The following is a 57,671-nucleotide window of genomic DNA, read 5'->3' as shown; positions in this document are numbered from 1 at the left end:
TTCTAAAAAGAATTAACAATAAAGAATTAAAACTCTATACCTCTGGAATTGAATACTTTAATTTAATCTTTTTATTTGTTATTTTTATCAGTGGATTATTGATGATTTATAGAGAAAATTCTACATTGGAGGCTTTATTGTATGTAGAAAGTGTATTAAGTTTTAATCTTTCCATATCAGAATTCCATCCTTTTACATTAATTCATTTTTTGCTCTTTGAAATTTTTCTTATTTATATACCCTTTTCAAAATTTTTCCACGGTCCTGTAAAATTTTTTACATTCCATAAGATTTTATGGGATGATTATTATCAAAAGAAAGATTCTCCTGAAGAAAAGAAAATATTGCAACAGCTAAATTATAAGGTTAACTGGGCTGGTCCTCATATTCTGCCAGAACAAACATGGCTTGAAAATGCCAGAAATACAAATCTTCATGAAAAATAGGAGGATTAAGATGGAATCATTAAGAGAGTTTGCAAAGGAAACAAAAGAGTCTTTAGTAAAAATAGAAAAAGAGAACTTAATTTCTTTAGCTCCATATATAGATGAAGAGAATGATTTTAATAATCCACCAGATGAATGGAGAGAAAAATATAATCTTTCCTTAGATGGATTTTCTGGATTTCCTTTTCCCGAGCCTTCTGAGGAAGAAAAAACAAAGATAATAGAAAAATTTCTCAATGGTATAGAAAAACTTCTAAATCCTGAATCAAACTGGACATTTCTTAAACCTTTTTCCCTATCTTTAAAATATTGTGTTAAATGCAATACTTGTGCTGAGGCTTGCCATGTTTATATAGGAAGCGGGAAGAAAGAAATATATAGACCAAATTTTCGTTCTGAAATTCTAAGAAGAATTTATAAGAGATATTTCACTCCCAGCGGAAAACTATTAAAATCTTTTGTAGGAGCTGATATTGAAGCTACTTACACAGCAATAAGAAGACTTTTAGAGCTTGCTTATCGTTGCACACTGTGCAGAAGATGCGTTCTTTACTGCCCTGTTGGAATAGACAATGGATTGATTGCAAGAGAACTGAGGAAGTTGTTCAGTCAAGAACTTGGAATGGCACCTGTAGAAGTTTATAAAAAGGGGACAAGATTGCATCTTAAGACAGGCTCATCAACAGGGATGGGACCAACGGCATTTAGGGATATAATTAAATTTATTGAAGAGGAGATACATGAGAAAATAGGCAAAAAGATTACTATTCCTGTTGATAAAAAAGGAGCTGATATTCTTTTGCTTCACAATGGAGGTGAATATCTTGCCTGGCCAGACCATATTGCAGCATTTTCTATATTATTTGATTTAGCTGGGATAAACTATACTTTAAGTAGCGAAACTCTTGGTTACGATGGCGTAAACTATGGAGCATGGTATGATGATGTGGAACTTGCGAGAGTTGGATTAAGACATCTCCAGATTGCTTATGACCTTGGGGTAAAAAAACTTGTAATAGGAGAATGCGGACATTCTCATAAGGTTTACACTATCATTTTTGATAGAATTTTGCCTGCGAGTTCTCCTTTATGGAATATTCAGAGAGAATCCTGTTTACCACTCATGTGGGAAATCGTAAAAAGTGGAAGAATAAAGTTTGATCCTATGAGAAATAATTTTCCAGTTACAATGCACGATTCTTGTAATATTGTGAGACTTATGGGAATTATGAATCCGCAGAGGCAGATTATTAAGGCTCTTACACCCGGGACATTCAGAGAGATGAATCCTAACTGTTCATATAACTACTGCTGTGGTGGCGGAAGTGGATTTGCAATAATAAGATCATTGAATTTCCCTGTGTGGAAAAATAAGGTTTCAATAAGATTAAAGACAAAACAGATTTTAGACACATTTGATGATGTTTTAGATAAGAATGTTCCTAAGCTTGTAGTTGCTACTTGCTCAAATTGTAAAGGCGCTATAAGAGACATGATACACACTTACAGATTATTTGATAGATTTAAAATAAACTACTCGGGACTTGCAGAGTTGATTGTTAATGCTATTGCCACAATACCACCATTTTTGAATTTGGAGGAACTACCAGAATAATTACAAAGTATTATCCTGTTTTATGAAAAAACTATGAACAAGTTTTGAAAGAAGTAAAAATTAAATAAACAGGAGATTTCCTGAAATAAAAGAGAAAGCCCAAAGCATTATTTTGCTTCGGGCTTTCTCTTTTTTATTTGATATAAAGTCCCCAGTATGCTCTTATTTTGTCTTTTACATTTTGAGGCAGTGGGACATAATCAAGTTTTTTTGCAGTGTTATCACCATTTTTAAATGCCCAGTCAAAGAATTTTATGACGGATTTATTAACATCATTTTTTTCTCTTGCAAGCAGAATATAAGTTGCACCTGTGATAGGCCAAGCTTTTTTGCCTGGTGCATTTGTCATCCATGCATAGAAATGATTTTTTGCATCAAGATGAGCAGAAGCTGCTGCATTGGCAAAACTTTCAAAATTGGCTTCAACAATCTGTCCAGCAGAATTTTTCATTTTTGCAGTGTCTAATCTGTTCTGGACAGCATAAGCAAATTCTACATATCCAATTGAGTAAGGAGTTCTTTTAACATAGTTTGCAACACCTTCATTTCCTTTTCCTCCTAAACCAGTTTTCCAGTTTACAGAAGTTCCATAACCAATTTGGTCAGCCCATTTTTTGGATACGCTACTTAAATAATGAGTAAATATGGAAGTGGTTCCTGAGCCGTCTGACCTATGAACCACAGTAATAGGTTGATCGGGTAAATTAATTTTTGGATTTAATGCTTTAATTTTAGGGTCATTCCATTTTGTAATTTCTCCGAGAAATATCTCTGCGAGTGTAATTCCATCTAAGGTAATTTTTTTGCCTTTAATCTCAGGGACATTGATTATAGGAACAACTCCACCTATTGCAGCAGGGAACTGAATAAGTCCTGCTTTTTCAAGCTCTTCAGGTTTAAGAGGTAAGTCTGAAGCACCAAAATGAACAGTTCTTTCAGTAATCTGTCTTATTCCACCACCTGAACCAATTGATTGATAATTAATTTGGATACCTGTTTCCTTATGATAAGCGGCAGCCCAACTTGAATAAAGAGGATAGGGAAAAGATGCACCTGCGCCATTGAGCATTTGAGCAAAAGAAGATATAGAGAAGCTTAACAGAATAAACATTACTGCAATTACAATAAAAAACTTACTTAAAGTTAGACTTTTTAAACATTTCATGAAGCCCTCCTTATTAAATTTTTTTTATTTTTTATAGTATAGAATTCTAATGTTACAGGGAATTTACAATGATGTTAAATTTTTGTTACAAAACAATTGATTAAAAAATAAACTTCTATTTCTCTTCCGATGATTTCATATTTTTATGACTAAATATAGAAATATTTATAGATTCAATGCTATCCAATAAAAAGGCTAAATTGGTATAATAGCAAAAGATGATAAGGAGGTAGAGATGGGAATTTTAGACAATGAATTAAGAAAATTAAAGGAAAAAATCCTTATTCTTGGATGTCTTGTTGAAGAGGGAATCAGAAAATCTGTTAAGGCATTAATTGATAGAGATATAGACCTTGCTAAGCAGGTTATATCAAGAGACAATCTAATTAATGGACTTGAGGTTGAAATAAATGAAGAATGTATCAGACTTATTGCACTAAGACAACCAATGGCTAAGGATTTAAGATTTATAACTACTGCAATGAAAATATGCACAGACCTTGAGCGTATGGGAGATTTTGCAGTAAACATAGCAGAAAGAGCAATTGAACTTGCACAGGAGCCTTTTTTAAAACCCTTTGTGAATATTCCAAAAATGGCAGAGATAACGGAAAGCATGGTAGAGGATGCCATTAATGCCTTTGTAAAGGAAGATGTGGATTTATGTTATGAAGTCATTAAAAGAGATGACCAGGTTGATGAATTATTAGAGAATAATCATAATGAATTATTCGGACTTATGATAAAAAATCCAGATATTATTCCTCTTGCCCTTAAAAGAATGTTTATCGCAAAATATCTTGAAAGAATATCAGACCACGCAACAAATATTGCAGAAATGGTAATTTATATGGTAGAAGGGAAAATGATTAGACATACATTTGTTACAGAAGAAATTCATAAACTTTGTCTTGAAGATTTTATGTCAAGGCAGAAATAGAAAATCAATCTAACCAACATCTACTCCAATGTCCAGATGCTACTTCATGAAGGTATGGAGGTTCAGTTATACATTTATTTCTTTTATAACTGCAGCGTGGGTAAAATACGCATCCTTCTGGTAAATTTTTAAGGTCTGGGATATTTCCAGGAATGCCTTCTATCTTTTTACCTTCTCTTGGTAAACAATTCAAAAGAGCTTTAGTATAAGGATGTAGAGGATTTTTAAAAATTTCTTCAGTTGAACCCATTTCCATAATTCTACCTGCATATAGAACCATAACTTTGTCTGCATATTCACCAAGTATGTTAATGTCATGAGTTATCAAAAGCAATGCTCTGTGTTCTTGTTTAACGAGTAAATAAAGAAGATCAAGGATTTCTTCTTGGACAGTTACATCCAATGCAGTTGTAGGTTCATCAGCTATAATAAGCTCTGGCTCACAGGCAACGGCCATTGCTATCATTACTCTCTGTCTCATTCCACCTGATAGCTGATGAGGATAACTATTAATTGTATGCAATATTTTAAGTTTATGAAATAACTCTTTTGTTTTTTCCAGAGCTTTTTTTTTGGATAATTGGTAGTGATAAATAAGCATTTCTGCAACTTGAGAGCCAACTTTAAGAACAGGGTTTAAAGAAGTCATTGTGTCCTGGAATATACAGGAAATATGTCTCCCTCGCAGATTTCTAATTTCAGATGTATTCATATTAAGAATATCTTTTCCTTTAAAGATTAATTTGCCATTAATTCTGAAATGTTCAGGTAAAAGATTTATTATTGATAGGCCAGTGAGAGTTTTTCCACTACCACTTTCCCCAACAATAGAAAATATCTCGCCTTTTTCAATGCAAAAATTGATATTGTCTATAATAGTTGAATTTTTATAAAAAATCTTAAGATTTTGAACCTGCAGGAGCACTTCACTTATTTAAAGCTTCTTTAAGAGCTTTGCTCATTTTAAAATTTATTGCTCTCTGTGTAGGGACCTTAATCTGTTCACCTGTTTTAGGATTCCTTGCAATTCTTTCGGGCCTTTGTTTCACTTTAAAATTAGCAAATCCTCTTATTTCAATCTTTTCCCCTCTTGACAGAGTTTCTATCATGCAATCAAAAATCATATCTATTATTGTCTCAATTTGTTTTTTTGTTAAAATATCCACTTTTTTAGAAACCCTTTCAATTAATTCTGATTTTTTCATACATATCCTCCTTATCAGTTTTGTGATGTTGGTGAATATAGATAATATACCTGCATATAAGGTAAAATCTTTTTTACCAATGACTCAGTATTCCCTTTTAAAAAGTCAATTAATAGTGTTGATTTCTTTGTTACTATCTCTGGCTCACCTTTTATTTTAGCAAGTTGAGCAGCTATCTTTATAGCATAATCAAGATCACCTATCTCATCCACAAGTCCGAGTTCTTTTGCTTTTAATCCTGTGAATACTCTTCCATCTGCTATTTTTTTAATATCTTCAACAGGAACTTTTCTCCCTTCTGCAACAGCTTTAATGAATTGTTCATGCACATCATTTGTTAATTTTTGTAAAATTTCTTTTTCTTCATTCTGTAAAGGTTTGAAAGGTGATGTAATATCTTTGTATTTACCACTTTTTATTACCTCTGCCTTAACTCCTATTTTATCAAGTAATCCTTTAATATTGGGTATTTCTATTAATACGCCTATTGAGCCTGTAAGTGTCCCCGGATTAGCAATAATTTTTGTGGCTGGACAAGAAATATAATAGCCTCCTGATGCTGCAATAGAACCCATAGATACAACAACTGGTTTGGATTTAATTGTTCTTTTTATTTCTTCGTATATTTCCTGTGATGGAACAACAGCGCCTCCTGGGCTATCCACTCTTAAGACAATAGCTTTTATTGAAGGGTCTTTTCTATACTGTTTAATCTCATCTATTGATGGTTTAGAATCAACAATAATACCCTTAATGTTAACAATAGCTACCTTACCTGCAGTAAGGCTGCTTTCCATGATTGTTATTAAAAAGCTTATTAAAATAAGCGTTCCTATAATAATAAAGAAAAATTTAAGTTTTTTATTCCTCATTTTCGTCTATCTTTTTCATACTGAGTCCGATTTTTCTTTTTTCCTTGTCCACTTTTACAACAATTACCTTTATTTCATCTCCTTCTTTTACAGTTCGATTTTTGTCAATTTCCGAATTATAAACCAGCCCTTCTACGATGCCTTCAATATCAACAAATAATCCATGTTCTGTCTTTTTAATAACTTTGGCATTATAAATTTCACCGATTTTGAATTTTTCTGGAATTTCTTTAATCCATGGATCTTCGGAAAGTTGTTTTATTCCTAAGGAAAGTTTCTCTTTTTCAGGTTCAAGACTTAAAATAACAGCATCAACCTTTTGTCCCTTTTTAAAAATTTGAGAAGGATGGTCAATATGTTTTGTCCATGATATATCAGAAATATGAATAAGTCCGTCAACTCCTTCTGGAAGTCTAACAAATATGCCAAAATCTGTTATTGTTTTGACTTTTCCAGAAATTCTATCACCCACTTTGTATTTTTTAGCAACAACTTCCCATGGTTTTGGTTTCAGTTGCTTAAAACTTAAAGAAATTTTTCTGTTTTCCCTATCAATATCAAGAACTTTTACATTTATCCATTCATCTACTTCTGCATAGTATGTAGGATGCTTTGGAGCTATCCAGTCAAGTTCGCTTACGTGAACAAGTCCTTCAACTCCTTCTTCAAGTTCAACAAAAAGACCAAAGTCTTCAACTCTTGTTACCTTACCTCTTACTTTCATGCCTGGATGATATTTTTTGTCAATATTTTCCCACGGATCAGCCTTCTTTTGCTTGTATCCAAGTGTTATTCTTTCATTTTCAGTATCAGCCTTTAAAACTATAAATTCATATTCAGAGCCTATTTCAAAAAACTGAGAAGGATGTCTAACTTTACCCCAGGATATATCTGAAATATGGAGAAAACCATCTAATCCACCCAAATCAACGAAAACTCCATAGTTGGTTATATTTTTTACAGTACCTTTTATTTTTAGCCCTTCTTTAATTTTTTCAGATATTTCTTTTTTCATTTTTTCTTTTTCTTCCTGTAGATATGCTTTTCTTGACAAAATTAAGGAAGTTTTAAGATTTCTCCACTGTCCATAAAGATTCTTGGGGGGTTCAATTTTTTCTATTTTTACTTTAAAGGTTTTTCCTACATATTCATCAAGATTTTTAGGTTTTCTAATCTCAAGTAATGATGCAGGTATAAAACCGTTTATACCATAAAAGGATGTTAGAACACCTCCTTTTGTTTTCCCTGTAATCTTTACTTCAACCGGTAATGCTTTTTCATAAGCATCCATAAGAATTTCCCAGCCTTTTATTTTTAATGCTCTATCTCTTGATAAAGATATTATTCCCTGTGCATCGTCTATTTTTTCAATAAAAACTTCTATTTCATCTGCTTCCTTTATATTTTTCAGTTCTTCTTCTGAAAACTCATTAAGTGGAATAATTCCTTCAAATTTATATCCTACATCTACTATTACTCCATCATTTCTTACTCCCATTATTTTTCCTTTTATAATTTCTCCCCTTTCTATGTGAGAAAGTGATCCCTCATAGAGACTTTCCAATTCTTGCTTTTCGCTAAGCTGATTCTGCATGGTCCTGTTCCTCCTTAATTTGTAAACTTTTTAATTTTATCAATAACTTCATCAATTATCCACTGAGGGGTTGATGCTCCTGCTGTGACTCCAATTTTTTTAGCAGAGTTAACCCACTTTTTGTCAATTTCCTGAGCATCTTCTATATGATATGTTTTTACCCCTATTTTTCTGCAAAGATTAGCAAGCTGAGTCGTGTTTGCACTGTTTTTACCTCCTACAACAATCATGACATCAACTTCTTTTGCAACTTTTTCTGTTGCTTCCAGCCTTCTTGATGTGAAATTACATAGAGTGTTAAAAATTCTTATCTCTTCAAATTCATTAAGAGAATTTATTATTTTATTCATTATTTCTTTAACTTTTGACATTGGTTGGGTTGTTTGTTGAATTATACCAATTTTTTTATTAAGAATCGGAATTTTTTTAGATTCTTTGAGTTCATTGTCTGCATGATTAATTACAATCGCTTTTTCTCCTGCATAACTAAAAATGCCTTTAACTTCTGGATGTTCTCTATCTCCAATAATTAAAACCTGATAGCCTTCAGAAGCTAATTTTTCAGCAAGATTTTGAGCTTTTTTAACAAATGGGCAGGTAGCATCTATGATTTCACAATCAAGCTGTTTTAATTCATTAAATTTTTCTTTAGGAATTCCGTGAGCTCTTATTATTAATGTTTTTATAGTTTTTTGAGAAATTTCATCTACAGGATATACGCCTAAATCTTTTAGCCTTTCTACAACTTGAGGATTGTGAATTATAGGACCTAAGGTAAAAACACCATCTTTATGTTTCTGAGCAACATCAAAGGCTATGTCAATTGCTCTTTTTACCCCAAAACAAAATCCTGCGCCTTCTGCCAGAACAATATTTTTTTGCATACTGTTTTTGATAATACATGATATCAAGCATCCTCTGCAACTTTTTTTAACACTATTGAGATAACTTCTTGAAGTGTAAGCTCTGATGTATCAATATAAAAAGCATCTTTACTGAGCCTTAACGGAGCATTCTCCCGTGAACAATCTCTTTTATCTCTTTCTATTACATCCCTTAGTGCTTCTTCAAAACTTATTTTTTTACCAGATTGTATCAATTGTTCAAATCTTCTTTTAGCCCTTACTTGAGGAGATGCATCAAGATAAAACTTTTTCCATGCATCAGGGAAAACAACTGTTGTCATGTCTCTGCCTTCAGCCACAATATCTACTTTTTCTGCAAAACTTCTCTGTAATGGCATCAGAAAATCTCTCACAACTTTTTGAGTAGAAAGCTGAGAAGTAATCTCTCCAATTTTAGGATCTCTGATAAAATCTGAGACATCTTCTCCTGATAAAAAAACTCTCCCATTTTTATAGTGAATTTTTATATTTTTAAGCTCTTCTTCTATTTCTTGCTCAGTTAGCAATGAAAAATCATCAATGTAATTGAATTTTATAGAAAAATAGTATGCCACTGCCCTATATAAAGCACCTGTATCAAGATATTGAAAACCCAAAGCTTTTGCTATTTCCTTTGAAACAGTGCTTTTGCCAGCACCTGAAGGTCCATCAATTGCAACTACTTTTTTCATTTCTGAAGCATCTCCAGTAAGCTATAAAACTCAGGGAATGATATATCAACGCAGTTTGCGTCTTTTATTGTAGTTTCACCTTCTGCAATAACTCCCGCTATGCTTAATGCCATTGCTATTCTGTGGTCTTTATAAGAGTAAACCTCTGTGCCAATAAGTTTGCAAGGACCTTCTATTTCTACTCCATCTTCAAATTCTTTTATCTTAACTCCCATTTTTTTTAGCTCTGATGTCATTGCTTTAATTCTATCTGATTCTTTTGCCCTCAGGTCTTTGGCATCTTTTATAACGGTTTTACCCTCTGCCTGCGTTGCTACAACACATAGAATTGGAAATTCATCTATCAGTTTAGGGATAATATCTCCCTGAACATTAATACCTTTAAGCTCAGATGAGCTTTTTGCAAAAATGTCTCCAACAGGCTCGCCTCCTTGCTCAGTTATATTAAAAATTTCTATAGTTGCTCCCATGTTTTTTAAAACCTCAATAAAACCTGTTCTTGTTTCATTGAGGTTAACCTGTTTAATTAATATTTCTGAGTCTGGCACTAAGCAAGCTCCTGCTATAAAAAAAGCAGCTGAAGAAAAATCATTTGGGATAGTGATATCAAAACAATTAAGTTCATGGTCTACAGGAGAGAGTTTTACAGTATTATCATTTATGATAATATTCACGCCCATGTTTTTTAGCATTTTTTCTGTGTGATCCCTGCTTTTATGAGGTTCTGTTAAAGTCGTTTCTCCTTTAGCATAGAGTCCTGCAAGTAAGATAGCACTTTTTACCTGAGCACTTGCTATTGGCATTTCATAGCTTATTCCTTTCAAAAAACCGCCCTTTATAACAATAGGGGGGAATTTATTTTCTGCCCTTCCCATAATATTTGCGCCCATAAGTGATAGAGGATTAATTATGCGTTTCATAGGTCTATATCTTAAAGAGTCATCTCCTGTAAGAACAGTAAGAAATCGTTGCCCTGCGACTATTCCGCTTAATAGTCTTATTGTTGTCCCAGAATTTCCGCAATCAATAACATTGTCAGACTCTTTTAAAGAATGCAAGCCCTTTCCATTAACTATAATTTCTTTTGAGTCAGTTATCGTGATTTCTACACCAAGTGATTTCATTGCGTTGAGACTGCTTAATGGGTCCTTTGCCCAGAGAAAGTTTTTTATTCTTGACTGTCCCTTTGCTAAAGAAGCAAACATAACTGCTCTGTGAGATATGGATTTATCAGGTGGAGGTGTTATCTCACCTTTGAGGGTTTTAGCTTTTTTAATTATTCTATTCATGAATCAATTTCTTTTCTTAAATTTTTTGCTTTTTCTATAAATGTTTTGACTCCTTCTGAGTCTTTTTTAGAGAGCATTTTTTTTATTTCTTTAAGATTTTTGGCGAAAATTTCAAGGCATTGTAAGATATTTTTATCATTCATTATAAAAATATCTCTCCAGACCTCTGGAGAACTTTTAGCAATTCTTGTTGTATCCTTAAATCCTGAACCAGCATATTTTATAAAATTTTTGTCCATTTCTGCTACTGTATTTACCATACAAAAAGAAATTAAATGAGGTAAATGACTTACAAGAGCATAAATTTTATCATGTTTATCCGCGCTCATAAACTCAACTACTGCACCTATTTTTTGCCATAGATTAGAAACTTTTTCAAGAGCTGATTTATCCGTATTTTCAGTAGGAGTTATAATAACTTTTGCTTTTTTAAAAAGATCTCCCTTTGCATGTTCAAATCCTGTTTTATCTGAACCAGCAATAGGATGAGTTCCAACAAAGAAGACTCCAGCGGGTAAAATTTTTTCAAAACTATTTACAACGCTTTCTTTCACACTGCCAACATCAATAATGATTGTTCCTTTTTTAAGATAATTAAGCATTTCAATGATAATTTTTTCAAATATACCAGCAGGAGTTGCCAAAACAATAAGCTCTGCCTGAGAGGCTTTTTTTAATGATGTGGTATAGCTATCTATAATTCCAAGTTTTAAGGCTTCTTTAAGCCTTTGTTCATTTCTTCCATAGCCAATAATTTTATTGACTAACTTTTTTTCTTTTAATGCTAAAGCTAATGAACCTCCAATTAAGCCAACTCCAAGAATTGATACAGTGTTAAATCCATCCTCCATTCTTAAACTTCCCTGCCAACAGCTTTTGCAACAGCTGCAACTTTTTTCATCATTTCTTTAAACTGTTCCGGAGTTAAGGATTGTTCGCCATCAGAGAGAGCTTCTTCAGGATTTGTATGAACCTCAATTAAAAGCATGTCTGCACCTGCTGCAACCGCAGCAACTGCCATCGGGCTGACAAGTTCACGCTTTCCTACACCATGACTTGGGTCAACTGCAACAGGAAGATGACTTAAGGACTTTAAGAGAGGAACAGCACTGAGGTCAAGTGTATTTCTTGTTGCGGTTTCAAATGTTCTAATACCTCTTTCACAAAGTATAACTTTTTCGTTTCCTCTTGAAAGAATATATTCTGCTGCCATAAGAAGTTCTTTTATTGTGGCAGACATTCCTCTTTTAAGCAAAACTGGCTTGTCCACTGAGCCTACTTCCATAAGAAGTTTGAAATTCTGCATATTTCTTGTGCCGATTTGAAGAATATCAACATAATCAATCATTATGTCTATATCTCTTGGGTCCATTATTTCACTTATTACAGGGAGTCCTGTTTTTTCCTTTGCTTCTGCAAGATATTTCAATCCTTCAACTCCGAGTCCTTGGAAAGAATATGGTGATGTACGAGGCTTAAATGCACCGCCTCTTAAAAAAGTTGCTCCTGCAGATTTTATTTTTTCAGCAATATTAATAAGGGTAACTCTATTTTCTACTGCACATGGACCTGCTGCAACATGAACTTTTTTGCCACCAATTTCAAGATCATCAACTTTAATGACAGTATCTGTTTTTTTAAAGTCTCTGCTTGCAAGCTTATATGGTTTAAGAATTCTTACTACTTCTTCAACACCAGGGATTGCTCTTATTGCATTTTCTTCATCTTCTGTTATTTTTGAGGTATCTCCAATTACACCGATGATTGTTCTTTCAGTTCCTTTTGAAATATGTGGTTTTAATCCTTTTAATTCAAGTTTTTTAACAATTTTTTCAATCTGCTCATCACTTACATCTGGTTTTAATACAATAATGTCCATATTTTAACCTCCTAAAAATTTTTTAAATGCTTCAATAAAGGATTTATTTTCTTCAGGTAATCCTATAGTTACTCTTATTTGTTTTGGTCCAACAGGTCTTACAATGACTCCTTGTTTTAGAAGAAAATCAAAGACTTCCTTTGATGTTGTATTTTCAGGTAAAACTATATAGATGAAATTTGTTTGAGTAGGTAAATACTTAATAGATGAGATTTTATCAAGCTCTTTATAGAGATAGTCTTTACCTTTTTCATTTATTTCAAGCACTTTTTTTAAATGTTCTTCGTCTTTTAATGCAGCTTCTGCAGCAATTTGGGCTATGGTATTTGTGTTAAAAGGTTCTCTGATTCTGTTCATTTCTGTGATGATTTCTTTTTTTGCAATTCCGTAACCTATTCTTAAACTTGCAAGCCCATAAGCTTTTGAAAAAGTCCTTAAAATTAATATATCTTTATCTTCTTTAAAATATTTCAAGGTATCGGGATATTCGGAATCTGTAACATATTCATAATAAGCCTCATCCATGATAATCAATATATTTTCTGGAAGAGCCTTAATAAATTTATCAAACTCTTCTTTGTAGTTTATAGTGCCTGTTGGATTATTTGGATTGGCTATGAATATAATTTTTGTTTTATCTGTTACTTCATTAAGCATTCCTTCAAGGTTATGTCTCCAGTTTTTCAATGGTACTTCTTTTGCAACTCCTCCCTGTGATATTACACTCATGGCATAAACAACAAAAGAGGGATTAGCCATAACTGCTTCATCTCCCGGTCCTATGTATGTCCTTACCGCGATATCTATAAGCTCATTTGAGCCATTACCAAGAATTATCTCATCATGCGTTAGAGTTATTCCTTTTTTTGCGAATAAATCACATAAAGCATTTTTCAGATAGTATCCGCTTCCTTCTGGATATCTTGCAAGCTCAACTGGTTTAGATATTAAATCTTTAATTGCTTCAATAACTTTTGGCGAAGGACCAACAGGATTTTCATTAGAAGCAAGTTTTATGCATTCTTTTATACCAAGTTCTCTTTCTACTTCTTTAACTGGCTTGCCTGGAATATATGGTTGAATCTTTTTCACGTAAGATAGCGGTTTAATCATAATCGCTCCTCCATTTATTTAAACATTGGATATGAACCAAGATGTACAAGCTCTATGCAGTAATTTTTTACTTCTTCAAGGGTTTTACGAACCTTTTCATCTTCAATATGTCCCATAAAATCAACAAAGAATATGTATTCCCATTTTCTCATTTTTGCTGGACGAGATTCTATTTTTGTAAGATTTAACCCTGAATCCTTGAAAGGTTTTAAGGCATTGTAAAGTGTTCCTGGTTTATCTTGAAGTGAGAACATTATAGAGGTTTTATCAGAACCAGTTTTATTCGGAAATGTTTTTCCGAGAATGAAAAATCTTGTATAATTGTTTTTGTAATCTTCTATATGTTTTGCAACAAATTTAAGTCCATAAATATTTGCTGCAAACTCACTTGCTATTGCTGCGACATCTTCATCTAAAGAAGCCTGTCTTGCTGCTTCAGCAGTGGATGCCACATCATAAACTGGAATATCAGGCATATTTTTTCGTAGCCATTCTCTACATTGTGCTCTTGCATGAGGGTGTGAATATATTTTTTTTATTTTTTCTTTTTCTCCTGTAAGGGAGAGTAAGTTATGCGTTATTGGGATTATTATTTCTCCAGCAATTTTTACTTCATACTGCATAAACATATCAAGAGTATAGGTAACAGTGCCTTCATTTGAGTTTTCTATTGGCACAACCCCGAATTTTGTTATGCCTTTTTCTACTGATTCAAAAATATTCTTAATATTATCCTCTGGTTCAAACTGTGCAAAGCTTCCAAAATACTTTATTGCTGCAAGATGAGTGAATGTTCCTTCAGGACCAAGATAAGAAATTTTTTGTGATTCCTGAAGAGCAAGAGTTGCTGAGAGAATTTCTCTAAATAGAGTTTTAATTACCTCATCAGAGAAAGGTCCCTTATTTAATTTTAGAATTTTATTTATGATATTTTTTTCTCTTACGGGGTCATAAAAAGAAAGTCCCTGAGTTTTTTTTATTTCGGCTATTTTTATAGCGAGTTTCGCTCTGTCGTTTAAAAGTTTAAGAATTTCTTTATCAATTTTGTCAATTTTATCCCTTAAATTCTGTAGTTTTTCATTTTCCATTTTTTATTCTATCATAGAATATGATAAAATTTTAAAATTATGACAAATCACAAAAATACTCTTATGGATAGAATACTGAATTGGATAGCTTCTCACGATGATGAACCTCCTTATCTTCTTCTTGATAGAGAAATATTAAAAGAAAAGATTTCACTGATTGGAAGAGGAATTAAAAACTCAAAAGTTTTTTATGCTGTTAAGGCTAACCCAGATATAGATGTTATTAGGTATCTAAACAGTTTTAATGTAGGTTTTGAAATAGCCTCAGAGGGTGAACTGGCAATCTTAAAGCAGTTGAATGTTGAGCCTGAAAGGATTATAACAAGTAATCCTGTAAAAACCTTTAAATTTCTTAAAGAAGCGGTTGAATATGGTATTGAGTATTATGCTTTTGATTCTATAGCAGAAGTTGAAAAACTTGCGAAGTATACACCACGTAAAAAAGTTTATGTGAGACTGACTGTTCCTAATGAAGGAAGTGAATGGCCATTGAGTAAAAAATTTGGTGTTGAGATGGAAGAAGCTGCCCAGTTGCTTATTTACGCTAAACAAAGAGGACTTGACCCTATAGGAATAACATTCCATGTAGGTTCTCAATGTAGTAATGTTTATAACTGGCATACAGCGATACACAAAGCAGGACAATTAAAAGAACTTGTGAGAAAAAATGGAATTGAAATAAAAATGTTGAATATTGGCGGTGGCTATCCTATAGAGTACACAAAAAAAGTTCCTTCTATAGAGACAATAGAGACAAAAATTAACTCTATTCTTGAAGAATATTTTCCTGATACAGAAATTTTTATAGAGCCTGGAAGAGCTGTTGTAGGAGATGCTGGAGTTTTTGTATCAAGAATTATTGGTAAGGCTCAGAGAGGAGATGAAAATTGGCTTTATATAGATGTGGGTGTCTTTAACGGATTAATGGAAAGCATAGGAGGTATTAAGTATCAGTATATCGTAGGAAGCAGAGGAGAAGAAAAAGAATGGACAATTGCAGGACCAAGCTGTGATAGTTTTGATGTAATAGACAGAGAGGTTGTGCTTCCTGAGCCAGATGTTGGAAGCCTTATTCTTATTCTATCCGCAGGTGCATATACGATATCTTATGCATCAGAGTTTAATGGATTTTCCACGCCAAAAACATTTTTAATTTAGGAGGTTTGCCATGATTAAATTTTTTGAGAAGGACCCTTATGCTCCGATACAGTATGTATATGAAGTGGAAAAAGTTCTTTATAAGGGTAAAAGTAAATTTCAGGAGATAATGGTTTTTGAAAATCCTTATTTTGGAAAAATTCTTGTCCTTGATGGTGTTGTCCAACTTACTGAAAGAGATGAGTTTATTTATCATGAAATGCTAACCCATGTTCTTATGCACGCTCACCCTGAAGCTAAAAATGTTGCTGTTATAGGAGGCGGAGATGGTGGTGCAGTAAGGGAAGTTCTTAAACATGACTCTGTAAAAAAACTTTACTTTATTGAGATTGATGAAGAGGTTATAAAGGTCTCAAAAGAATTTTTTCCATCTGTTTCTTCAGCCATAGATGACTCAAGGGTTGAGATTAGATGTATGGATGGAGCAGAGTTTATAAAAGAGATGAAAAACTCTCTTGATGTAATAATTGTTGATTCAACAGATATAATAGGTTTTGCAAAGAGCCTTTTTACAGTTGAGTTTTTTAAATTTGTAAGAGACGCACTCACTGAAAATGGAATGTTCGTAACACTTTCAGAGTCTCTTATATTTCATAGAGAGCTTGTATATGAAGTGCAAAATTCTATGAAGCTAATATTCCCGATTGTTGAACTCTACACTGCAAGCATAGCAACTTATGCTGGAAACTGGTGGAGCTTTTCTGTTGGCTCAAAATCTTTAGACCCTCGCGAAATACGAAAACCTGTAAAAATAGAGACAAAACTTTATACAGCAGATTTGCATAAATCCTGCTTTTTGCCCCGAGATATTTATAAAAAACTTTTAAATAAAGAGCTTATCTGGTAGAATATTTGACTTTTTTAAGGTTATCGTGATAATTTTAAACATTAGCACTTAAATATGAGGAGTGCTAAAATGAGAGATACAATGCTTGATGAAAGAACTAAAAAGGTGCTTTACGCGGTTGTGGAAAGTTACATTGAAAAACCTGAACCTGTAGGTTCGCGTTATATTATGAAAAAATATGGATTTGATGTCTGTTCTGCTACAATAAGGAACATAATGTCAGATTTAGAAGATGCAGGATTTCTTTCCCAACCTCACACTTCAGCTGGAAGAGTGCCAACAGATAAGGCATATAGATTTTATGTTGACTATATATTTCAGAGTGAATTGTTTTCTCAATCATTGGAAATTAAAAGAGTTATAGAAAATTTAACAAAAAAGTTAAGAAAACTCAGAAACAACATGAACTCTCTCTTTTTAGAAACAACTCAGAGTTTATCTCAGGCTACCAGATATCTTGGTTTGGCGCTTTTGCCAGCAACAGAAAAAACCGCTCTTCATCGGGTAGATTTTATAAAATTTAAAGATGACCTTGTAATAGCTGTTGTTGTGAATGATAAAGGTATTGTTAAAAATAAGATTATAAAAGTTTATCCTGAAATAACCCAGAAGGAACTTAACAGTCTTGCAGATTTTGTTAATAGAAATTATCACGGAAAAACCATTGACGAAATACGAGATGACCTGATTGTGAGGATAAAAAAGGAAAAAATTTTCTGGGATAGATTAATTTCCAAGATTTTAAAAATGTGTCAGGAAGCATTATATTTCTCCAGAGAAGATGTTTATGTATCAGGATTTTATCATATAATGCACTTGCCAGATTTTTCTGATATAGAAAAACTTAGAGAGGTTGCAAAAACAATACAAGACAGGCATCTTTTGCTTAAACTTTTTGAAAATATTTCTGAAGACGATGAGGTAAAAGTAATTATAGGGCAGGAAAATCCTGTAGAAGAATTTAGAAGTTTTAGTATAATTGCTTCACCATATAAAGAAAAAGACAAATCACTTGGTGTTATTGCTCTTGTTGGTCCAAAGCGAATGAACTATCAAAGGGCAATTATGTTAGTTAATGCCTTTGCAAGGTCATTAACAAGAACACTTTCAGATTAGGAGGTTTATTTAAATGGATGAAATAAAAAAAGATACATCTACTGAAAACAAAGAAACTGAAGAAATTTCTTATGAAGGTTCAGCAATTGAAGATAAACCAAGAGATGTTGTTGAGAATCTTCAAAATGAACTATCTCAACAGAAAGAGAAATATCTTAGACTTTATGCTGAATTTGAAAACTACAAAAGAATGATTCAAAAAGAAAGAGAAGAGTTAGTAAATTATGCCAATGAAAAATTAATCAAAGATTTATTGCCAATTATAGATAATTTTGAATTAGCTATCAAACATGCAGGTAGTGACCTAAATTCTGATTGGCTTGAAAGTATGAAAAAAGGGGTTGAGAATACATTAAAGGAATTTTTGCGAATATTAGAAAAATACGGAGTAAAACAAATTGAAACAGTTGGCCAGGTTTTCAATCCGGAGGTGCATCATGCTGTATCTACAGTTGAAACAGAAGATATAGAAGATAACATCATTGTAGAAGAATTGCGTAAAGGATATTTGTATAAAAATAAGCTGCTAAGAGAACCTCTGGTAGCTGTTTCTAAGAAAGCTAAGCCCTCTGAAGAGGGAAGTTCTTCTTCACACCCATCGGGTGTTCAGAATGACAGAATTGAAAAGGAGGATTAATTATGGGAAAAGCAATAGGAATAGACCTTGGCACAACAAACTCTGTTGTTGCAGTAGTTGTAGGTGGTGAGCCTGTAGTAATACCGAATCAGGAAGGACAAAGAACAACACCTTCTGTAGTTGCTTTTACTGATAAAGGTGAAAGATTGGTTGGACAGGTTGCAAAAAGGCAAGCAATAACTAATCCTGAAAATACTATCTTTTCTATAAAAAGATTGATGGGACGAAAATACAACTCTCAGGAGGTTCAGGAGGCAAAGAAGAGACTTCCCTATAAAATTGTTGAAGCTCCAAATGGTGATGCACACGTTGAAATAATGGGAAAGAGATACTCTCCACCTGAAATCTCTGCGATGATACTTCAAAAGCTTAAACAGGCTGCTGAGGACTATCTTGGCGAGCCTGTAACAGAAGCTGTTATTACAGTGCCTGCTTATTTTGATGATAGTCAGCGTCAGGCAACAAAGGATGCAGGAAGAATTGCAGGACTTAATGTTCTGAGAATAATAAATGAGCCAACCGCTGCAGCACTTGCCTATGGGCTTGACAAGAAAAAAGAAGAAAAAATAGCTGTTTATGACCTTGGTGGTGGAACATTTGATATCTCAATTCTTGAGATAGGAGAAGGAGTTATTGAAGTAAAGGCAACCAATGGAGATACCTATCTTGGTGGAGATGATTTTGACATAAGAGTTATGGACTGGCTTATAGAGGAGTTCAAAAAACAGGAAGGTATTGACTTAAGAAAAGATAGAATGGCACTTCAGAGACTGAAAGAAGCAGCAGAAAGGGCAAAAATTGAATTAAGTTCAGCAATGGAAACAGAGATAAATCTTCCCTTTATAACAGCTGATGCTTCAGGTCCAAAGCACTTACTCATGAAATTAACTCGTGCCAAGCTTGAACAGCTTGTTGATGATTTAATCCAGAAAAGCCTTGAGCCTTGCAAAAAAGCTCTTTCTGATGCAGGACTTTCTCAAAGTCAGATAGATGAGGTAATTTTGGTTGGTGGACAGACAAGAACTCCGAAAGTGCAGAAAGTTGTTCAAGATTTCTTCGGAAAAGAACCTCATAAAGGTGTTAATCCTGATGAAGTTGTTGCTGTTGGAGCAGCGATTCAGGCAGCAATTTTAAAGGGAGAGGTAAAAGAAGTTTTACTTCTTGATGTAACTCCTCTTTCACTTGGAATTGAAACACTTGGTGGTGTATTTACAAAGATTATTGAGCGTAATACAACTATACCCACTAAGAAGTCTCAAATATTTACAACTGCTGCTGATAATCAGACAGCTGTTACAATTAAAGTATATCAGGGTGAAAGAGAGATGGCGGCAGACAATAAGCTTCTTGGGGTATTTGAACTTGTTGGAATACCTCCTGCCCCAAGAGGAATTCCTCAGATAGAGGTTACCTTTGATATAGATGCCAATGGAATTTTGCATGTTTCTGCAAAGGACCTTGCTACTGGTAAGGAACAGTCAATAAGAATTACTGCTTCAAGTGGTCTCAGTGAGGAAGAGATTAAGAAAATGATTAGAGAAGCTGAGGCACATGCAGAGGAAGACAGGCGCAAAAAGCAGATTGCTGAGGCAAGAAATGAAGCGGACAACATGATATATACTGTTGAAAAAACATTAAGAGATATGGGTGATAGGGTTTCAGAAGATGAAAGGAAAAGAATAGAAGAAGCAATTGAAAAGTGTCGTAGGATAAAGGATACAAGCAATGATGTAAATGAGATAAAAGCAGCTGTAGAAGAGTTAGCTAAAGCTTCTCATAGAGTGGCTGAGGAACTTTATAAAAAAGCAGGAGCATCCCAGCAAGGAGCAGGTAGTACAACACAGTCAAAAAAAGAGGAAGATGTAATAGAAGCTGAGGTAGAGGATAAAGATAATAAATGAAAGATTACTATAGCATTCTTGGTGTAAGCCGGGACGCCTCTCAGGAAGAGATAAAAAAGGCGTTCCGGCGCCTTGCAAGAAAATATCATCCTGATTTAAATCAAGGAGATAAATCCGCAGAAGAAAAATTCAAAGAAATAAACGAAGCATATGCTTGTCTTGGTGACCCTGTAAGGAGAGCTAACTATGATAGATATGGAACAGCAGAAGGACCTACAGGGAATGGATTTGGATTTGAAACTTATACAACGTTTACAGATATATTTGAAGACATATTTGAAGGATTTTTTGGAAGTTTTGGGTTCAGAAAAAATAAACCTACAAAAGGTGCTGATTTAAGATATGACATTACAATCACTCTTGAAGAAGCAGCCAGAGGAGTTGAAAAAACAATTAAATTTCCCCGTTGGGAAATATGTGGAACATGCAATGGTTCTGGAATAAAACCTGGTAGTGAGCCAACTATATGTTCATCTTGCGGTGGCAGCGGATATATCAGATATAATCAAGGATTTTTTTCAGTGTCAAAGACATGTTCAAAATGTGGTGGAACAGGAAGAATTATCAGAGATCCTTGTTTTGATTGTGCAGGAAATGGAAAGATAAAAGTAGAACATGAATTAACAATAAAAATTCCTCCAGGTGTTGATTCCGGAAGTAAATTAAAGGTCAGTGGTGAAGGAGAAATAGGTGAATTTGGTGGACCAAGAGGCGATCTTTATATTTTTGTCAATGTTAAAGAACACGAATTTTTCAAGAGAGAAGGTATAAATCTTTATTGTTCCATTCCTATTTCATTTGTTAGAGCAGTTTTTGGCGGAGAAGTGGAAGTTCCTACACTTGATGGAAAAGAAAAAATAGAAATACCAGCAGGAACTCCATCAGGTAGAGTTTTTAAGCTCAGGGGTAAAGGGCTTCCAAGAGTAGGAGGTACTCACAGAGGAGACCAGATTGTAACTGTTTACATTGATGTTCCCAAAAAACTAAATGAACGTCAGAGAGAACTTCTTGAAGAGTTTGCCAGGATATCTGGAGAAGAAATAAAAAAAGGTTCAAAAGGCTTGAAAGATAAATTAAAAGATATTTTTTCAATGTAGAATTGAGGTGTGTTAGGAGATATATGAAGAGGAATAATTTTATCTTTCTTGTTTTTGTATGCATTATGTTAGTTTTCATATCTTGTTCACAAAAGAGTGAGATAGTTTCAAAATCTGCAATCTCAGTTTATACAAGCCTTTATCCTCTTCAGCATTTTACAAAATGGATAATGCCCGAAGCTCAGATTCAGGTATTAATTCCTTCTCAGATTGATCCACATAATTTTGAGCCTTCTTTAAAGGATATTCAAAAACTTTTTAATGCAAACATGGTAGTCTATCTTGGAAATACAGATATTGACCGATGGATAGACAAAATAAAAGACGAGCTTACTCTAAAAGGCATAAAGGTAGTGAGACTTCAAGATTATATTGCATTTAAAAAATATGCATTAGGTAGTGAAATAGACCCGCATATATGGTTAGACCCTATTTTAGTTTTGGAAATTATTAAAGTAATCAAAGATAAAGCTCAGGAACTTTATCCTGATAAAAAAGATATGTATGAGAAGAATTTTTCTCTGTACAGTGAAAAGCTTAAAGAACTTGATAGGGACTATAAAAAAGCTTTGTCAAACTGTTCATTGAAAGAAGTTATCGGAAGTCATGAATTTTTAAATTATCTTAGTGCCAGGTATGGATTTAATTTTCACTTTATTGTTCATGAACCTGAAGAAGAGCCGCCATTAAAGAAAATTCAAAAACTGAAAAATTTAATAAAGCAAAGCTCTATTGGATACATTATCTGTGAGCCAGAGGGAGAAAAAATTGCGAAAACTTTATCAGAGGAAACTGGTGTAAAGATATTAAAATTCAATACATTTCATCAAATATCTACAATAGATTACTTTCAAGCAATGAGAGATAATCTTGAAGTTTTAAAAACTGCTTTAAATTGTAAATGAAAGCGATAAGTTTAACAAATGTTTATTATTCTTTTGATAGCATTTTTGTGCTTGAAAATATTAATCTTGAAATAGAAGAGGGATGCTATCTTGGAATTATAGGACCAAACGGAGCAGGGAAAACAACTTTACTAAGGTTAATCTTAGGTATAATAAAGCCTCACAGAGGTCAGGTATTGATTTATGGGCAGAATCCAGAAGATTACATAAAATCAGAACCTATTGGATATCTACCTCAGAGAATATCTCAGACAATCTATGAATTTCCAGTTACAGTAGAAGAACTTGTTAAAAGTGGATATGAAAAGATTAAAAAAGAAAATCTTGATTGGGCATTGGATGTTTTTAAAATTTCTCATTTAAGAAAAAAAATCCTCAGGGAACTTTCTGGAGGAGAGCGTCAGAAAGCGTTTCTTGCCAGAGCTATTGCTTCGCAGCCGAGAATTTTACTTCTTGATGAACCAACTACAGGCATAGACCCTTATTCAATGGAGGAATTACTTAAAATGCTTGAGATTCTCAACAGAGATTTTGGAATTACAATCCTTGTAGTTACTCATGATATAGGGACTTTTGCTCATGAAGCGAGATGTATTCTGTGTCTGAATAGAAGAGTTGTATGTCTTGGAGAACCCCAGAAAATTCTTAAAGATGAGTATATGGCTATGTTATATCCTGAATCTACTGTTTTCCCGCACAAAAATGCTTGAAATTTTTGAATTCAACATAATAAAAAGAGCTTTTTTAGTTGTTAGTTTTATAGCACCTTTATCTCCGATTTTTGGAATTTTTCTGCTTTTTCGTAAATATGCTTTTTTTGCAGATACTCTTGCTCATGTAGGTTTTTTAGCACTTGCATTAAGCCTTTTCTTCAAAATAAACTCTCTTGTTTTACTTATTTTATTGAGCATAGGGGTGTCTATTTCTGTTGAACAACTCAGGACTAAAGACAGACTTCCAGCAGAAGGTTCTCTCTCTTTTTTTCTGTATTCAGGAGTTGCTCTTTCAGTGGTCTTTATAACTTTTTCTGGCAGCACGGGTTCCATAATAAATATACTTTTTGGAAGTCTTTCTACTGTGACAAAGGAAGATGTTTATCTTATTTTATCTGGAGCTTTTGTATGTGGAGTTTTTATCTTAAAATACTATAAAAAACTGATTAGTTTCTGCATTGATGAAGAGCTTGCTCATGCCTCTGGAATTAATGTAGCAGTCATTAAAATGCTCTTTGCAACAACTGTTGCATTATCAATTTCTATATCAATAAAAACAATGGGAGCTCTTTTAATTGGCTCTCTGATGATAATTCCACCTTTGATTGCTATGCATATATGTAGAAGCCTTAAAAATACGGTTATTGTATCAATTATTATTTCTCTTTTATCGTCCTATTCAGGAATTTTCCTTTCTTTTTACTCAGGAATTCCTCTTGGTGCATCAATTTCAACTATTTTAGTTGTTTTTTTTGTGATTTCTTTTATTATTAAAGCATTTAAGTTTAAATGATAATAGTTTATTTTTCGTTCTTTTTTTCTTCTTCTTTTTCTTTTTTCTTCAGGAGTTCTGACATCTCTTCAAGCTTTTTCATAACAAGATAGTTTATAGTTCCTTCTGGATATGTCCCATCTGGCATTAGTTCACCTGCTTTCATATCTGTCAGTATCTCAAGTCCTTCTTCTGCGTATTCAATGGCATAAATATGGAACTTGCCTTCATCAATCGCCTTTTGTATCTCCTCTTTGAGCATCAGATGTTTAATGTTTCTTCTTGGGATTATTACTCCATGACTTCCATCAAGTCCTCTAATTTTGCAAAGCTCAAAAAAACCCTCAATTTTCTCATTTATTCCGCCAACTGGCTGAACTTCTCCTTTTTGATCCATTGAACCTGTAACAGCAATATTCTGTTTAAGAGGAATATCTGCAATACTACTTAAAAGTGCGTAAAGTTCAGCGCATGTAGCACTATCACCTTCTATCATTTCATAAAGTTGTTCAAATGTAAGGGAGGCGCTGAGGCTTATTGGTTTTTTTATTGCGTATTTGCTCCAAAGATAGCTTGAAAGAATCATAACTGCTTTTTCATGTATTTTCCCTGACATTTTTGTTTCTCTTTCAATATTTACTATTCCAGCCTTACCAAGATATGTTCTTGCGGTGATACGAGAAGGTTTCCCAAAGCTGTAGTCTCCAAGGTCAATGACAGCAAGTCCATTTATCTGTCCAACTTTTTTGCCATATGTCTCTACAATTAAAACATCTTCAAGAATTAGTTCTCTTAATTTTTCTTCTATACTTGCTGATCTATAAACTCTTTGTTCAAGGGCTTTATTAACATGCACAGCATAAACAATGTCCTTTCCGTCTTTTTTTGCCCAAAAATGAGACTCTCTTATCAGGTCTGCTATGCTACTGAATTGAGTTGAAAGCTTCTCTTGATGTTCTGCAAGTCTTGAACCATACTCAACAATCTTTGCAATAGCAGAGCGATGAAATGGTAAAAGTTCTTCTTCTTTTTGACAGAGAGCAACAAACTGAGCATATTTTATTATGTTTTCTTCATTCCTTGGCATTCTTATATCAAAATCTGCCTTAACTTTAAATAATTCTCTATATTCATCATCATAGTTGTAAAGTATGTAATAAAGAAACGGTGTTCCTGTGAGAATTACTTTAACATTCAAAGGAATTGGTTCAGGTCTTAAAGTAGTTGTTGTAATAAGCCTGTATTGTTCCCACACATCTTCTATCCGAATTTCCTTGCTTCGCAGAGCTCTTTTCAAAGAATCATAGGAAAAAAGATTTTTTATCAAAGCCATAGCATCTATTACAAGATATCCTCCATTGGCTTTGTGTAGTGAACCTGGTTTGATCATTGTAAAATCAGTAATTGCCATACCATACTGAATCTTATATTCAATTCTTCCAAAAAGATTAAGATATGTTGGATTGGGTTCATAAACAACAGGAGCACCCTCTGTTGCAGAGTTGTTAACAAGAACATTTACGCTGTATTTGGCAAAAGAAACCTCTCTCTGAATTTTCATAAAAGGAGGCATTGGAGGAACTGTCTCTTCTTGTATTTTGAAGTCCTGAACATTATTAAGTATATCCTCTTTTACAGCATCCAGATAATTCACAATTCTTTCATTGAAAGAATATTTCTTTTTAAGTTCTTCGATTGGTTGTTCTATTACATCAAGAGCAATCTGGCGTTCAAGTCTAAGAAGCATGTCTTTAACGATTTTTTCTGCTTCTTTAACAGCTCTTACCACATCATCAAGTTTGTCCTGAAGCATTTTGCCAAGTTCGTCAATTCGTTTTCTTGTTTCAATGTCAAGTGCCTGAAACTCTTCTTCTGTAAGCGGTTCTCCGTCTCTTTTAACCGGAACGATTATAAGTCCTGCAAGAGCTTTACGAATTGCAAAACCTTTTGTTCTTGCATCTTCTTCTACTGTAGAAAACCATTCTTTTTGTTTTTGTTGAAAATCTTCAAGAATTTTATTTCTCTGTTTGTCATACTCTTTTGACTCAAAAGCTTTTGGAATTTCTACTTTCAATGTATTAACAAGATTTTCCATATCTTTTTGAAATTCCGTAGCTTTACCTGCGGGTAAACTAACAGCAATTGGAGCGTCAGGATTTTTAAAATTATAAAGATAGCACCAATCAGGTGGAACAGATTCTTGTTTTACTTTTTCAGAAAGAAGTGTTCTTATTGCACGCATTTTACCTGTTCCAGGTGCACCAAGAGCATATATATTAAATCCTTTTGCAGGCAAATTTAAACCGAATTCTAAAGAAGCTATTGCTCTGTCTTGTCCGATTGTTCCTGTAAGAGGTGAAAGTTCTTGAGTTGTCTCAAAATCAAATATATTATCATCACATTTTTTGTAAACGTCCTCTGCCCGAAGTTTTATTGCCATTTTTGCCTCCTTGTTATATTTTTGAGTCTATCCAAAAACTTGCAAGTTATTGAAAATCAATAAACTACAAGTCCTATTATTTCCCAATTACCTCCATCTGTCATTCCGAGAAGCGTGAGCGACGAGGAATCTCCTCATTTCCACTGTCACCCTTTCAGGTCAGAGATTCCTTGCACCCATTGAGGGTGCTCGGAATGGCAAAAGAAAAAGATGACCCTTACGGATCAGATTCCTCAGGGTCATTAAGTCCCCCTCGGAATAACAGTTAGTAATTGAACAGCTTCATATTTTTTCATATTATACCATTAATTTTTTAAATTGCTAATACTTTTCCAAATGTCTGAAAAAGTCATAGATGAGATGTTTTTTTAATTTGAATTGTTTAATATTTTATAATTAAAATAAAACATTGGAGAAGCATATGAAAGCATCCAATCTCTGGCAAGAAGTACTTAAAGCTCCAAATAAAAATCAGCATCTGTTAAAAGATATTGAAAAGTTTGCAAAAGAAAACACTGAACCTGCTCTGATTCACTTTGGCACATCAGGCTGGCGGGGTGAAATTGGCTCAGATTTTACTATGCAGAATGTTAGAGTAATAACTAAAGCAATAATTGAAGCAGTTAAGGGAGAAGACAGGCAGATTCTCAATTCCTTTGGTATAAAATCTTTTAATGAATTTAAAGAAAGAGGAGTTATTGTAGGACATGACAATCGTTTGCTTGGAAAGGAATTTGCGTATGAAGTGATTGGAATTCTCCAATCTGAAGGAATAAATTGTTATTATGCTGGTGAAGCTTCAACACCAGAATTTTCAGCTGCTGTGGTAGAGCTATCTGCCTCTGCATCAATAAATTTAACTCCAAGCCATAATCCTCCAAATTACGGTGGACTAAAACTTAATCCCTCTGATGGAGGTCCTGCTTCTGAGGAACTAACAAAACCTATTGAAAGAATTGCGAACGAACTAATGAAAAATGCAAATTCTATTAAATCTTGTCCACCAGTTGCAATCAATAAAATAGATGCTACGGAACTATATATTAATTTTATAAAGAAAAGAAACATGATAGACATTGATAAGATAAAAAATTTCTTGTCCAATAACCCCCACACTATTGCTGTTGATCACATGCATGGTGCTACGAGGGGTAAATTAGCGAAAATACTTTCTGTTAGTCCAGGTACTTTTATATGTCTTAGAAGAGAAGATGATCCTCTCTTTGAAGGACTATCACCTGAACCAAGTGAAGAAAATCTGAAGCTTGCTCTTTCTCATCTAAGGGAAAATACTCTTGGATTTTCGGCAATCATAGACCCTGATGGAGACAGGGTTAGGTTTGCCGATTTAAAGAGACAGATACCTATGAATTACTTCGGTGCAATGGCGTTTCATTATCTTTATAATTACAAAGGACTAAGAGGAGTTGTGGTAAAAAGTGTAGGCACGAGCAATTTTGTTAACAGCATTGCAGAAGCTTTTAGAGTTGAAGTTATTGAAACAAAAGTTGGATTTAAAAATTTTAGACCCTATCTTTTACCTAATGCTACAAAAAAAGCTATAGTTGCTTTTGAAGAATCAGATGGTATATCCATTCAAAATCATACTCTTGAAAAGGATGCTATTTTAGGAGTTTTGCTCGCTCTTGAAATGATTGCAACATTCAATAAAAATCTTAGCGATTATCTTGAAGAAATAGAAAAATCCTATGGAAAATATTATTCTGACAGAACAGGAATAGAAATTCCACGTGAAAGCTTTGGTCCGCATGTAAAAGAAAATATAATGGCACTATCAAAACATTTTAAGATAGGGGATTCTTTTAAAATCGGTGATTTAGAGAAAAAAATAGCCTCAATAGTAGATTTGGACGGAGTAAAAATTATTTTTAATGATGGTTCTTGGATTATGATAAGACCATCGGGAACAGAACCTAAAGTTCGGATATACATAGAGACTAAAAATAAAGAAGAAAAAGAAGTATTCATTGAAGAAGCAAGAATTTTAACAAAGAAAATATGCCTTGAAGGTATAGGCAGTTTAACTTAATTCCCTCAAGTATTTATCAAATAAATTAAGGCTTTCTTTGTGTTTTTCTGTTAGCTCATAATCCATGTTTTCCTGCCAGTAGTAAAGAATCTCCTCCTCTGTCATGAAATCTCTTAAATAATAATTCTTCAACATTTCTGAGAAATATTCTCTACACTTTTTACGAGCATAAAGAAGCCTATCTTTTAGTTGAATATATTTGGGATAAAGTTCATTTTCAGAGTTTGTGATTTCCCTTCTTACAATCCAAAGAGCAAATACAAAAGGAAGTCCTGTATTCTGATACCACAGATTGGCAAGATCATATACTTTTTTGCCATTATTCAACTTTCTATATCTCAATGCTTCATCACCAATTAGCAGGAAACTTTCTCCTGTATGAGGTGCGGAAGAGATATCATAAACAGGATTTAAACCCATAAATTTTTCAAGAATTACTCTTAGAAGAAGGTGAGAAGTTGCTGACTGATCAGTAAGTAAAATTTTACCTCCATCAATCCTTTCTAAATCATGGTCACTGAAAAAAAGAACACTTCCCACATATTCTTTTGAACTTATACAGATTCCATCAACATAATCATAAAGTTCCTTATTTAGCAGATACTCTACAGAGGATGAAGGACTCACATCAATTAAATCATTTCTCAAAGCCCAATTTAGTTGAGAAGGCACTCCTTTTACAAGATGAATTTCTTCTGTAAGCAAACCTTCTTTTTCAAGCACGTAAAATATGGGATAAACATTAGCATACTGAATCCATCCAACTTTAAGCTTCATCCTTTTATTACTCCTATTGGTTTTAGTTTTACAATTTTTCTGGCTATACCAGCATTGTGAACTACATCAACAACATTTGATACATCTTTATAAGCATCAGGCATTTCCTCTGCAAGAGTTTCTTTGCCAGCAGACCTAACTATTATACCTCTTTCAGCCAACTCTTGTTTTATTGAACGTCCCCTTGCTTGCTTAATTGCCTGATTTCTACTTAGAAGCCTACCTGCTCCATGACAAGTTGAACCAAAGGTTTCTTCCATTGCCTTTGGAAGTCCTACCAGAACAAAAGAAACTCTTCCCATATCTCCTGGAATTAGCACTGGCTGTCCAATGTCTTTATAGCAATCAGGCAACTCAGGATGTCCCTTAGGAAAAGCCCTTGTAGCACCTTTTCTATGAACAATAAGCCTTTTTCGTTCACCATTTATAAAATGGAATTCTTCTTTTGCAATATTGTGTGCTACATCAAAAACAACTTTCATGCCTAAGTCTTTTGGTGAAAGGTTAAAAAGCCTGAGAAATACTTCCCTTGTCCAGTGCATAAGACACTGTCTGTTTGCCCAAGCATAGTTAGCTGCACCTTTCATTGCGGAAAAATACTGCTGTCCCTCTCTGCTACGGAAAGGAACACAGGCAAGTTCTTTATCAGGAAGTTCTATTCCGTATTTTTTTGCTGCCTGAAGCATCACCCTTACATAATCATCACAAATCTGATGTCCAAATCCTCTTGAACCTGTATGAATCATGACTGTAACCTGTCCCTTTGAAAGCCCCATAACTGTGGCTATCTCAGGTTCATACACCTCTGCCACATACTGAACCTCAAGAAAGTGGTTTCCTGAACCAAGTGTGCCCTGCTGAGCTCTTCCTCTCTCATAGGCTTTCTGGCTTATGGCATCAGGGTCTGCTCCTTCAAGACATCCATGAGATTCAATCCTTTGAAGGTCTTCTGCATCACCAAACCCTTGCTCAACTGCCCAGATAGCACCTTTCTTTATTACTTCTCGTTCATCCTTTGGCGAAAGCTTTATTTTTCCTGTTGAGCCAACTCCTGAGGGAATGTGAGTATAGAGAAGATCAATAAGTTCACGGATTTTTGGCTCCACTTCTTCCTTAGTAAGATTGCTTTTTAATAACCGCACCCCACAGTTAATGTCGTATCCGACTCCTCCCGGTGATATCACTCCCTCTTCTACATCAAAGGCGGCAACACCTCCTATGGGAAATCCGTAGCCTGTATGAATATCTGGCATTGCAAGGGATTTCCCAACTATTCCCGGTAATGTGGCAACATTTGCCACCTGACGTACTGATTCAAGCTCAAGCTCTTGCTCAAGGGTTTCATCAACAAAGATAATTCCCTCAGTTTTCATCCCAGGCACAAATCCTTTGGGAACTCTTATTCTATAAAGGTCTATTCTTTCTGTTCCTTCAATTTTTGGCATAGAGCACCTCCTCTTAATAATTGAGTCTGTTCAAAAACTTGTAATTTATTGATTTTCAACAAATTACAATTACTGCTATTTTTCGATTACCTCCATCCGTTATTCCAAACCTTCTTCCTGTCATTCCGAGGAGTGTAAACGACGAGGAATCTTCTCATTTCTACGGTCACCCTTTAAGGTCAGAGATTCCTCGCACCCATTGAGGATGCTCGGAATGACAAAGGAAATGACCCTTCCAGGTCAGATTCCTTGGGTTTTTAAATCTCCTTGGAATAAGACATAGAAATTGAACAACCTCTCACAAGCCTATAAATTTATTATATCCTCAGATATCAAAAATAATCTCTGCTATCCAGAAAGAGTCTTCCTGTTTTAAAACAAGATTATGATAAGTCGCTGCTTTAACAAGAAGTTTTCTTTCATGTTTTTCAGGATTGAATTTTTCACCTTTAATTCTTGCTGTTAGATAATTATCTTTGATCTCTATGGATATGGCTTTACCAAGAAATCCATAAGTATCAAACTGAAAAATGAGCTCGTTAAGAAAACTTACAAGCATATTTTCAAGATTATCTTCATTTATGATAATTTCTATCTCCTCTGCAGGTTCTATTTGAGCTAAATCGGTTATGAGACTATAAAGCCCAAATGCGGAATTAATAAAACATTCTTCAAGACTTGCGCCTTCTGCCCTTATCCCTACGTCTCCAGCTACATCAATTACTTTATATTTCATTGAAGTTTTTTTATTGCATCTTCAATAAACTCTTTTACTTGAGGGTCTTGCTCTTTCTTTAAGGCTTTAATCAAAGCGGGTTTTGCATCTACGTCTGCAATTATCTCAAGTGCGTAAGCAGCATCACCACGAATATTTTTTTCTGGAGAATTAAGAAGTTCAATCAAAGATGGAACAATAGATTTTAAAGCTTCAGCATTCTTTTCTTTTAACTCTTCTATTATGGCAAATGCTCCTACTTTGAGTCTAAGTCTTTCATCAGAAAGCATCTTAGGAATTAAACTAAGCTGTTCAGGTTCATGTTCAAAAAAAGTTATGATGTTTTCAAGATAGCCATTATCAAGATAGTCAAAAAGCATCTGTTCAAAGGCTTCGCCTTCCCAATTACTGAAATTCTTACCATTATCACTCATGCTTTCACCCATGCCAATCAGCCTTTATTCTACTTCTTCCTCTAATGTATTTTTCAGCAGAGAGTGCAGCAACTGCTCCCTGAGCACAGGCTATAACAACCTGTCTAAAATACGGGCTTGCCACATCTCCTGCTGCAAAAACTCCTGGAAGGCTTGTCTGCATAAAATTGTCTACCATAATAAAGCCTCTTTCATCAACTTTCAATGATTCACCGAGAAAATCAGTCACTGGTTGAGAGCCCTGAATAAATACAAAAACTCCACTTACCTCTAAGGTTTCCTCACCTTCATCCTTATTTATGCGCAGCCCTGTAACAAAATCAGTTCCTATAATCTCCTTAACTGTGTAGCCTGTAAGAATCATGATTTTGCTGTTTGAAAATACGGGATGGCTTTCCTCTAACTTAAGCTTTGATGAAGATGTAACGATATAGCAGAGTTCAACAAACTCTGTAAGATAGACCGCTTCTTTTGCTGCCTCTTCACTGTCTCCAATCACCGCCACAGTCTTTCCTCTAAAAAATGGTGCATCACACACTGCACAGTAGCTTACACCTCTTCCAAGAAGTTCTCCCTCACCCTTTATAGTTGGCTTTCTTCCCATGGAGCCTGTTGCAATTATTACAGTTTTACCCCTGTAACTACCACTCATGGTGATAACTTCCTTTGTTTCCGAGACTAAATCAACTCCAACAACCTGTTCCTCTCTATATTCTGTACCAAAAGAGAGAGCCTGTGCACGAATCCTCTCAAGGAGTTCCTTACCTGTAAGCGGTTTCTCCATACCAGGATAATTCTCAATCAAAGATGCATAGGCAAGAGCTCCTGCGGTTTTTGATTTGTCTAATATCAAGGTTTTCAGATTTGCTCTTGAAGCATAGATTCCTGCAGTAAGTCCCGCAGGTCCTCCTCCAATTATGATTACATCATAAAATTCACTCATTTTTACCCCTCACTTATAAAAATTTTAAAAGAGTTTCAATTTTCCATCTTTTTATCCAAAATTTAACACCTCTTTTTATTTCAGGATATTTCATAGCAATCTTATATGTTTCCTCGGGATAAAGTTCAAAAATCGCATTAACTTCCTCAAAACTACCATATTTTAAGACTCTGAGAATTAATATCTCAAGGGAAGCCTCTTCTTTGTAGTCCCACAGATATCTGGCAAACTTTTCAGGAATCTGAACTTTACTAAAATAATCCCATTTAATTCTCATTAAAACATTCTTAAAACATTATAGTAAGTATCCCTCTGAGCAGGTCTAAAGCCTGCAGAGCGAATTGCCTCAATAATCTCTTCCATTGTTACCCTGTAACTGACTCCAGCAGCTCTTACTACATTTTCCTCAAGCATTGTTGAGCCAAAATCATTGGCACCAAAACGAAGTCCAACTTGAGCGATCTTAATTCCTTGGGTAACCCAGGAGACCTGAATATTTTTGAAATTATCAAGATAAATCCTACTTAAAGCAAGCACTCTTAAATATTTTACAGCACCAGCAGGCATAAGTTCAGGATTTTCTTTTTTAAGCTCTGTATTCCAAGGTTGAAAGCTCCAGGGAATGAAGGCTGTAAATCCGCCGGTTTCATCCTGAAGACTTCTTATGGAGTCAAGATGCTCAATTATGTCTTCTTCGGTATCAATGCTACCAAACATCATTGTAGCTGATGTTTTCATTCCAAGAAAATGTGCCTCACGCATAACACCGAGCCACTCTGCTGAGCTTATCTTATTTGGTGATTGAATCTTTCTTATTCTGTCAGAGAGTATCTCAGCACCACCCCCTGGAATTGAATCAAGCCCTGCCTCTTTAAGTTTAAGGAGAACATCCTTCACTGACAAATCCTCTTTTTTTGCAAGAAAAGAGATTTCAGGAGGAGAAAATCCATGAACATGAATTCTGAAATTCTCTTTGATAAACCTGAGCATTTCAACATAAAAATCAAGCCCAAGCTCAGGATGAACTCCACCTTGAAGAAGTATCTGAGTTCCTCCTTTATGTATTGTCTCTTCAATTTTCTTTGCAAGTTCTTTATGGGTTATAACATAAGCCTCTTTATGCTCTTTTGGCCTCCAGAATGCGCAGAATTTACAGCGATTTATGCATATGTTTGTGTAGTTTATGTTTCTATCAACTACAAATGTAACAATGCCTTCTGGATGTAGGCTTTTTCTAATATTGTCTGCCTCCCTTCCAAGCTCATAAATAGAGGCTTCTTTAATCATCTGAAGTGCCTGTTTTCTGTTAACTCTTACCATATTCTCAAATTAAGCCTTTAAGATTTTTCTTTCTATTTCTTCTAATATTTCACTACATAGAATTTTATCTGTTGGTAAAACTTCATTATTGATATGGACATGATGTGGGAAGGTAGACAAACCTCTATGGTGATATGCATTATCCCATCTTACGATTAAATTGCCCATTTTATCTTGCCAATGATAGGAGTAATTTCTCTCCACACTATCTATATATTCTCTATTGAATAGTTCTGTATCATTAATTAGAATTGCCTTAATCTTTATAAAAAAACCCTTTTCAAAGGTCTCAAAAGTTTGGATAGTAAACTCCTTTACAATCTTACTATTTCTAAGACAATGTATAATTTCCAGCATCCAGATTATCTTTCTCTTTTTTCAATTCATGAAGTTTTTTCTCGTATGCTTTCCACTCCATATAATCATCCCAAAGTGTAAAGTTTTCTTCTTGAGACTTTATTAATTTTTCAAATTCTTTAAATTTGACTTGATACTTATTCTCAAAAAGCTTTATTTTTTCCATAACTCTATGTAACTCATACAGTAGATTTACAAAATATAATTCCTTAATCTTCTCCTTACTTATTACAGTCATTTTTAACCTCCAAAGTAGCGCTAAATTAAAATGTTCTTTTTATATTATAAAAGCTATCTCTTTCCACAGGAAGTTTTCCAACCTCTTTAATCAGATAAACCAACTCTTCAATTGTATTTCCCTTCTTTGAACGAGCACCTGCAGCATGGGCAATTCTTTCCTCAATCACTGTTCCTTCAAGGCAGTCAGCACCAAAAAGGAGGGCAAGCTGAGCAAGTTTTTCACCGAGCATTATCCAGTAAGCTTTAATATGGGGGATATTGTCCAGCACAAGCCTTGAAATTGCAATTGTTTTTAAATCATCAATCCCTGAAGGATAGGAAACTTTAATCTGAGTATTTTCAGGCTGGTAACTAAGGGGAATAAATGCAATAAATCCTCCAGTTTCATCCTGTAGCTCTCTCAGTCTCAACAGGTGATCAACTCTATCCTCATAGGATTCAACATGTCCGTAAAGCATTGTTGCGTTTGTTTTTATGCCAAGACTATGGGCAGTCTTTATAATCTCAAGCCATCTTTCACCAGATATCTTTTCTGGGCATATCTTAGCTCTTACATCTGAATTAAAGATTTCAGCACCACCTCCTGGCATTATATCAACTCCTGCCTCTTTGAGCCTAATAAGAGTCTCTTCAATACTTAATCCTGAAATCCTTGAAAAGTAATCAACCTCAACTGCTGTAAATGCCTTTACTCCAATAGATGGGAATTCTTTTTTTATCTGTTGGATTATATCTAAATAATGCTCAAACTGCCAGTCAGGATGAAGCCCTGAGACAATGTGAACCTCACTGAGATAGTCAAGAGATTGTTTAGCTTCCTTAAGATTTTTTACAATTTCTTTAATAGTCATCTCATAGGCATCAGGCTCACCTTTTGTGCGAGAAAAAGCACAGAAACGGCAGCGATTAACACATATATTTGTTGGATTTATATGCCTGTTTACAATAAAATAAACTCTGTTTTGATTAATTTTTTTTGAAACTTCCTCTGCAAGCTCACCAATCCTGTGCAAATCCTCAGATTTAAAAAGAAAAAGGGCTTCCTCTCTGTTAAGTCTTTCTCCATTTATTATTTTTCTTTCAATCTCTGAAAACATAAATTATTATAACATTTGCAGAACTAAATCTCCTTTTCAACCATAAACCTCCATTTATATATCTGATCCTTTATTGCTTGTGCATTTGGTGCATTTGGATTTAACTGAAGATAGACCTCCATATTTTCAATAGCCTTTGCATAGTCTGATATTTTTTCGTAGATAATTGCTCTGTTAAAGTAAATCTGAGGATTAAAAGGCTGTAGTTGAGAGACTTTTTCAAGTTCTTCTGCTGCTTCCTCAAACTTATTGTTTGTGAATAAAACCTCTGCATTAAGAAAATGTTTTCTTGCCTCATCCCTTAGTTCCACCAATGAGGGATTTAGAGAGATAATTCTTGCAACTCTACCTCTAATCCATTGAGCTTTCTCAGGAGGGGATATTTCAAGTAGTTGTGCATATAATTTTATTGCTTGAGCATATTTTCCTGCTCTTTCATACTCAATGGCTTTATTTTCAATTTCTGCTAAATAAGGGGATAAGGCAGAAAAGAGTTCTCCTTTTGTTTTTTCCGAGATTAAGAGGCTTTTGGATTTTTTTGTCTTTTTATAAAGAGTTATACTTTCCTCATATTTTCCCAATTTTGCGTAGGCTATTGATTGAAGAAGTTGAGCATAATCGCTGTCTTTTACTGAAGCTGCTTCAGCTAAACTCTTTTCATACTGCATTTCTTTTAAATATAAAGCTGACTTAGCAAGTTTTAAATAGTCATCTTGAGGTGAGATTTTTTCAGCCTCTTCCATGTATTTTTTTGCATTTGTTTTATTATTGAGTTCAATACTACTTAGAGCAATGAGACTTATGTAGGAAGCTACAACAGGATTTGCATAGAATTTTTCACGGATAAGAACTACTGTGAAAGTCTCATCAGAGTCTGGTTTTTTAATTTTTAGTTTTACATTAGTTCCTTCCTGTCCTCTAAGACTCTGAACTACTTCATTTAGGCTCATCTCAAGGGTTGATTTTCCATCAACTTCAACTATTTCATAATTTGGCTTAAGTCCTGCTTTCTGAGCAGGGCTATTTGGCTCAATTGATTTAATTTTGGTGTATTCACCTTCATTTTTTATGATGCTTGCTCCGATTCCTGAAAAAGAGAAATTATTTATAACTTTTTCAGATATTTTTATTACTTCATCATATTTTCCGATTTTAAAATAAAGCAAAGACAGTCTAAGTGGAGCATATTGGTCATCAGGTCTTTGCTCTATATATCTTTTTACTGCTTCTATAGCTTTTTCATATTTGCCTCTTTCAATATAAAAATCATGAAGCTTCATTAATAAAATTGCACTTTTTGGCGATAAGGATACTGCCTGTTCAAGCTGTACAAGGGCCTCTTTATACTTTCTCTGAGCCAAGTAGCATTTATGAAGAAGAAGATAGCCATTTGGGTCTTTTGGGGCAAGCTGAACATGCATCTGTGATGCTGCCAGGGCTTCTGGAATGTCATTATTTTTAAGGGACAGATTTGCCACCACCCTATAAGCGTGCATATTTGAAGGGTCTTTATTTATAAGCTGTTTTGCCTCTGAAATCTGAGCTTTTGGATTACTAACTACTTCATAAATTGCCTCTGTCGCATTTTTTACTGAATTAAATATTGCCTGATAGGCAGTTATACCATATTCTTTTTCATTAATTGTAGAGAATAGCCCTGATTTTGAAAGCTTCCCTGAACCTGAACTAAAAACAGGTAATGCCATTTCTATCAGGTCATTATCGTATATTTCAAACTTTGTTCTTGAATTGACTTCTAACCGATAACAGCATTCTTCAGAGAAGTTAATATTGTCTACAATTGCATGAATAAGCAGTCCATTTGAAGGGATTAATGATGAAAGATTTTTTTCGTATTTTGTTTTACTGAACATTTTGTCAAAATAAATAGGAAGCACCTGCCTAAGGAGATTGCCCGCTGGAAACTCAACAGTATGAATAACATCAGCAGTATATTTGGTTGCACTGTAAACCTGAGTATCATCAATGAGTACAATTGCTTCATTGGGCAGTTTTTTAACTGAAAGGACTTCTTTCGGAGGTTCTACCTCAAAAGGTGCTACTTTGGTGGTGATTCTTATTGGTTCACAGCCTATGAGAGCAATGATAAAAGGGATAAAAAGTAACCATCTGATAAATTTCATTTTTAATCTCCTTTAAGCCATTTATAAATTATTTTCTGTCCTGTATTCATATCATTTTCAAAATTTTGCATAAATTCTTCTTTATTGAAATTAAAGCCAAGCGTATTAGAAGCTTTTTCTGTTTCAGTAAGGAACTTATCCAGTGCAGAAAAAGCAATCTTTGTATAGATTTTTCTTCCAATATCGGATACTTCTGCTGAAAGAGTTGGCATGGGGATAAGGGAAACTCCATAATTAATTGTCTCAGCACCTGCTGAAGCAATACCTTCAGTTTTTGCAGTTACTACAATTTTAATAATAGGTAACCCTTTTTCATAATATTTTGAACCCCATTCTTTGCTATATTTTTTATCAAGTTTTTCAACAATCTTTTCTCCATAGTCATCAATTTTTTCTTCAATTTTCTCAGTTATTTTTTCCTGAATAACATTTCCAAGGATGGTATTGATATCGGAGGCTGTTACTAAGTTTTCATCTTGAGTGTTTAGATTAGTGTTGACTGGAGAACTGCTTGATGGAGTCTGCCATTGAAAAGCTGTAAGCTGACTGCCAAGCGTCTGGAATGTAAAGGAGGAATTGGTCTGGGATGTCTGTGTTTGAGATTGAGTTTTTGCCTGAGCAAGTAATGAATTATATTGAGACAGAAGCTGTTTCTTTTTTTCTTCCTGCTTCTTTTTTTCTTCTGCAAGCCTTTTTTGTTGTTCCTCATACTCTCTTTGTTTCTGGGCATTGTAGTTAGCGTTATTATCAGCACTCATAAGGGTGCTGAAGAACCCACTTAAAAAAGCACCCATAAGCCCAATTGCCATTTGTTGGGATGTAGTGCCAGCAGATGGAACATAAGGAGTATACGATGAACTGCTACTTGAAGAACCACTGTTTATCGGAGTGCAACCTCCACAACCCACACATCTGTATTTAACTCCACCATAGGTTATCTCTCTGACCTGTCCTTTAGGGATATAAGTTCCATCAGGCATCTGGCTTCCTTCACAGGATATTCCTGTAGGCATGGGAATACTACCTGCTGAGGCAATCGCTGGCTGAAAAAGTAATATAAAAATCGCTATAAAAACAAAAATCTTCTGCCTCATGGCAGTTCCTCCTAAAAAGTTTGCTGAATATCTACAATTTTTTGAACTTTAAAAGCAAAGTTTCTTAAATCATCAATATTTATAATCTCAAGCACTCCTGATACTGAACTGAAAAAAACATACAAACTTGTCTCTTTAAGAAAAATTAAAGGATTTTCTGTTTGTAAAAACTCAAGTGCTGCTTTGTCCTTTATTATTCCAGCACCATTTGAGGTTTTGTAGATTAATCCAGTTTTTTTGTTATAAAAAATTTCTTCTACTTTCTGTCTCGGATGTTCATAAATTATAGAAATCTTTCCCTCTTTGTATTCTTTAATTACATTGCCATTACTAAAAAATATGTGCTTTTCTTTGCCACTCAAGGCATCTACCGGTTCGGCAAAGGAGACAATTTTCTGAAAAAGGCTTTTTTGTGTATTGAATAGATAGACTTCATATTTTTTTGTCTTTTTATTAAAGCCAGCTGCGTAAACTGTATTATCACCCTTGAACAATTTAGAGTCTGCTAAAGGCAACTTTGTAATCACCTTTAATTTTACATTGGGTATGACATCTGAATCTTTTCCCATCTCAAGATATCCCATGTTTATACCATCAGAGAAAAGTAAGACGCCACTGTCAAGGCATATGACATCTTTTACTGTTTGAGTCAACTTAACGATGTAGCTTTTCAAGGGATTAAAAAGAAGTTTATTTTCATACACAACCAAAGGCTCATTCTTATAGTCAACCACAAAATGAATTTTATCAACTGAGATACTACTTCTTTGCTCTGGTGGTAAAATCCATCTAATTTTTACATTACTTTCCTGTGGAAGAATAAGAAAAGTCTTGGGAAGAAAATATGAATTTTCAGCATAAATGGGGCTTAAACTTACAAAAAAAATTAGGGAAAATACTAAGTGTTTTATCATTCTGCCAAAGTTTAACAAATACAAATGTTTAATCGTCAAGTGAAAATTACCATCATATTTTTATTATTTGTTTTAGAGAGATTATTTTTGAGGAGGAAAGGCGATTTATTGATTTATTTTAAGATTTCATTTAAAATTTTTATATTTACCATTGAGAGGCAAAGAATGTTTAAAAAAGTTTTGATAGCAAACAGAGGTGAAATAGCATTAAGAATTATACGTGCCTGCAAAGAGCTTGGAATCCGCACAGTTGCCATATATTGTGAGCCTGATGCAACAGCAAGATATGTAAAAAAGGCTGATGAGGCATATCTTGTAACACCTGGACCACTAAGAGGATATCTCAATATTTATGGAATAGTAGAACTTGCTAAAAATGCAGGATGTGATGCTATACATCCTGGATATGGCTTTTTAGCAGAAAATCCACAGTTTGCAGAAGCCTGCCTTCAGGCGGGGATTGCTTTCATTGGTCCCAATCCTCATGCAATAAGAAAAATGGGACTAAAAGACGAGGCTCGTAAAATTGCCCAAGAACTCGGTATTCCTCTATTACCCGGTACGCCACCATTAAATAGTCTTGATGAGGCAGTGAAGTCCGCCGATGAGATTGGTTATCCAGTAATGATAAAGGCAACAGCAGGTGGTGGAGGAAGAGGTTTAAGAATTTGCTATGACGAAGAATCTCTTCGAAGGCAAATTCCTATTGCCATGTCAGAGGCAAAAAAAGCTTTTGGTGACGAGAGAGTTTTTATAGAAAAATTTCTTGAGAGACCCCATCATATTGAAATTCAAATTATGGCAGATAAATATGGAAATATGGTTCATCTTGGAGAAAGAGATTGCTCAATTCAGAGAAGACATCAAAAGTTAATAGAGATTGCTCCTTCATTACTGCTTCCAGAGAGAATAAGATGTGAAATGGGTGAAGCAGCAAAGAAGCTTGCCTATGCAGTAGGTTATGACAATGTTGGGACAGTAGAATTTCTTGTTGATGAATCTCTTAACTACTATTTTCTTGAGATGAATACAAGGATACAGGTAGAACATACAATTACAGAAGAAATCACTGGAATTGATCTCGTGCAAAACATGATAAAAATTGCCTATGGTGAACCCCTTAACATAAAGCAATATGAAGTTAGTCTCAGTGGATATGCAATTCAATGTAGAATAAATGCTGAAGACCCCCTAAATGATTTTTTACCTTCCACTGGCATAGTTACTGCCTATTACTCTCCAGGAGGATTTGGAATCAGAATTGATGGACACGTAACCGAAGGATATCATGTTCCTCCTTATTATGATTCGCTTTTAGCAAAACTTGTTGCTCGGGGTCGTACATGGGATGAAGTGGTAAGAAGAATGCACCGTGCCTTAAGTGAATACGTAATAAGGGGTGTTAAAACAACAATACCTCTTTACATAAAAATCATGGAAGATGAAGACTTCCGTAAGGGCAACTTCAGCACAAAATACATAGAAGAAAAACTCCATAGCCTTCTTTATACGGAAGAAAAAGACCCCTTTGACCTGGCAGTAATTTTATCCGCTGCTATTGTCGCTCATAGTAGAGTTTAAATAAATTGACGAGGTGTAAAAATGTCTAAGTCACCGGTAAAAATTATGGATACAACATTCAGGGATGCTCATCAAAGTCTTCATGCCACAAGAATGAAGCTTGAAGACATAGTCCCAATTGCTGAAAAAATGGATCAGGTTGGGTTTCATTCTCTTGAAGTATGGGGCGGAGCAACTTTTGATAGTTGTCTAAGATTCTTAAGAGAAGACCCATGGGAAAGATTAAGAACAATAAGAGCACTTGTTAAAAATACAAAGCTTCAAATGCTTCTAAGAGGACAGAATCTTGTTGGATACAGGCATTATCCTGATGATGTTGTAGAAAAATTTGTTGAGAAAACAATAGAAAATGGTATAGACATACTTAGAATATTTGATGCTCTCAATGACCTTAGAAACATGGAAAAATCAATTTCAGCAACTCTTAAGTATGGAGGGACCGTAGAAGCAGCTTTTTGTTATACCATTGGACCGATTTATACAGTTGACTACTTTATTAAGCTTGCAAAAAATCTAAGAGACATGGGAGCTCATATTATCTGCATAAAAGACATGGCAGGACTGCTTGATCCTTATACAGCCTATGAATTGATAAAAAGGCTAAAAGAAGAAATAAATTTGCCCATTCATCTTCATACCCATGATACTGCCGGAATGGCTGTAGCAACAACAATTAAAGCAATAGAAGCAGGAGTAGATATTGTTGATACAGCAATCTCTACAATGGCTGGAGGAACATCTCAGCCCTCCCTTGAAACAATATGTCACATACTCAGGGGAACTGAAAGAGACCCTGGATTTAATATGGAACTTCTTGACGAGATTGCAGATTATTTTTATGAAACAAGAAAAAAATATAAAACTCTTGAAAGCGAATACATAGGACCAGACCCCAAGGTTATTGTCTATCAAGTTCCAGGAGGAATGTTAAGCAACCTTGTAAACCAGCTAAGAGAACAAAATGCTCTTCATAGGATAAAAGAAGTTATGGAGGAAATCCCCCGTGTAAGAGAAGATTTTGGATATCCTCCTTTAGTTACTCCTTCAAGCCAGATAGTTGGAACTCAGGCAACTTTGAATGTTCTTACAGGAGAAAGATACAAGATGGTAACAACAGAGACAAAGAATTACTTTAAGGGACTTTATGGCAAGCCTCCAGTTCCTGTAAATGAAGAAATCAGAAAGAAAATTCTTGGAGAAGAAGAATTCATTACCTGTAGACCTGCTGATTTGCTTGAGCCAGAGTTTGAAAAAGCTAAAACTGAGTTAAAAGATAAAGCCCATTCTGATGAGGATGTTCTTAGTTATTGTCTTTTCCCTAAAATATATCTTGAATTCCTTGAAGCAAAAGAAAAGGGAATTAAAGAAGAAATTCCAGTTTCAAAAAAAGAGGAAGCAAAACCCGCTGCCACATCTCTTGCGCCAACAGAATTTGTTATAAATTTATACGGTGAATCTTATCATGTTAAAGTTGGAGGTAAAGGGCATAAAGTTGATGGTAAAAGACCCTATTTCCTTTACATCAATAACCAACTTGTGGAAGTTATTGTTGAACCTCTTCAGGAAATTGTGCCAAGTGAGGAAGGTAAAGTGGAGATTAAACCAAAAGAATCTGTCAGACCGAGACCTTCAGAACCTGGGGATATTACTTCACCAATGCCGGGCACTGTAGTAAAAATTAAAGTTAAGAAAGGTGACATAGTCAGCGCAGGTGACACAGTGGTGATAGTTGAAGCAATGAAAATGGAAAACGAAATTCACTCCCCTATTGATGGGACAGTTGAAGAAATTTATATAAAAGAGGGTGACATGGTCAACCCAGATGAAGTAATGATAAGGATAAAATAATGGATTTCACAGGAATTTTCAGGCAGATAATAATTTCAGCACCAGCCATATTGATTGCAATAGTATTTCATGAGCTTGCGCATGGATGGGTAGCATACAAACTTGGTGACAATACAGCAAAGCTTTCTGGAAGACTAACTCTCAATCCTGTATCTCATATAGATCTCTTCGGAACAATAATAATGCCATTTATGCTTCTAATTCTTACAAATGGTCAATGGGTTTTTGGATACGCAAAACCTGTTCCTGTAAATCCCTACAACTTCAAAAATCCAAGAAGTGGCATGGCTCTGTGTGCAGCAGCTGGACCATTTGCAAATCTTGTTGTAGCAATATTTTGCACAATAATAATTAAGTGGATTTTATTACCGTTTATGGGAGTCATCCCGGGGTTTATTTTTGACCCTCTTGTTGTGATTCTTAAAGCAACAATTATGATTAATATTATTCTGGCAGCATTCAATCTAATTCCTATCCCACCGCTTGATGGTGGAAGAATTTTGATGGGAGTATTACCTCTAAAATATTCTCAACTAATGGAAAAAATTGAGCCTTTTGGTTCGTTAATTGTTATATTTATGATTATTACAGGATTGACCAGCGTTTTTGTATGGCCTTTAGTAAAATTTTTCTTTAAAATACTTTCACTTTTTTAGGAGGCTTTAATGGATAAAGTATTAAGTGGAATGCAGCCAAGCGGACCACTTCATCTTGGGAATCTTATAGGTGCACTTTCAAACTGGGTGAAAATTCAGACTCAATATGAATGCTACTTTTTTGTTGCTGACTGGCATGCTTTAACCACAGGCTATGGCAATCCGTCACAGATAAAGGAATATACTGTTGACCTTCTTATGAATTTTATTTCTGCGGGACTTGATCCTGAAAAATCAACTATATTCATACAGTCTCAAGTTCCGGAACACGCAGAACTTCATATTTTTTTAAGCATGATAACACCACTTGGATGGCTTGAAAGGGTTCCTACCTATAAAGAAAAAAAAGAGCAGATTAAAGATAAAGATCTTGACACTTATGGCTTCTTAGGATATCCTGTGCTTCAAACAGCTGATATTATCATTTACAGAGCAAAATATGTTCCTGTTGGAGTTGACCAAGTTCCTCATCTTGAGATTTCTCGTGAAATTGCAAGAAGATTTAACTATCTTTATGGAAAAGAGTTTTTCCCTGAACCTGAGGCACTACTCACAGAGTTTCCCAAAGTACCCGGTGTGGATGGGAGAAAAATGTCTAAAAGTTATGGTAATGCTATTTATCTTAGCGATGATGAAAAAACAGTTAATGAAAAAATAAGAACTATGGTTACAGACCCTGCTCGTAAAAGAAGAACAGACAAAGGAGACCCTCAAAAATGCCCTGTTTTTGATTTACATAAAATATTTTCAACAGAAGAAGAAAGGAAAGAGGTAACCAGTGGCTGTACCACGGCATCAATTGGATGTATTGATTGTAAGAAAATACTAATAAACCATGTTATTGATACACTTAAACCAATATGGGAAAAAAGACAAAAACTGATAGACAATCCTTCACTTCTTATAGAAATTGCCCAAGAAGGTTCTAAAAAAGCAAGAAAAGTTGCTGGAGAAACCCTTAAGGGAATGAAGGAGGTTATTGGATGGATTTCTTAAGATATAGCCGTCAAATGCTTATTGAAGGTTGGGGAGAGGAAGGACAAAGAAAACTTAAAAATTCAACTGTATTTATTGCTGGAGCAGGAGGACTTGGAAGCCCTGTTTCAATCTATCTTGCTGTTGCTGGAGTTGGTAAAATAATTATATGTGATTTTGACAGCGTAGAAATCACCAATCTAAATAGACAGATACTTCACTGTCATACACGAATTGGTATAAATAAAGCACTATCAGCAAAGATAACTCTCACTGCAATAAATCCAGAAGTTGAGGTTATTCCTATTAGTGAAAAAATAACCGAGACAAATGCCCTTGAGCTTATAGAAGACTCACAAATTATTCTTGACTGTATGGATAATCTTGAGACAAGGTATATACTCAATGAAGTTGCTATAAAAAAGGGTATACCCCTTGTATTTGGTGCAATTTATGGAATTCAGGGAATGCTGAGCTTTATTCACTCCCCTGAAACTCCTTGTCTTAAATGTCTCTTTCCTGAAGCACCTCCAAAGGAAACCTTTCCAGTTGTTGGAGCTACTCCTGGAGTTATAGGCGCTTTACAGGCTTTAGAGACGCTAAAATATCTTGTAGGTATTGGTAAACTTCTAAAAAACAAACTTCTTGTCTGGGATGGTATGAGCGCAGACTTTAAAACTTTTAAAGCTCAAAAGGACCCATCTTGCCCTATTTGTGGTAGGAAATAAATGGAATATATCAATAATTTCATGTATTTTGTTATAAGACCTGTTGATAAACAAAAACACATTTACTGCTCGGGTGTGAATCTTACAAAATTTTCTCCAATTACAAAAGGAAGGCACAGACTTGGACAGAACCCGGCAGTGAAGGGACTTCAGACTCTTAACAATGATATCAGAGCAATAGTTATTGAAAATAATGCTACTCCTGAAACAATTAAAAATCTTCTATGTCAGCAGATAAAACCTCTCAATGAAGACCTCTGGTATACAGAGTCTTTTTTGATACATAACTACTCTCAGCAGTTAGGTGAAAAGATAGAGAAGTTTGCTCCCTCAGAGTTATTAAGAAAAATGCTTAGAGCAATGTTGATAAATGAGAATATTCCTGAAAATTTATCATCTCAGGAGTTTCAGACATACCTTTATAGTTTAGCTGAAAAATTATAAACGTCAAAAACAGATAAACTTATCACTTTTAACCATCAGTTCATATAAATCTTTCTGCCCACCTTTTTGACAAATCTCATTTCCTTCAAGTCCTCTCATCCCCATGCTTTTTTGACAACCTATAATTTTTCCACCGCCAAGTGCAAAACTTTTAACTAACTCTTTGATATTGAATTTTTCAGAATCAGCATCTTCATAAGCTGTTGCCTTTGAGTTAAGGAATATGGTTACTTCATTTTCATAATCCATATTTAAGCAAAGAATTCCAAAACGGAAGGCATTCCATAGAGTTTCTGCGTCATTGTTTGAAATAAGTATTCCAATTTTCATATTATCCTCCAAAAAAATAATTTTATATATTTTATAATAAAAAAGTGAAAAGTCAATGAAGGAGGAATGATGAATAAGACTATTCTTATTGAATGGGATAAAAAATATATTTGGCATCCTTTTACTCAAATGAAAAATTGGCTTGATGATGAACCAACAATTTTTATAGAAGGCAGAGACTGTTTTCTTAAGGACATTGATGGTAAATGGTATCTTGATGGAGTGTCTTCTCTTTGGGTAAATATTCATGGACATAGAAGACAGGAGATAGATGAAGCATTAAAGAGTCAAATAGACAAGCTTGCTCACTCAACTTTGCTTGGTGCCTGTAATGAGCCAAGTATAGTACTTGCAAAAAAAATCGCAGACTTACTCACTGAAAACGGCGTGCCATTAACTAAAATATTTTACTCTGACAATGGCTCAACAGCTGTTGAGATTGCCATGAAGATTGCCTATCAATATTGGATTAATCAGGGAATAAAAGGTAAAGACACATTTGTAAGTCTTAAGGAAGCCTATCACGGAGATACAATAGGAGCAGTTAGTGTTGGCGGAGTAGAACTATTTCATGAGGTCTACAAACCCCTTTTAAACAAATCCATTCAAGCACCAGCACCATACTGTTACAGATGTGAGCTTAATCATACATATCCTGCCTGCGAACTTGGCTGCCTCAATGAAATGGAAAAGATTATTGCCCAAAACCAAGAAAAGGTTATAGCAGTCATTGTTGAGCCCCTTGTTCAGTGTGCGGGTGGAATAATTGTCTGGCCAGAAGGTTATTTGAAAGGATTAAGAGAACTTTGTAATAAATATAACATTCTTCTTATTGCTGATGAAGTTGCTACAGGTTTTGGCAGAACTGGTAAAATGTTTGCCTGTGAACATGAAAAAGTAAGTCCAGATATTATATGCCTAAGTAAAGGAATAACTAATGGTTATATGCCATTAGCTATTACTGCAGTTAATGAAAAAATCTTCAATGCATTCATCGGTGAGCTTGAAGAGAAAAAAACTTTTTATCATGGTCATTCTTATACAGGAAATCCCTTAGCCTGCGCTGCAGCGCTGGCAAATCTTGAAATATTTGAAAAAGAAAAGACTGTTGAGAAACTTTTACCAAAAATTGAACTTTTGAAAAATAAACTTTTAGAGATAGCTCAACTTCCTTATGTAGGAGATGTTCGTCAAAAGGGAATGATTGCAGGAGTTGAGATTGTAAAAGATAAAAAAAATAAAGAATCATTCCCCTATTTTGAGCAGACTGGCTGGAAAATTGTTAAATCTGCAAGGAAATACGGAGTATGGCTAAGACCTCTTGGAGATGTTATTGTGATAATGCCTCCACTGGTTATATCAGAGGAAAATCTTGAAAGGTTGCTTGAGGTAATAAAAGGTTGTATAATAGGTTTGAACTATTGAAATAGTTGAATGAGGAGGCAATATGCGAAAATATTTAACCATATTAATATTGTTAATAATTTCTGCAGGGTGCACAGAACAGGTAAAAATGGATATAGCAGGAGTTGGAGAATCAATTCCTTCAGGAGTTTCAGCAATTACATGGGATGGTAAAAACCTTATAGTAGCAAAAGAGGGAATAATTGTTTTTTTAGATGAAATTGATACAGCAACAGCTGGTTCTATTATTGGTTATGAAGGCAATTATTTTTTTAATAATTATCCTGTAACAATAACTTCAAAAGAAAATCCACCGTATATAACAGGGATTGCATGGCAACAAACATCAGGAAATACAGGATTTATATGGGTTGCTGATGCAGCAAATAAAAGAATTTTAAAAATCACACCACAGGGAGAAGTTATAAGAAAAATTTCACTGACTTCAATTTATCCAGAAGACATAGCTTTTAAAGAAAACCATTTATGGATTGCTGATTCAAAAAGAAATAAAATATATAAAGTTTCAACAGAAGATGGCTCTATTCTATCAGAATATCTTTCCCCTGTACCAATACCAACCGCAATTACATGGGACGGTAAATATTTGATTATTGCTGGTATAAATTTTAATAAACCATCAACATCTTCAGATAATGTAAAAATTGTTAAACTTGATAGTATAACTGGTAAAGTTGTGGAAGAAGTGCTTCCTTCCAGATATATCTCCTATCCAGCAGGAATGGTGTGGATTGATGGCAGGTTATGGATTTCTGATAGAAACTCAGGTTATATTGTAACAACAAGTGACAGAGGTATTCCCTCTGAAGATAAGAATAATTATAAGCTTGATATAATCCCACCAACTGTTAAGAAAATTGAGATAAAAGAAGAAAAACAGAAAGAAGAAAAAGACACCGAAGAAGCTAAAAAAGCAGCAGAAGAGGCAAAGAGAGCAGCTGAAGAAGCAAAGCGTGCTGCTGAGGCTGCTAAAAAAGCTTTTGAATTGCAACAGAAAAAATGACTTTTTCTATTAATAACACACGAATACAAAAAAATGAGCTTTTTCTTATAGCCGGTCCCTGTGTTATAGAGAGTGAAGAAATTGTATTTAAAACCGCTTTTGCTTTGAAAGAGATTTCCCAAAATCTAAAAATTCCTTTTATATTTAAGTCTTCTTATGATAAAGCAAATCGTTCATCTATCAACTCATACAGAGGTCCTGGAATAAAAAAGGGACTTGAAATATTAAATAAGGTTAAAAAAGAATTTGAAGTGCCTGTTCTGAGTGATGTTCATTCAGTAGAAGAGGTACAGATTGCAAAAGATTTTCTTGACATTATTCAAATTCCTGCTTTTTTATGCAGACAGACAGATATCATTGTGGAAGTTGCTAAAACAGGAAAGCCTGTAAATGTTAAGAAAGGACAGTTTCTTGCACCTTGGGATGTGAAAAATATAATTGAAAAGATTAAATCCACAGGAAATGAAAAAATAATAATTACAGAAAGAGGCACAAGCTTTGGTTATAATAATCTTGTTGTTGATTTTAGAAGTTTTCCAATAATTCGTTCTATGGGAGTTTTTGTAGTTTTTGATGCTACACACTCTGTTCAACTCCCTGGCGGAGCTGGAACATGCTCATCAGGGCAGAGAGAATTCATTCCCTATTTGAGCAGAGCAGCTGTTGCTTGCGGAGTTGATGGACTATTTTTTGAGGTCCATCCTGAACCAGAAAAGGCTCTATGTGATGGACCCAATATGATTCCTTTGAAAGATTTTAAAAATCTCATCTTAACTTTGCTTGAGATTCATAATACAGTAAAAAAGCTTTAGAAAATCTAAACTTAATTATATCAGTCTCCAGAGTCTTTATTTCTGTTAGATTTTTTATAAGGCATTTTAGGGTCTTGACAAAATAAAAATTTTGTGATATGTTTGTTGTTAACAAATTTAAAATATCTATCAACTAACCCGCCAGGAAGGCTTACAAGGGCTGAAGCCCTAAAAAATTCAACTGAACCTGCCTGCCCGAAGGCTGGCTAAAAGCTAAGAAAGCAAAAAACTAAAAAATTTTTAGGAGGTTTTGCTATGGAGCAGGGCTTCAAGCCTAAGGTTATTGCCTTTTTATGTCATTGGTGTAGCTATGCAGGAGCGGATATGGCAGGTTCTTTAAGGTATAGTTATCCACCCTACTTGTATCCTGTTAGAGTTCCCTGTTCAGGACGAGTTGAGCCAGAGTTTGTAATTAAAGCCTTTCTGTCAGGTGCAGATGGTGTATTAGTTGCAGGATGTCATCCCGGAGACTGTCATTACAAAACAGGAAACTATTATGCAAACCGAAGATTTAATCTTCTCACAAGATTTCTTGAAGTAATTGGAATTCCGAAACAAAGAGTAAGACTTGAATGGATTTCTGGTTCAGAAGGGCTTAAGTTTTCTCAGGTAGCAAAGGAATTTGTTGAAAAGATTCAAAGCCTCGGTCCTCTATCTCTCAAAACTCCTGTTGATATTGACTGGCAGACTCTTTCGCGTACTGTAGCAACCGTTGGCTCCGCAGGAAAACTATTCTGGGAGGAAGACAAATGCATGGCTGAGATGATTGACTTTTTCCTGAGCTACGCCCAAGAAAACTCCTGTGCAGAGTGCATTCCTTGCAGAATAGGCACGAAGAGAATGCAAGAGATGGTAAAAAAGATTTTTGACGGTTCCATATCTACACGAGAACTCTCTCTTTTAGAATACTTTGCAGATGATATTGGAGCATCAAGCAAATGTGACCTTGGATTAATGGCAGGAAAAGCAGTCAAATTTGCTCTTCAACACTGCAAAAGCGATATAGAGGCTCACTTGAAAGGAAGCTGTGGTCATAGTATTCCAGCCAATCCAGGCTGGCAGACAGTAATGCTTAAATAATTTCTGAGGAGGATAAATATGGCTAACGTAACAATCACAATTGATGGACAAAAGGTCACTGTGCCAGAGGGAACTACTATACTTAAAGCATCTGAACAGGTAGGCGTGAAAATTCCAACTCTCTGTTTTCTTGACCATGTCGGATTAAGGCATATCAAACACGATATAGGAGCTTGCAGGGTCTGTGTAGTAGAAGTAGAGGGAAAGGGAGATTTTGTTTCATCCTGTAATACGCCTGTTCAAGAAGGCATGGTCATAAGAACCAATACTCCTAAGATTTTAGCTGCCCGAAAGCTAAATCTTGAAATGATGCTGAGTGAACATCATCTTGACTGTCCAACCTGTCCGAAAAACGGTGTATGCGAACTTCAGGCAGTTTGTGCAGAGCTTAATGTAAGACAGATAAGACCGCAGGGTGAGAAAAAAGATTTGCCAATTGATGACTCATCTCCATCAATAGTTAGAAATCCTAACAAGTGTATCATATGTCAGCGATGTATAACTGCATGCAAGGTTCTTCAGTCCGTTGATATCCTTGAACTCTACGGAAATGGCTATGATGCGGTAGTTCGTCCCTTAGGTGGAAAGCCAATTATTGAAACTCAATGTGTTGCCTGCGGACAGTGTGCCCTTGTCTGTCCCACTGCTGCTATTGTTGAAAGGGATGATACATGGAAGGTATGGGAAGCAATTGCAGACCCGAAGAAACACGTAGTTGTTCAGACCGCACCGGCAACCCACGTCAGCATAGGTGAAGCCTTTGGCTTACCTGTTGGAACAGATATTACCGGTAAAATGGTCAGTGCACTCAAAAGAATTGGATTTGATGCAGTCTTTGATACAAACTGGTCTGCAGACCTCACCATAATGGAAGAGGGATACGAGCTTATCCACAGAATTAAAAACGGAGGAGTGCTGCCTCAGTTTACATCATGTTCTCCTGGATGGATTAAGTTTCTTGAGGAGTTTTACCCTGACCTGATTCCTCATATTTCAAGTTGTAAGTCTCCTCAACAAATGCTCGGTCCAATAGCAAAAACCTATTATGCCCAGAAAAAAGGCATTTCTCCTGAAGATATCTTTGTTGTCTCAATAATGCCATGCACAGCAAAAAAATATGAAGCAGCCAGACCTGAGATGAACGCAGCGGCAAAATTCTGGAAAAATCCCAATATCTCAAGGGATGTAGATGTAGTTCTTACATCAAGAGAACTAATAAGAATGATACGTGAAGCAGGGATTGATTTTGCCAACCTGCCAGACTCAGCCTATGACCCTGTTATGGGAGAAGGAACAGGTGCAGCCCAGATATTTGGAGCAACAGGTGGAGTTATGGAAGCCGCCTTAAGAACAGCCTATGAGGTGGTGACAGGCAAAACCCTTCAGAAGCTTGACTTTGAAGATGTAAGAGGAATGAAAGATATTAAAGAAGCTTCTGTGAGCATGAATGGATTAACAGTGAAAGTTCTCGTTGCTCACTCCCTTGGTGCAGCAAGACAACTTATGGAAAAGGTAAGAGCAGGTGAGCTCAAGGATTATCATTTTATTGAAGTTATGACCTGTCCTGGTGGATGTATTGGTGGCGGCGGACAGCCTATTCCCACAACTGTTGAAAAGAGGGAGATGCGAATTGCTGGAATTTATGAAAGAGATAGAAAGATGCCTCTCAGAAAAAGTCATGAAAATCCTGAAATTCAGGCAATCTACAAAGAATTCCTTAAGGAACCTCTCGGTCATCTATCACATGAGTTACTTCACACTCATTACACACCGAGAGGAAAAAAATAACTAATAAAGGGGGGTTGTATGGTAAGAAAAGTAAACACATTCAAGGGTAACGGTGCAGTGAAGTCACAGACAGGAACTTACAGAGCAGGAGAGCTAAGAGGAATAATCAAAATCAACGAGGGTAATTGTGTTGGCTGTCATACCTGTAGCAGTGTTTGTCCTGCAGGAGCAGTAAAAGGCTCCTTCGGAGACAAACACAGCATTGACCTTGACAAATGTATCAACTGTGGTCAGTGCCTGCTTAACTGTCCTTTTGGTGCAGTTGAACAGATGAGCTTTGTTGATGTGGTAATGGCAAAACTTAAAGACAAAAAAACTAAGGTCGTTGCAATTATTGCTCCGGCTGTGAGAGTTGCCATTGGAGAAGAGTTTGGTGCTGAGCCAGGCACACTTACAGTGGGAAGACTATGGGCTGCTTTGGAAAAAGCAGGTTTTATAATCTATGATAACAACTTTGCTGCTGACCAGACAATTCTTGAGGAAGGCACAGAGTTACTTGCAAAAGTAGCAGCCCATGCAGGGCTTAAACAGTTGCCAATTGAGCTTTGGGGTAAAAAGATAAATCTTGACATTAAAGAGTTCTCTCATCATCCACTGCCCCAGTTTACTTCCTGCTGTCCCGCATGGGTGAGATATGTAGAAGTTTTCTATCCAAAACTTATTCCCTACCTTTCTTCAGCTAAATCACCCCAGCAGATGGCAGGAGCAACAGCAAAGACCTACGGTGCAAAGCTGTGGGGAGCGAAGCCTGAAAATATTTTCACCGTTGGAGTAATGCCCTGTACAGCAAAAATATTTGAAGCCTCCCGTCCTGAATTTGATTCTGCAGGAAAGTATTTAAAGAAGTCAGGTATGAGAGATGTGGATGCAGTTCTAACAACAAGAGACCTTGCAGAACTTCTAAAGCGTATGAACATAGACCCAATGAAAATGTCTGAGGATGCCGGCAGAAAACCCGAGATGTTCAAGTTTTACTCAGGTGGTGCCACTATATTTGGCACAAGCGGTGGAGTTATGGAAGCAGCTGCAAGATTTGCATTCCATGTGCTTTCTGGCCAGTCTCCTCAGGCAATGAGCCCTAACTGGGATTTTGAAGGAGTGAGAGGATTTACAAAACCTGTTGCATCAGCAACAATTTCCGTTCCTCTAAAAGAAGAATATCAGAAAGCTCTCAAAACAAAGGAACTTCAGGTTAAGGTCTGTGTAGTAAATGGTATAGGAACAGATGGGGCACATCTGAAGCCAATTGTTGAAGAAGTTTTAGCAGGGAAAAGTCCCTATCACTTCATAGAGGTAATGAACTGTCCTGGTGGCTGTATTAACGGAGGTGGACAGCCAGTTCATCCAATTGAACTTTCTCTCTTAGACCAGCTTTTTTATTCTCTTGTAAAAAGCTTTGAAGGAGGTAAACTATGAAAATCAGAAAGCTTACAAGAAGGTCTTTTCTAAAATTAGCAGGTGCTGGAATTATCAGCCTTTCCTTTACAAAGCCATCTTTTGCTGGTGATACAGCGGAGAAAAACTTTTTTGAGACAAAGGTTGGAAAAGAAAGACTTAAACTCATAAAAGCAAGACAGTCCGGGCAGTATAAGGATGACGTTATATCAAGAGAGAAATTTAAAATGGCCGCATCCCATGAAAACCCGATGATAAAAAGGTTTTACTCTGAGTTTGCTCATCATCCTTTAAGTGAAGTAAGTGAAGCATTGTTGCATACGCATTACAAGGCAAGGGTATAGTATTAGCCCGGGCTAATGCCCGGGCTTAGAGGAGAGTTTAAAATGGTGGTTTATTATAGTCTCGGCAACAGAAAATACTGGTTTACAACAATTGAAAGGCTGATGCAAATCTCAGAAGTTCTCTCAAAGAAAAGCTATCTTCTTCATAACACTGAGGCTATAAAGACTACCTATAATGATTGGTTTATTCTTGATGAAAAATACATAAGCAAGATAAGCGAAATAATTGAAGAATGCGCAAGTGAGATTAAAGATGAGGAGCTGTTATGTGACCTCATGGCTTTGAAAGAAGTTTTTGACGGCGGAAGCGTAGTTTTCGGATAAAAATACCTTATCCGAGGGAGAAACTCCTGAGGAGAGGGTTTATAAAAGTTAAATAAAACCTGAGACAGAGGAAAAATCTGAGGTCAAGGGATGAATAGAAAGATTGGAATTGTTGGAATAATCGTAGCTGAAAGAAATAAAAATGCTCCTTTAGTAAACCAAATCCTCTCTGAGCATGCAGAGATAATTCTTGCCAGAATGGGAATACCTCAAAAAGAGACAGACACTGGCTTTATCTCACTTTTTGTAGAAGGAAACACGGACCGAATAGGCTCTCTTACAGGAAAGCTTGGAATGATAAAGGGTGTAATTGTAAAAAGCCTTCTTATCTCTGAAAAGGAGAAGAAATGATACGCATAGAGAGGGACTCTCTTGGTGAGTTTTCCATTCCGAAGAATGCCTACTACGGTATTCACGCCTTAAGAGCAAAGAAAAACTTTTCTGTAACGGGACAACCACCTCACAGGGAGCTCATATGGGCTATGGCTATTGTTAAGAAAGCATGTGCATGGGTTAACAGAGAGATTGGAATGCTTGAGGATAACAAGGCAGACTCAATTCTTAAAGCCTGCGATGAGCTGGCAGTAGGTAACTTAGATGGACAGATTATCGTTGATGCTCTTTCAGGTGGAGCAGGCACAACCCTTAATATGAATATTAACGAGGTTATTGCCAACAGAGCCCTTGAGCTTATGGGATTTGAAAAAGGTATCTACGATGTAATTCATCCCCTCCTTCACATAAATCTAAATCAGTCAACGAACGATGTTTTCCCCACAGCTGTAAAAACCGCGATTGTAAGGCTTCTGAGAGAGCTCGCAGATGAGGTTGCTTTACTTCAAGGTGAGTTTCAGAAAAAAGAAAAGGAATATGCAAAAATTCTTAAGGTTGGAAGAACTGAACTCCAGGATGCTGTTCCTGTTACAGTGGGGCAGGAGTTTTCTGCATGGGCAGAGGCTTTAAACAGGGACTGGTGGAGGCTGAATAAGGCAGTAGAAAGGGTTCGTCAGGTCAGTCTCGGCGGAACTGCTGTGGGCACAGGACTTAACTGTCCCAAAATTTTCATTGATATGGCAATAGAGAAACTTCGAGAATTTACAGGGCTTCCCCTTGCAAAAGCAGAGAATCTCTTTGAGGCAACTCAGAATACCGACTCTCTATCTGAAGTATCAGGATATCTTAAAACCTTAGCTTCAGACCTTATAAAAATCGCTTCAGATTTAAGGTTCTTAAGCTCTGGACCAAAAGCAGGAATAGGTGAGTTAAGGCTTCCTGCTGTTCAGGTTGGCTCATCAATAATGCCTGGAAAGGTAAATCCCGTTATTCCTGAGATGGTTACACAGGTTGGAATAAAAGTGATTGTATCAGACCATGCAGTAAGCTTTGCCTGTAGCATGGGAAATCTTGAGCTTAACCCGTTTCTACCGCTTATAGCACACGAACTTATTGGTTCTTTAAAGATGCTTAAGAGCTGTTCAACACTTTTCAGGGAGAGATGCATCTCAGAAATAACCGTTGATGAGGCAAGATGTAGAGAGCTTTTTGATAGAAGCTCCTGTATTATAACTGCCTTTTCTCCCTATCTTGGCTATGAAGTCTGTGCAGAGATTTACAAAGAGGCTTTAAGCACAGGCAAAAGAGTTGAAGAAATCCTGATTGAGAGAGGATTTTTCACAAAGGAAGAGATTGAGAGCATAACTCAACCACAGGAATTAACAACTCCCGGCTTTGCCGGGATTAAATACTTAAGGAGGCTTTTAAAATGAAAGCTGTTTTAGCAAAAGAGGAAAAAAACTGGATAAACAGCGTGATTAAGGAAGAAGAGATAGAAAAGTATATGGAAGGCGGGAGGGACTTCATAGACGATGAGGAAATCTGGGAAAAACTAAAGCAAAATCAGAATCCAGAACCATCCCGAATAAGGGATATACTTCAGAAATCCCTTTCAATTGAAACACTTCTTTCCGATGAGACAGCAGCTTTGCTTAATCTTAAAGACCCGGAACTCTGGCAAGAGGTTTTTGATGTAGCAGCAAAGGTAAAGAAAAAGGTTTATGACAACAGAATTGTCACATTCGCACCTCTTTACTGTGGAAATCTATGTGTGAATAACTGCGTTTACTGTGGTTTCAGAAGAGACAATCATGTGATTAAAAGAAGGGTGCTAACTCTTGAAGAAGTAAAAAGAGAGGCAGAGGTGCTTGCTGGTGAGATAGGACATAAAAGACTTATTGTTGTTTACGGTGAGCATCCTGCAACAGGAGTTCATTACATAAGAGATACGATAGAGACTATTTACTCTGTCAAGGTAAAAACAAAAAACGGATACGGGCAGATAAGAAGGGTTAATGTGAATGCCGCACCAATGAGCATAGATGAGTTAAAGATGCTTAAGGAAGTTGGAATCGGCACATATCAGGTCTTTCAGGAGACCTATCATCATGACACATACGCAAAGCTTCATCCTAAGGGAACAATTAAACACCACTATCAATGGAGGCTTTACTGCCATCACAGAGCCCTTGAAGCGGGAGTTGATGATGTGGCATTGGGAGTACTTTTTGGACTTTATGACTGGAGATTTGAGGTTATGGGACTTGTCTATCATGCAAGGGAGCTTGAGAAACGCTTTGGAATCGGTCCCCATACAATTTCTTTCCCACGGCTTGAGCCTGCAGCAAACACTCCCTTTGTGCAGGAGACAAGATATAAAGTTTCCGATGAGGACTTCAAAAAACTCATTGCAGTGATAAGACTTTCTGTTCCCTACACAGGCATGATACTTACTGCCCGAGAGCCTGCTCACATAAGAAGAGAAATCATAGCTTCAGGAATGATAACCCAGACAGATGCATCCACAAAAATAGGAATTGGTGCATACTCTGACCGTTACACAGAACAGGAGCTTGAGCGACAGCAGTTTGAGATTGGAGACCCCCGTAGCCTTGACGAAGTAATCAGAGAACTTGCAGAGATGGGTTTTATTACAAGCTTTTGCACAGCCGGTTACAGATGTGGAAGAACAGGAGATAGAATAATG

The 57,671-nt window shown here is 35.4% G+C and carries 57 protein-coding genes and 1 pseudogene (2 of these 58 running past the window's edge); 31 read left to right on the top strand and 27 right to left on the bottom strand.

Features of this window, described 5'->3' with window-relative positions; genetic code table 11:
* Positions 1–446, top strand: partial view of a respiratory nitrate reductase subunit gamma gene (locus FLY87_RS01460; RefSeq protein ID WP_181405956.1) — the 3' portion only. It extends 376 nt beyond the left edge of the window; only the last 446 of its 822 coding nucleotides appear in the window; its start codon lies beyond the left edge, outside the window; its stop codon occupies positions 444–446.
* Between the two features lie 10 nt (positions 447–456).
* On the top strand, positions 457–2,061 hold the full coding sequence (locus tag FLY87_RS01455) for a (Fe-S)-binding protein (protein WP_028842304.1): 1,605 nt from the start codon (positions 457–459) through the stop codon (positions 2,059–2,061).
* A 133-nt stretch (positions 2,062–2,194) separates the two neighbouring features.
* Here FLY87_RS01455 and pstS read toward each other — a convergent pair whose 3' ends face one another.
* Positions 2,195–3,226 carry a phosphate ABC transporter substrate-binding protein PstS gene (gene pstS / locus FLY87_RS01450; RefSeq protein WP_012545952.1) on the bottom strand — a complete coding sequence of 344 codons (1,032 nt, stop codon included), beginning with the start codon at positions 3,224–3,226 and terminating at the stop codon, positions 2,195–2,197.
* Between the two features lie 235 nt (positions 3,227–3,461).
* Here pstS and phoU point away from each other — a divergent pair, with 235 nt between their 5' ends.
* Positions 3,462–4,166 (top strand): phosphate signaling complex protein PhoU, encoded by a 705-nt coding sequence (phoU, locus tag FLY87_RS01445; RefSeq protein WP_141266154.1) that lies wholly within the window; start codon positions 3,462–3,464, stop codon positions 4,164–4,166.
* 4 nt (positions 4,167–4,170) lie between these two features.
* On the opposite strand, the gene FLY87_RS01440 is transcribed toward phoU, so the two are convergent.
* Genes FLY87_RS01440 through pheA form a run of 11 tightly spaced genes read right to left on the bottom strand, consistent with a single transcriptional unit; the run spans position 4,171 to position 14,782 of the window.
* Positions 4,171–5,091: an ABC transporter ATP-binding protein gene (locus tag FLY87_RS01440; RefSeq protein WP_141266153.1), complete on the bottom strand. Its 921-nt coding sequence runs from the start codon at positions 5,089–5,091 to the stop codon at positions 4,171–4,173.
* Between the two features lies 1 nt (position 5,092).
* Positions 5,093–5,371 (bottom strand): HU family DNA-binding protein, encoded by a 279-nt coding sequence (locus FLY87_RS01435; RefSeq protein WP_012545969.1) that lies wholly within the window; start codon positions 5,369–5,371, stop codon positions 5,093–5,095.
* Positions 5,372–5,385: 14 nt separating this feature from the next.
* Positions 5,386–6,243 (bottom strand): signal peptide peptidase SppA, encoded by an 858-nt coding sequence (sppA, locus tag FLY87_RS01430; RefSeq protein ID WP_012545082.1) that lies wholly within the window; start codon positions 6,241–6,243, stop codon positions 5,386–5,388.
* Positions 6,233–7,837 carry a 30S ribosomal protein S1 gene (locus FLY87_RS01425; RefSeq protein ID WP_012546647.1) on the bottom strand — a complete coding sequence of 535 codons (1,605 nt, stop codon included), beginning with the start codon at positions 7,835–7,837 and terminating at the stop codon, positions 6,233–6,235. The genes sppA and FLY87_RS01425 overlap by 11 nt, the downstream gene beginning before the upstream one ends.
* 14 nt (positions 7,838–7,851) lie before the next feature.
* The gene (gene ispH, locus FLY87_RS01420; RefSeq protein WP_012544912.1) at positions 7,852–8,721 is read right to left on the bottom strand and encodes a 4-hydroxy-3-methylbut-2-enyl diphosphate reductase; all 870 of its coding nucleotides are present in this window, start codon (positions 8,719–8,721) and stop codon (positions 7,852–7,854) included.
* A 23-nt stretch (positions 8,722–8,744) separates the two neighbouring features.
* On the bottom strand, positions 8,745–9,413 hold the full coding sequence (cmk, locus tag FLY87_RS01415; protein ID WP_012546614.1) for a (d)CMP kinase: 669 nt from the start codon (positions 9,411–9,413) through the stop codon (positions 8,745–8,747).
* Complete coding sequence (gene aroA / locus FLY87_RS01410; protein ID WP_012545275.1) at positions 9,410–10,702, bottom strand: 3-phosphoshikimate 1-carboxyvinyltransferase; 1,293 nt, start codon at positions 10,700–10,702, stop codon at positions 9,410–9,412. Before aroA ends, cmk begins: the two co-directional genes overlap by 4 nt.
* Positions 10,699–11,553, bottom strand: coding sequence for a prephenate dehydrogenase (locus FLY87_RS01405; RefSeq protein WP_012545810.1), 855 nt, complete (start codon positions 11,551–11,553; stop codon positions 10,699–10,701). The genes aroA and FLY87_RS01405 overlap by 4 nt, the downstream gene beginning before the upstream one ends.
* A gap of 2 nt (positions 11,554–11,555) precedes the next feature.
* Positions 11,556–12,581, bottom strand: coding sequence for a 3-deoxy-7-phosphoheptulonate synthase (aroF, locus tag FLY87_RS01400; RefSeq protein WP_012546648.1), 1,026 nt, complete (start codon positions 12,579–12,581; stop codon positions 11,556–11,558).
* 3 nt (positions 12,582–12,584) lie between these two features.
* On the bottom strand, positions 12,585–13,694 hold the full coding sequence (hisC, locus tag FLY87_RS01395) for a histidinol-phosphate transaminase (RefSeq protein ID WP_028842298.1): 1,110 nt from the start codon (positions 13,692–13,694) through the stop codon (positions 12,585–12,587).
* A 14-nt stretch (positions 13,695–13,708) separates the two neighbouring features.
* Positions 13,709–14,782 (bottom strand): prephenate dehydratase, encoded by a 1,074-nt coding sequence (gene pheA, locus FLY87_RS01390; protein WP_012546845.1) that lies wholly within the window; start codon positions 14,780–14,782, stop codon positions 13,709–13,711.
* 39 nt (positions 14,783–14,821) lie between these two features.
* Between pheA and FLY87_RS01385 the strand changes: the two genes are divergently transcribed.
* From FLY87_RS01385 to FLY87_RS01345, 9 genes are all read left to right on the top strand, one after another.
* A complete protein-coding gene (locus FLY87_RS01385; protein WP_012545474.1) occupies positions 14,822–15,940 on the top strand; it encodes a type III PLP-dependent enzyme in 1,119 nt (372 codons plus the stop codon).
* Positions 15,941–15,950: 10 nt separating this feature from the next.
* Complete coding sequence (speE, locus tag FLY87_RS01380) at positions 15,951–16,787, top strand: polyamine aminopropyltransferase (protein WP_029715624.1); 837 nt, start codon at positions 15,951–15,953, stop codon at positions 16,785–16,787.
* A 69-nt stretch (positions 16,788–16,856) separates the two neighbouring features.
* Complete coding sequence (gene hrcA, locus FLY87_RS01375) at positions 16,857–17,903, top strand: heat-inducible transcriptional repressor HrcA (RefSeq protein WP_012545755.1); 1,047 nt, start codon at positions 16,857–16,859, stop codon at positions 17,901–17,903.
* 13 nt (positions 17,904–17,916) lie between these two features.
* The gene (gene grpE, locus FLY87_RS01370) at positions 17,917–18,540 is read left to right on the top strand and encodes a nucleotide exchange factor GrpE (protein WP_141266152.1); all 624 of its coding nucleotides are present in this window, start codon (positions 17,917–17,919) and stop codon (positions 18,538–18,540) included.
* A gap of 2 nt (positions 18,541–18,542) precedes the next feature.
* Positions 18,543–20,441 carry a molecular chaperone DnaK gene (dnaK, locus tag FLY87_RS01365; protein ID WP_141266151.1) on the top strand — a complete coding sequence of 633 codons (1,899 nt, stop codon included), beginning with the start codon at positions 18,543–18,545 and terminating at the stop codon, positions 20,439–20,441.
* Positions 20,438–21,538: a molecular chaperone DnaJ gene (gene dnaJ / locus FLY87_RS01360; protein ID WP_141266150.1), complete on the top strand. Its 1,101-nt coding sequence runs from the start codon at positions 20,438–20,440 to the stop codon at positions 21,536–21,538. Before dnaK ends, dnaJ begins: the two co-directional genes overlap by 4 nt.
* A 65-nt stretch (positions 21,539–21,603) precedes the next feature.
* Positions 21,604–22,443, top strand: coding sequence for a metal ABC transporter solute-binding protein, Zn/Mn family (locus FLY87_RS01355; protein ID WP_169720697.1), 840 nt, complete (start codon positions 21,604–21,606; stop codon positions 22,441–22,443).
* Positions 22,440–23,153, top strand: coding sequence for a metal ABC transporter ATP-binding protein (locus FLY87_RS01350; protein ID WP_012546339.1), 714 nt, complete (start codon positions 22,440–22,442; stop codon positions 23,151–23,153). Before FLY87_RS01355 ends, FLY87_RS01350 begins: the two co-directional genes overlap by 4 nt.
* Complete coding sequence (locus FLY87_RS01345) at positions 23,146–23,949, top strand: metal ABC transporter permease (RefSeq protein WP_012545164.1); 804 nt, start codon at positions 23,146–23,148, stop codon at positions 23,947–23,949. The genes FLY87_RS01350 and FLY87_RS01345 overlap by 8 nt, the downstream gene beginning before the upstream one ends.
* A 7-nt stretch (positions 23,950–23,956) precedes the next feature.
* Here FLY87_RS01345 and FLY87_RS01340 read toward each other — a convergent pair whose 3' ends face one another.
* Positions 23,957–26,368: a Lon protease family protein gene (locus tag FLY87_RS01340; protein ID WP_028842296.1), complete on the bottom strand. Its 2,412-nt coding sequence runs from the start codon at positions 26,366–26,368 to the stop codon at positions 23,957–23,959.
* 421 nt (positions 26,369–26,789) lie between these two features.
* Between FLY87_RS01340 and FLY87_RS01335 the strand changes: the two genes are divergently transcribed.
* Positions 26,790–28,418: a phosphomannomutase gene (locus tag FLY87_RS01335; RefSeq protein ID WP_141266149.1), complete on the top strand. Its 1,629-nt coding sequence runs from the start codon at positions 26,790–26,792 to the stop codon at positions 28,416–28,418.
* On the opposite strand, the gene FLY87_RS01330 is transcribed toward FLY87_RS01335, so the two are convergent.
* From FLY87_RS01330 to FLY87_RS01270, 13 genes are all read right to left on the bottom strand, one after another.
* Positions 28,410–29,195: a menaquinone biosynthesis protein gene (locus FLY87_RS01330; protein ID WP_141266148.1), complete on the bottom strand. Its 786-nt coding sequence runs from the start codon at positions 29,193–29,195 to the stop codon at positions 28,410–28,412. The genes FLY87_RS01335 and FLY87_RS01330 overlap by 9 nt on opposite strands.
* Complete coding sequence (locus tag FLY87_RS01325) at positions 29,192–30,640, bottom strand: RtcB family protein (protein WP_141266147.1); 1,449 nt, start codon at positions 30,638–30,640, stop codon at positions 29,192–29,194. Before FLY87_RS01325 ends, FLY87_RS01330 begins: the two co-directional genes overlap by 4 nt.
* A gap of 325 nt (positions 30,641–30,965) precedes the next feature.
* A complete protein-coding gene (locus FLY87_RS01320; protein ID WP_012545771.1) occupies positions 30,966–31,376 on the bottom strand; it encodes an archease in 411 nt (136 codons plus the stop codon).
* A complete protein-coding gene (locus tag FLY87_RS01315; RefSeq protein WP_012546797.1) occupies positions 31,373–31,801 on the bottom strand; it encodes a HEAT repeat domain-containing protein in 429 nt (142 codons plus the stop codon). The genes FLY87_RS01320 and FLY87_RS01315 overlap by 4 nt, the downstream gene beginning before the upstream one ends.
* Entirely contained in the window at positions 31,794–32,732 is a 939-nt protein-coding gene (locus FLY87_RS01310) for an NAD(P)/FAD-dependent oxidoreductase (protein ID WP_141266146.1), read from the bottom strand. The genes FLY87_RS01315 and FLY87_RS01310 overlap by 8 nt, the downstream gene beginning before the upstream one ends.
* Positions 32,733–32,745: 13 nt before the next feature.
* Entirely contained in the window at positions 32,746–33,009 is a 264-nt protein-coding gene (locus FLY87_RS01305) for a hypothetical protein (protein WP_141266145.1), read from the bottom strand.
* Entirely contained in the window at positions 33,009–34,052 is a 1,044-nt protein-coding gene (mqnC, locus tag FLY87_RS01300; protein WP_141266144.1) for a cyclic dehypoxanthinyl futalosine synthase, read from the bottom strand. Before mqnC ends, FLY87_RS01305 begins: the two co-directional genes overlap by 1 nt.
* 9 nt (positions 34,053–34,061) lie before the next feature.
* Entirely contained in the window at positions 34,062–34,409 is a 348-nt protein-coding gene (locus tag FLY87_RS01295) for a DUF6516 family protein (RefSeq protein WP_141266143.1), read from the bottom strand.
* Positions 34,384–34,647, bottom strand: coding sequence for a hypothetical protein (locus FLY87_RS01290; RefSeq protein WP_141266142.1), 264 nt, complete (start codon positions 34,645–34,647; stop codon positions 34,384–34,386). Before FLY87_RS01290 ends, FLY87_RS01295 begins: the two co-directional genes overlap by 26 nt.
* 25 nt (positions 34,648–34,672) lie before the next feature.
* Positions 34,673–35,746: an aminofutalosine synthase MqnE gene (gene mqnE, locus FLY87_RS01285; RefSeq protein WP_141266141.1), complete on the bottom strand. Its 1,074-nt coding sequence runs from the start codon at positions 35,744–35,746 to the stop codon at positions 34,673–34,675.
* A gap of 23 nt (positions 35,747–35,769) precedes the next feature.
* Entirely contained in the window at positions 35,770–37,890 is a 2,121-nt protein-coding gene (locus FLY87_RS01280; RefSeq protein WP_141266140.1) for a tetratricopeptide repeat protein, read from the bottom strand.
* 2 nt (positions 37,891–37,892) lie between these two features.
* Positions 37,893–38,984 carry a hypothetical protein gene (locus tag FLY87_RS01275; RefSeq protein ID WP_141266139.1) on the bottom strand — a complete coding sequence of 364 codons (1,092 nt, stop codon included), beginning with the start codon at positions 38,982–38,984 and terminating at the stop codon, positions 37,893–37,895.
* A gap of 11 nt (positions 38,985–38,995) precedes the next feature.
* A complete protein-coding gene (locus FLY87_RS01270; protein ID WP_141266138.1) occupies positions 38,996–39,898 on the bottom strand; it encodes a hypothetical protein in 903 nt (300 codons plus the stop codon).
* Between the two features lie 165 nt (positions 39,899–40,063).
* Here FLY87_RS01270 and FLY87_RS01265 point away from each other — a divergent pair, with 165 nt between their 5' ends.
* The 6 genes from FLY87_RS01265 to FLY87_RS01240 are packed head-to-tail and all read left to right on the top strand — an operon-like array spanning position 40,064 to position 46,130.
* Positions 40,064–41,479, top strand: a complete 1,416-nt coding sequence (locus tag FLY87_RS01265; RefSeq protein ID WP_141266137.1) for an acetyl/propionyl/methylcrotonyl-CoA carboxylase subunit alpha — start codon at positions 40,064–40,066, stop codon at positions 41,477–41,479.
* Between the two features lie 21 nt (positions 41,480–41,500).
* Positions 41,501–43,327 (top strand): sodium-extruding oxaloacetate decarboxylase subunit alpha, encoded by a 1,827-nt coding sequence (gene oadA, locus FLY87_RS01260; protein ID WP_028842281.1) that lies wholly within the window; start codon positions 41,501–41,503, stop codon positions 43,325–43,327.
* Positions 43,327–43,983, top strand: coding sequence for a site-2 protease family protein (locus FLY87_RS01255; protein WP_012545727.1), 657 nt, complete (start codon positions 43,327–43,329; stop codon positions 43,981–43,983). The genes oadA and FLY87_RS01255 overlap by 1 nt, the downstream gene beginning before the upstream one ends.
* A 9-nt stretch (positions 43,984–43,992) precedes the next feature.
* Positions 43,993–44,979: a tryptophan--tRNA ligase gene (trpS, locus tag FLY87_RS01250; protein ID WP_012546811.1), complete on the top strand. Its 987-nt coding sequence runs from the start codon at positions 43,993–43,995 to the stop codon at positions 44,977–44,979.
* The gene (locus tag FLY87_RS01245; RefSeq protein ID WP_012545472.1) at positions 44,967–45,686 is read left to right on the top strand and encodes a HesA/MoeB/ThiF family protein; all 720 of its coding nucleotides are present in this window, start codon (positions 44,967–44,969) and stop codon (positions 45,684–45,686) included. Before trpS ends, FLY87_RS01245 begins: the two co-directional genes overlap by 13 nt.
* On the top strand, positions 45,687–46,130 hold the full coding sequence (locus tag FLY87_RS01240; RefSeq protein ID WP_012546456.1) for a hypothetical protein: 444 nt from the start codon (positions 45,687–45,689) through the stop codon (positions 46,128–46,130).
* A gap of 3 nt (positions 46,131–46,133) precedes the next feature.
* Here the strand turns inward: FLY87_RS01240 and FLY87_RS01235 are convergent, their stop codons facing one another.
* Positions 46,134–46,460, bottom strand: coding sequence for a DsrE family protein (locus tag FLY87_RS01235; protein WP_012545882.1), 327 nt, complete (start codon positions 46,458–46,460; stop codon positions 46,134–46,136).
* Positions 46,461–46,529: 69 nt separating this feature from the next.
* Here FLY87_RS01235 and bioA point away from each other — a divergent pair, with 69 nt between their 5' ends.
* The 12 genes and pseudogenes from bioA to hydG form a co-directional block, all read left to right on the top strand.
* A complete protein-coding gene (gene bioA / locus FLY87_RS01230) occupies positions 46,530–47,885 on the top strand; it encodes an adenosylmethionine--8-amino-7-oxononanoate transaminase (RefSeq protein WP_012546209.1) in 1,356 nt (451 codons plus the stop codon).
* A gap of 22 nt (positions 47,886–47,907) precedes the next feature.
* Positions 47,908–48,888, top strand: coding sequence for a lipoprotein (locus FLY87_RS01225; protein ID WP_012545549.1), 981 nt, complete (start codon positions 47,908–47,910; stop codon positions 48,886–48,888).
* Entirely contained in the window at positions 48,885–49,700 is an 816-nt protein-coding gene (kdsA, locus tag FLY87_RS01220; protein WP_012545456.1) for a 3-deoxy-8-phosphooctulonate synthase, read from the top strand. Before FLY87_RS01225 ends, kdsA begins: the two co-directional genes overlap by 4 nt.
* Positions 49,701–49,955: 255 nt before the next feature.
* Positions 49,956–50,363: pseudogene (locus FLY87_RS10295) on the top strand (hydrogenase iron-sulfur subunit); the annotation flags it as partial.
* A gap of 90 nt (positions 50,364–50,453) precedes the next feature.
* Positions 50,454–50,780, top strand: coding sequence for an NADH-ubiquinone oxidoreductase-F iron-sulfur binding region domain-containing protein (locus tag FLY87_RS10290; protein WP_307722229.1), 327 nt, complete (start codon positions 50,454–50,456; stop codon positions 50,778–50,780).
* A gap of 18 nt (positions 50,781–50,798) precedes the next feature.
* Positions 50,799–52,568, top strand: coding sequence for an NADH-dependent [FeFe] hydrogenase, group A6 (locus FLY87_RS01210; protein WP_028842275.1), 1,770 nt, complete (start codon positions 50,799–50,801; stop codon positions 52,566–52,568).
* 18 nt (positions 52,569–52,586) lie between these two features.
* Positions 52,587–53,984 (top strand): [Fe-Fe] hydrogenase large subunit C-terminal domain-containing protein, encoded by a 1,398-nt coding sequence (locus FLY87_RS01205; RefSeq protein ID WP_028842274.1) that lies wholly within the window; start codon positions 52,587–52,589, stop codon positions 53,982–53,984.
* A complete protein-coding gene (locus FLY87_RS01200) occupies positions 53,981–54,307 on the top strand; it encodes an iron hydrogenase small subunit (protein WP_012546035.1) in 327 nt (108 codons plus the stop codon). Before FLY87_RS01205 ends, FLY87_RS01200 begins: the two co-directional genes overlap by 4 nt.
* 42 nt (positions 54,308–54,349) lie before the next feature.
* Complete coding sequence (locus tag FLY87_RS01195; protein ID WP_141266136.1) at positions 54,350–54,631, top strand: hypothetical protein; 282 nt, start codon at positions 54,350–54,352, stop codon at positions 54,629–54,631.
* 90 nt (positions 54,632–54,721) lie between these two features.
* Positions 54,722–54,982, top strand: coding sequence for a TM1266 family iron-only hydrogenase system putative regulator (locus FLY87_RS01190; RefSeq protein WP_141266135.1), 261 nt, complete (start codon positions 54,722–54,724; stop codon positions 54,980–54,982).
* Entirely contained in the window at positions 54,979–56,397 is a 1,419-nt protein-coding gene (locus tag FLY87_RS01185) for an aspartate ammonia-lyase (RefSeq protein WP_141266134.1), read from the top strand. Before FLY87_RS01190 ends, FLY87_RS01185 begins: the two co-directional genes overlap by 4 nt.
* Positions 56,394–57,671, top strand: partial view of a [FeFe] hydrogenase H-cluster radical SAM maturase HydG gene (gene hydG / locus FLY87_RS01180; RefSeq protein WP_012546878.1) — the 5' portion only. The gene runs 228 nt beyond the window's last position; only the first 1,278 of its 1,506 coding nucleotides appear in the window; the start codon lies at positions 56,394–56,396; its stop codon lies off the right edge, out of view. Before FLY87_RS01185 ends, hydG begins: the two co-directional genes overlap by 4 nt.

Source organism: Thermodesulfovibrio sp. Kuro-1 (assembly GCF_006538445.1).
GTDB classification, from domain to species: domain Bacteria; phylum Nitrospirota; class Thermodesulfovibrionia; order Thermodesulfovibrionales; family Thermodesulfovibrionaceae; genus Thermodesulfovibrio; species Thermodesulfovibrio yellowstonii.
Note: the sequence above shows the minus strand (reverse complement) of the source record. Positions and strands in the feature narration are given on the sequence as shown.

Coding starts and splice junctions, on each gene's coding strand:
- FLY87_RS01455 (WP_028842304.1), top strand. CDS start 457: ATGGAATCATTAAGAGAGTTTGCAAAGGAAACAAAAGAGTCTTTAGTA.
- pstS (WP_012545952.1), bottom strand. CDS start 3,226: ATGAAATGTTTAAAAAGTCTAACTTTAAGTAAGTTTTTTATTGTAATT.
- phoU (WP_141266154.1), top strand. CDS start 3,462: ATGGGAATTTTAGACAATGAATTAAGAAAATTAAAGGAAAAAATCCTT.
- FLY87_RS01435 (WP_012545969.1), bottom strand. CDS start 5,371: ATGAAAAAATCAGAATTAATTGAAAGGGTTTCTAAAAAAGTGGATATT.
- sppA (WP_012545082.1), bottom strand. CDS start 6,243: ATGAGGAATAAAAAACTTAAATTTTTCTTTATTATTATAGGAACGCTT.
- FLY87_RS01425 (WP_012546647.1), bottom strand. CDS start 7,837: ATGCAGAATCAGCTTAGCGAAAAGCAAGAATTGGAAAGTCTCTATGAG.
- ispH (WP_012544912.1), bottom strand. CDS start 8,721: ATGCAAAAAAATATTGTTCTGGCAGAAGGCGCAGGATTTTGTTTTGGG.
- cmk (WP_012546614.1), bottom strand. CDS start 9,413: ATGAAAAAAGTAGTTGCAATTGATGGACCTTCAGGTGCTGGCAAAAGC.
- aroA (WP_012545275.1), bottom strand. CDS start 10,702: ATGAATAGAATAATTAAAAAAGCTAAAACCCTCAAAGGTGAGATAACA.
- FLY87_RS01405 (WP_012545810.1), bottom strand. CDS start 11,553: ATGGAGGATGGATTTAACACTGTATCAATTCTTGGAGTTGGCTTAATT.
- aroF (WP_012546648.1), bottom strand. CDS start 12,581: ATGGACATTATTGTATTAAAACCAGATGTAAGTGATGAGCAGATTGAA.
- hisC (WP_028842298.1), bottom strand. CDS start 13,694: ATGATTAAACCGCTATCTTACGTGAAAAAGATTCAACCATATATTCCA.
- pheA (WP_012546845.1), bottom strand. CDS start 14,782: ATGGAAAATGAAAAACTACAGAATTTAAGGGATAAAATTGACAAAATT.
- FLY87_RS01385 (WP_012545474.1), top strand. CDS start 14,822: ATGACAAATCACAAAAATACTCTTATGGATAGAATACTGAATTGGATA.
- speE (WP_029715624.1), top strand. CDS start 15,951: ATGATTAAATTTTTTGAGAAGGACCCTTATGCTCCGATACAGTATGTA.
- hrcA (WP_012545755.1), top strand. CDS start 16,857: ATGAGAGATACAATGCTTGATGAAAGAACTAAAAAGGTGCTTTACGCG.
- grpE (WP_141266152.1), top strand. CDS start 17,917: ATGGATGAAATAAAAAAAGATACATCTACTGAAAACAAAGAAACTGAA.
- dnaK (WP_141266151.1), top strand. CDS start 18,543: ATGGGAAAAGCAATAGGAATAGACCTTGGCACAACAAACTCTGTTGTT.
- dnaJ (WP_141266150.1), top strand. CDS start 20,438: ATGAAAGATTACTATAGCATTCTTGGTGTAAGCCGGGACGCCTCTCAG.
- FLY87_RS01355 (WP_169720697.1), top strand. CDS start 21,604: ATGTTAGTTTTCATATCTTGTTCACAAAAGAGTGAGATAGTTTCAAAA.
- FLY87_RS01350 (WP_012546339.1), top strand. CDS start 22,440: ATGAAAGCGATAAGTTTAACAAATGTTTATTATTCTTTTGATAGCATT.
- FLY87_RS01345 (WP_012545164.1), top strand. CDS start 23,146: ATGCTTGAAATTTTTGAATTCAACATAATAAAAAGAGCTTTTTTAGTT.
- FLY87_RS01340 (WP_028842296.1), bottom strand. CDS start 26,368: ATGGCAATAAAACTTCGGGCAGAGGACGTTTACAAAAAATGTGATGAT.
- FLY87_RS01335 (WP_141266149.1), top strand. CDS start 26,790: ATGAAAGCATCCAATCTCTGGCAAGAAGTACTTAAAGCTCCAAATAAA.
- FLY87_RS01330 (WP_141266148.1), bottom strand. CDS start 29,195: ATGAAGCTTAAAGTTGGATGGATTCAGTATGCTAATGTTTATCCCATA.
- FLY87_RS01325 (WP_141266147.1), bottom strand. CDS start 30,640: ATGCCAAAAATTGAAGGAACAGAAAGAATAGACCTTTATAGAATAAGA.
- FLY87_RS01320 (WP_012545771.1), bottom strand. CDS start 31,376: ATGAAATATAAAGTAATTGATGTAGCTGGAGACGTAGGGATAAGGGCA.
- FLY87_RS01315 (WP_012546797.1), bottom strand. CDS start 31,801: ATGGGTGAAAGCATGAGTGATAATGGTAAGAATTTCAGTAATTGGGAA.
- FLY87_RS01310 (WP_141266146.1), bottom strand. CDS start 32,732: ATGAGTGAATTTTATGATGTAATCATAATTGGAGGAGGACCTGCGGGA.
- FLY87_RS01305 (WP_141266145.1), bottom strand. CDS start 33,009: ATGAGAATTAAATGGGATTATTTTAGTAAAGTTCAGATTCCTGAAAAG.
- mqnC (WP_141266144.1), bottom strand. CDS start 34,052: ATGGTAAGAGTTAACAGAAAACAGGCACTTCAGATGATTAAAGAAGCC.
- FLY87_RS01295 (WP_141266143.1), bottom strand. CDS start 34,409: ATGCTGGAAATTATACATTGTCTTAGAAATAGTAAGATTGTAAAGGAG.
- FLY87_RS01290 (WP_141266142.1), bottom strand. CDS start 34,647: ATGACTGTAATAAGTAAGGAGAAGATTAAGGAATTATATTTTGTAAAT.
- mqnE (WP_141266141.1), bottom strand. CDS start 35,746: ATGTTTTCAGAGATTGAAAGAAAAATAATAAATGGAGAAAGACTTAAC.
- FLY87_RS01280 (WP_141266140.1), bottom strand. CDS start 37,890: ATGAAATTTATCAGATGGTTACTTTTTATCCCTTTTATCATTGCTCTC.
- FLY87_RS01275 (WP_141266139.1), bottom strand. CDS start 38,984: ATGAGGCAGAAGATTTTTGTTTTTATAGCGATTTTTATATTACTTTTT.
- FLY87_RS01270 (WP_141266138.1), bottom strand. CDS start 39,898: ATGATAAAACACTTAGTATTTTCCCTAATTTTTTTTGTAAGTTTAAGC.
- FLY87_RS01265 (WP_141266137.1), top strand. CDS start 40,064: ATGTTTAAAAAAGTTTTGATAGCAAACAGAGGTGAAATAGCATTAAGA.
- oadA (WP_028842281.1), top strand. CDS start 41,501: ATGTCTAAGTCACCGGTAAAAATTATGGATACAACATTCAGGGATGCT.
- FLY87_RS01255 (WP_012545727.1), top strand. CDS start 43,327: ATGGATTTCACAGGAATTTTCAGGCAGATAATAATTTCAGCACCAGCC.
- trpS (WP_012546811.1), top strand. CDS start 43,993: ATGGATAAAGTATTAAGTGGAATGCAGCCAAGCGGACCACTTCATCTT.
- FLY87_RS01245 (WP_012545472.1), top strand. CDS start 44,967: ATGGATTTCTTAAGATATAGCCGTCAAATGCTTATTGAAGGTTGGGGA.
- FLY87_RS01240 (WP_012546456.1), top strand. CDS start 45,687: ATGGAATATATCAATAATTTCATGTATTTTGTTATAAGACCTGTTGAT.
- FLY87_RS01235 (WP_012545882.1), bottom strand. CDS start 46,460: ATGAAAATTGGAATACTTATTTCAAACAATGACGCAGAAACTCTATGG.
- bioA (WP_012546209.1), top strand. CDS start 46,530: ATGAATAAGACTATTCTTATTGAATGGGATAAAAAATATATTTGGCAT.
- FLY87_RS01225 (WP_012545549.1), top strand. CDS start 47,908: ATGCGAAAATATTTAACCATATTAATATTGTTAATAATTTCTGCAGGG.
- kdsA (WP_012545456.1), top strand. CDS start 48,885: ATGACTTTTTCTATTAATAACACACGAATACAAAAAAATGAGCTTTTT.
- FLY87_RS10290 (WP_307722229.1), top strand. CDS start 50,454: ATGGCTGAGATGATTGACTTTTTCCTGAGCTACGCCCAAGAAAACTCC.
- FLY87_RS01210 (WP_028842275.1), top strand. CDS start 50,799: ATGGCTAACGTAACAATCACAATTGATGGACAAAAGGTCACTGTGCCA.
- FLY87_RS01205 (WP_028842274.1), top strand. CDS start 52,587: ATGGTAAGAAAAGTAAACACATTCAAGGGTAACGGTGCAGTGAAGTCA.
- FLY87_RS01200 (WP_012546035.1), top strand. CDS start 53,981: ATGAAAATCAGAAAGCTTACAAGAAGGTCTTTTCTAAAATTAGCAGGT.
- FLY87_RS01195 (WP_141266136.1), top strand. CDS start 54,350: ATGGTGGTTTATTATAGTCTCGGCAACAGAAAATACTGGTTTACAACA.
- FLY87_RS01190 (WP_141266135.1), top strand. CDS start 54,722: ATGAATAGAAAGATTGGAATTGTTGGAATAATCGTAGCTGAAAGAAAT.
- FLY87_RS01185 (WP_141266134.1), top strand. CDS start 54,979: ATGATACGCATAGAGAGGGACTCTCTTGGTGAGTTTTCCATTCCGAAG.